Annotated in this window: 56 protein-coding genes, 1 tRNA gene, 1 rRNA gene and 2 pseudogenes (1 of these 60 running past the window's edge); 6 read left to right on the top strand and 54 right to left on the bottom strand. The window is 38.8% G+C overall.

Annotated features, from left to right (window positions below; genetic code table 11):
• The 8 genes from BMX18_RS07355 to pbp2a form a co-directional block, all read right to left on the bottom strand.
• Nucleotides 1-301, bottom strand: partial view of a cylX protein gene (locus tag BMX18_RS07355; protein WP_093815855.1) — the 5' portion only. It extends 8 nt beyond the left edge of the window; 301 of the gene's 309 nt are visible here — the first part of the coding sequence; its start codon is at nucleotides 299-301; its stop codon lies beyond the left edge, outside the window.
• A gap of 39 nt (nucleotides 302-340) precedes the next feature.
• Complete coding sequence (locus tag BMX18_RS07350; protein WP_093815853.1) at nucleotides 341-544, bottom strand: hypothetical protein; 204 nt, start codon at nucleotides 542-544, stop codon at nucleotides 341-343.
• Between the two features lie 425 nt (nucleotides 545-969).
• A complete protein-coding gene (locus tag BMX18_RS07345) occupies nucleotides 970-1,899 on the bottom strand; it encodes a helix-turn-helix domain-containing protein (protein ID WP_093815851.1) in 930 nt (309 codons plus the stop codon).
• 218 nt (nucleotides 1,900-2,117) lie between these two features.
• The gene (gene nusG / locus BMX18_RS07340) at nucleotides 2,118-2,657 is read right to left on the bottom strand and encodes a transcription termination/antitermination protein NusG (RefSeq protein ID WP_074561157.1); all 540 of its coding nucleotides are present in this window, start codon (nucleotides 2,655-2,657) and stop codon (nucleotides 2,118-2,120) included.
• 97 nt (nucleotides 2,658-2,754) lie between these two features.
• The gene (locus BMX18_RS07335) at nucleotides 2,755-3,201 is read right to left on the bottom strand and encodes an HXXEE domain-containing protein (RefSeq protein WP_257609278.1); all 447 of its coding nucleotides are present in this window, start codon (nucleotides 3,199-3,201) and stop codon (nucleotides 2,755-2,757) included.
• A gap of 111 nt (nucleotides 3,202-3,312) precedes the next feature.
• Entirely contained in the window at nucleotides 3,313-3,489 is a 177-nt protein-coding gene (secE, locus tag BMX18_RS07330; protein ID WP_020916021.1) for a preprotein translocase subunit SecE, read from the bottom strand.
• Nucleotides 3,490-3,553: 64 nt separating this feature from the next.
• The gene (rpmG, locus tag BMX18_RS07325) at nucleotides 3,554-3,706 is read right to left on the bottom strand and encodes a 50S ribosomal protein L33 (protein WP_003067827.1); all 153 of its coding nucleotides are present in this window, start codon (nucleotides 3,704-3,706) and stop codon (nucleotides 3,554-3,556) included.
• Between the two features lie 51 nt (nucleotides 3,707-3,757).
• Nucleotides 3,758-6,067 (bottom strand): penicillin-binding protein PBP2A, encoded by a 2,310-nt coding sequence (gene pbp2a, locus BMX18_RS07320; RefSeq protein ID WP_093815948.1) that lies wholly within the window; start codon nucleotides 6,065-6,067, stop codon nucleotides 3,758-3,760.
• Nucleotides 6,068-6,241: 174 nt separating this feature from the next.
• On the opposite strand from pbp2a, the gene BMX18_RS07315 reads away from it, so the two are divergent.
• Nucleotides 6,242-6,445, top strand: coding sequence for a hypothetical protein (locus tag BMX18_RS07315; protein ID WP_020916015.1), 204 nt, complete (start codon nucleotides 6,242-6,244; stop codon nucleotides 6,443-6,445).
• A 54-nt stretch (nucleotides 6,446-6,499) separates the two neighbouring features.
• Complete coding sequence (locus BMX18_RS07310; RefSeq protein ID WP_093815848.1) at nucleotides 6,500-7,360, top strand: RluA family pseudouridine synthase; 861 nt, start codon at nucleotides 6,500-6,502, stop codon at nucleotides 7,358-7,360.
• A 118-nt stretch (nucleotides 7,361-7,478) separates the two neighbouring features.
• On the opposite strand, the gene BMX18_RS07305 is transcribed toward BMX18_RS07310, so the two are convergent.
• From BMX18_RS07305 to BMX18_RS07215, 20 genes and pseudogenes are all read right to left on the bottom strand, one after another.
• Nucleotides 7,479-9,095 carry a zinc ribbon domain-containing protein gene (locus BMX18_RS07305; protein ID WP_093815846.1) on the bottom strand — a complete coding sequence of 539 codons (1,617 nt, stop codon included), beginning with the start codon at nucleotides 9,093-9,095 and terminating at the stop codon, nucleotides 7,479-7,481.
• A gap of 1,107 nt (nucleotides 9,096-10,202) precedes the next feature.
• Entirely contained in the window at nucleotides 10,203-11,045 is an 843-nt protein-coding gene (locus BMX18_RS07300; protein WP_093815946.1) for a helix-turn-helix domain-containing protein, read from the bottom strand.
• A gap of 154 nt (nucleotides 11,046-11,199) precedes the next feature.
• On the bottom strand, nucleotides 11,200-12,828 hold the full coding sequence (gene groL, locus BMX18_RS07295) for a chaperonin GroEL (protein ID WP_039697446.1): 1,629 nt from the start codon (nucleotides 12,826-12,828) through the stop codon (nucleotides 11,200-11,202).
• Between the two features lie 362 nt (nucleotides 12,829-13,190).
• Complete coding sequence (groES, locus tag BMX18_RS07290) at nucleotides 13,191-13,475, bottom strand: co-chaperone GroES (RefSeq protein ID WP_039697445.1); 285 nt, start codon at nucleotides 13,473-13,475, stop codon at nucleotides 13,191-13,193.
• Between the two features lie 170 nt (nucleotides 13,476-13,645).
• Nucleotides 13,646-14,683 (bottom strand): hypothetical protein, encoded by a 1,038-nt coding sequence (locus BMX18_RS07285; protein ID WP_074869752.1) that lies wholly within the window; start codon nucleotides 14,681-14,683, stop codon nucleotides 13,646-13,648.
• 131 nt (nucleotides 14,684-14,814) lie between these two features.
• Nucleotides 14,815-15,618: an ABC transporter ATP-binding protein gene (locus BMX18_RS07280; RefSeq protein WP_074869749.1), complete on the bottom strand. Its 804-nt coding sequence runs from the start codon at nucleotides 15,616-15,618 to the stop codon at nucleotides 14,815-14,817.
• Nucleotides 15,618-17,591, bottom strand: a complete 1,974-nt coding sequence (locus tag BMX18_RS07275; RefSeq protein WP_093815844.1) for an ABC transporter substrate binding protein — start codon at nucleotides 17,589-17,591, stop codon at nucleotides 15,618-15,620. Before BMX18_RS07275 ends, BMX18_RS07280 begins: the two co-directional genes overlap by 1 nt.
• A gap of 606 nt (nucleotides 17,592-18,197) precedes the next feature.
• The gene (locus BMX18_RS07270; protein ID WP_093815842.1) at nucleotides 18,198-18,482 is read right to left on the bottom strand and encodes a PTS fructose transporter subunit IA; all 285 of its coding nucleotides are present in this window, start codon (nucleotides 18,480-18,482) and stop codon (nucleotides 18,198-18,200) included.
• A gap of 26 nt (nucleotides 18,483-18,508) precedes the next feature.
• Nucleotides 18,509-19,342, bottom strand: coding sequence for a PTS system mannose/fructose/sorbose family transporter subunit IID (locus BMX18_RS07265; RefSeq protein WP_074561149.1), 834 nt, complete (start codon nucleotides 19,340-19,342; stop codon nucleotides 18,509-18,511).
• Nucleotide 19,343: 1 nt separating this feature from the next.
• Nucleotides 19,344-20,189: a PTS mannose/fructose/sorbose/N-acetylgalactosamine transporter subunit IIC gene (locus tag BMX18_RS07260; RefSeq protein ID WP_074561148.1), complete on the bottom strand. Its 846-nt coding sequence runs from the start codon at nucleotides 20,187-20,189 to the stop codon at nucleotides 19,344-19,346.
• A 150-nt stretch (nucleotides 20,190-20,339) separates the two neighbouring features.
• Nucleotides 20,340-20,834 (bottom strand): PTS sugar transporter subunit IIB, encoded by a 495-nt coding sequence (locus BMX18_RS07255; protein WP_074561147.1) that lies wholly within the window; start codon nucleotides 20,832-20,834, stop codon nucleotides 20,340-20,342.
• Between the two features lie 17 nt (nucleotides 20,835-20,851).
• Nucleotides 20,852-21,280, bottom strand: coding sequence for a PTS sugar transporter subunit IIA (locus BMX18_RS07250; protein ID WP_074482733.1), 429 nt, complete (start codon nucleotides 21,278-21,280; stop codon nucleotides 20,852-20,854).
• A 146-nt stretch (nucleotides 21,281-21,426) separates the two neighbouring features.
• The gene (locus tag BMX18_RS07245; RefSeq protein ID WP_180366646.1) at nucleotides 21,427-22,740 is read right to left on the bottom strand and encodes an ABC transporter substrate-binding protein; all 1,314 of its coding nucleotides are present in this window, start codon (nucleotides 22,738-22,740) and stop codon (nucleotides 21,427-21,429) included.
• Entirely contained in the window at nucleotides 22,727-23,410 is a 684-nt protein-coding gene (locus BMX18_RS07240) for a response regulator transcription factor (RefSeq protein WP_074561144.1), read from the bottom strand. The genes BMX18_RS07245 and BMX18_RS07240 overlap by 14 nt, the downstream gene beginning before the upstream one ends.
• Complete coding sequence (locus BMX18_RS07235) at nucleotides 23,407-24,732, bottom strand: sensor histidine kinase (protein ID WP_180366645.1); 1,326 nt, start codon at nucleotides 24,730-24,732, stop codon at nucleotides 23,407-23,409. The genes BMX18_RS07240 and BMX18_RS07235 overlap by 4 nt, the downstream gene beginning before the upstream one ends.
• Complete coding sequence (locus tag BMX18_RS07230) at nucleotides 24,723-25,688, bottom strand: sugar ABC transporter substrate-binding protein (RefSeq protein ID WP_074561142.1); 966 nt, start codon at nucleotides 25,686-25,688, stop codon at nucleotides 24,723-24,725. Before BMX18_RS07230 ends, BMX18_RS07235 begins: the two co-directional genes overlap by 10 nt.
• A gap of 144 nt (nucleotides 25,689-25,832) precedes the next feature.
• Nucleotides 25,833-25,934, bottom strand: a pseudogene (locus tag BMX18_RS09505) (LPXTG cell wall anchor domain-containing protein); the annotation flags it as partial.
• A 171-nt stretch (nucleotides 25,935-26,105) separates the two neighbouring features.
• Nucleotides 26,106-28,895: pseudogene (locus BMX18_RS07225) on the bottom strand (GH32 C-terminal domain-containing protein); the annotation flags it as partial.
• 191 nt (nucleotides 28,896-29,086) lie between these two features.
• Complete coding sequence (locus tag BMX18_RS07220) at nucleotides 29,087-29,887, bottom strand: Cof-type HAD-IIB family hydrolase (RefSeq protein WP_093815834.1); 801 nt, start codon at nucleotides 29,885-29,887, stop codon at nucleotides 29,087-29,089.
• 172 nt (nucleotides 29,888-30,059) lie between these two features.
• Complete coding sequence (locus BMX18_RS07215) at nucleotides 30,060-30,455, bottom strand: single-stranded DNA-binding protein (protein ID WP_074965275.1); 396 nt, start codon at nucleotides 30,453-30,455, stop codon at nucleotides 30,060-30,062.
• Between the two features lie 109 nt (nucleotides 30,456-30,564).
• Here BMX18_RS07215 and BMX18_RS07210 point away from each other — a divergent pair, with 109 nt between their 5' ends.
• Nucleotides 30,565-31,281: a class I SAM-dependent methyltransferase gene (locus BMX18_RS07210; protein WP_093815832.1), complete on the top strand. Its 717-nt coding sequence runs from the start codon at nucleotides 30,565-30,567 to the stop codon at nucleotides 31,279-31,281.
• Nucleotides 31,282-31,317: 36 nt separating this feature from the next.
• Here BMX18_RS07210 and ytpR read toward each other — a convergent pair whose 3' ends face one another.
• The 3 genes from ytpR to BMX18_RS07195 are packed head-to-tail and all read right to left on the bottom strand — an operon-like array spanning nucleotide 31,318 to nucleotide 32,556.
• Entirely contained in the window at nucleotides 31,318-31,944 is a 627-nt protein-coding gene (gene ytpR, locus BMX18_RS07205) for a YtpR family tRNA-binding protein (RefSeq protein ID WP_093815830.1), read from the bottom strand.
• A gap of 8 nt (nucleotides 31,945-31,952) precedes the next feature.
• Entirely contained in the window at nucleotides 31,953-32,270 is a 318-nt protein-coding gene (locus BMX18_RS07200) for a thioredoxin family protein (protein WP_093815828.1), read from the bottom strand.
• Nucleotides 32,263-32,556: a DUF4651 domain-containing protein gene (locus BMX18_RS07195; RefSeq protein WP_074482745.1), complete on the bottom strand. Its 294-nt coding sequence runs from the start codon at nucleotides 32,554-32,556 to the stop codon at nucleotides 32,263-32,265. Before BMX18_RS07195 ends, BMX18_RS07200 begins: the two co-directional genes overlap by 8 nt.
• Before the next feature lie 117 nt (nucleotides 32,557-32,673).
• Here BMX18_RS07195 and pepA point away from each other — a divergent pair, with 117 nt between their 5' ends.
• Complete coding sequence (gene pepA, locus BMX18_RS07190; protein WP_093815826.1) at nucleotides 32,674-33,741, top strand: glutamyl aminopeptidase; 1,068 nt, start codon at nucleotides 32,674-32,676, stop codon at nucleotides 33,739-33,741.
• Between the two features lie 61 nt (nucleotides 33,742-33,802).
• The gene (gene proC / locus BMX18_RS07185; RefSeq protein ID WP_039697503.1) at nucleotides 33,803-34,573 is read left to right on the top strand and encodes a pyrroline-5-carboxylate reductase; all 771 of its coding nucleotides are present in this window, start codon (nucleotides 33,803-33,805) and stop codon (nucleotides 34,571-34,573) included.
• A 36-nt stretch (nucleotides 34,574-34,609) separates the two neighbouring features.
• Here proC and BMX18_RS07180 read toward each other — a convergent pair whose 3' ends face one another.
• From BMX18_RS07180 to pbp1b, 17 genes are all read right to left on the bottom strand, one after another.
• Nucleotides 34,610-35,245 carry a CPBP family intramembrane glutamic endopeptidase gene (locus BMX18_RS07180; RefSeq protein WP_093815824.1) on the bottom strand — a complete coding sequence of 212 codons (636 nt, stop codon included), beginning with the start codon at nucleotides 35,243-35,245 and terminating at the stop codon, nucleotides 34,610-34,612.
• A gap of 15 nt (nucleotides 35,246-35,260) precedes the next feature.
• On the bottom strand, nucleotides 35,261-35,716 hold the full coding sequence (locus tag BMX18_RS07175) for an ABC transporter permease (protein WP_234787223.1): 456 nt from the start codon (nucleotides 35,714-35,716) through the stop codon (nucleotides 35,261-35,263).
• Entirely contained in the window at nucleotides 35,717-35,917 is a 201-nt protein-coding gene (locus tag BMX18_RS07170; protein ID WP_093815822.1) for a hypothetical protein, read from the bottom strand.
• A gap of 15 nt (nucleotides 35,918-35,932) precedes the next feature.
• A complete protein-coding gene (locus BMX18_RS07165) occupies nucleotides 35,933-36,130 on the bottom strand; it encodes a helix-turn-helix transcriptional regulator (RefSeq protein WP_074561137.1) in 198 nt (65 codons plus the stop codon).
• Between the two features lie 158 nt (nucleotides 36,131-36,288).
• A complete protein-coding gene (locus BMX18_RS07160) occupies nucleotides 36,289-37,488 on the bottom strand; it encodes an acetate kinase (protein ID WP_093815820.1) in 1,200 nt (399 codons plus the stop codon).
• 53 nt (nucleotides 37,489-37,541) lie between these two features.
• Nucleotides 37,542-38,498 (bottom strand): class I SAM-dependent methyltransferase, encoded by a 957-nt coding sequence (locus tag BMX18_RS07155; protein WP_093815818.1) that lies wholly within the window; start codon nucleotides 38,496-38,498, stop codon nucleotides 37,542-37,544.
• Between the two features lie 53 nt (nucleotides 38,499-38,551).
• A complete protein-coding gene (gene comGG, locus BMX18_RS07150; protein WP_093815816.1) occupies nucleotides 38,552-38,902 on the bottom strand; it encodes a competence type IV pilus minor pilin ComGG in 351 nt (116 codons plus the stop codon).
• Entirely contained in the window at nucleotides 38,874-39,311 is a 438-nt protein-coding gene (gene comGF, locus BMX18_RS07145) for a competence type IV pilus minor pilin ComGF (protein ID WP_093815814.1), read from the bottom strand. Before comGF ends, comGG begins: the two co-directional genes overlap by 29 nt.
• Complete coding sequence (gene comGE, locus BMX18_RS07140; RefSeq protein ID WP_093815812.1) at nucleotides 39,295-39,588, bottom strand: competence type IV pilus minor pilin ComGE; 294 nt, start codon at nucleotides 39,586-39,588, stop codon at nucleotides 39,295-39,297. Before comGE ends, comGF begins: the two co-directional genes overlap by 17 nt.
• Complete coding sequence (comGD, locus tag BMX18_RS07135) at nucleotides 39,542-39,973, bottom strand: competence type IV pilus minor pilin ComGD (RefSeq protein WP_093815810.1); 432 nt, start codon at nucleotides 39,971-39,973, stop codon at nucleotides 39,542-39,544. The genes comGE and comGD overlap by 47 nt, the downstream gene beginning before the upstream one ends.
• A complete protein-coding gene (comGC, locus tag BMX18_RS07130) occupies nucleotides 39,948-40,250 on the bottom strand; it encodes a competence type IV pilus major pilin ComGC (RefSeq protein ID WP_093815808.1) in 303 nt (100 codons plus the stop codon). Before comGC ends, comGD begins: the two co-directional genes overlap by 26 nt.
• Complete coding sequence (gene comGB, locus BMX18_RS07125) at nucleotides 40,250-41,293, bottom strand: competence type IV pilus assembly protein ComGB (RefSeq protein WP_174235044.1); 1,044 nt, start codon at nucleotides 41,291-41,293, stop codon at nucleotides 40,250-40,252. The genes comGC and comGB overlap by 1 nt, the downstream gene beginning before the upstream one ends.
• Nucleotides 41,217-42,158 carry a competence type IV pilus ATPase ComGA gene (gene comGA / locus BMX18_RS07120; RefSeq protein WP_093815806.1) on the bottom strand — a complete coding sequence of 314 codons (942 nt, stop codon included), beginning with the start codon at nucleotides 42,156-42,158 and terminating at the stop codon, nucleotides 41,217-41,219. Before comGA ends, comGB begins: the two co-directional genes overlap by 77 nt.
• A gap of 71 nt (nucleotides 42,159-42,229) precedes the next feature.
• Nucleotides 42,230-42,598, bottom strand: coding sequence for a DUF1033 family protein (locus BMX18_RS07115; protein WP_074561129.1), 369 nt, complete (start codon nucleotides 42,596-42,598; stop codon nucleotides 42,230-42,232).
• A 155-nt stretch (nucleotides 42,599-42,753) separates the two neighbouring features.
• Nucleotides 42,754-46,389, bottom strand: coding sequence for a DNA-directed RNA polymerase subunit beta' (rpoC, locus tag BMX18_RS07110; protein ID WP_074561128.1), 3,636 nt, complete (start codon nucleotides 46,387-46,389; stop codon nucleotides 42,754-42,756).
• 178 nt (nucleotides 46,390-46,567) lie between these two features.
• A complete protein-coding gene (rpoB, locus tag BMX18_RS07105) occupies nucleotides 46,568-50,137 on the bottom strand; it encodes a DNA-directed RNA polymerase subunit beta (protein ID WP_039697354.1) in 3,570 nt (1,189 codons plus the stop codon).
• 342 nt (nucleotides 50,138-50,479) lie between these two features.
• Nucleotides 50,480-52,801: a penicillin-binding protein PBP1B gene (gene pbp1b, locus BMX18_RS07100; protein WP_093815804.1), complete on the bottom strand. Its 2,322-nt coding sequence runs from the start codon at nucleotides 52,799-52,801 to the stop codon at nucleotides 50,480-50,482.
• A gap of 161 nt (nucleotides 52,802-52,962) precedes the next feature.
• Between pbp1b and tyrS the strand changes: the two genes are divergently transcribed.
• The gene (gene tyrS, locus BMX18_RS07095) at nucleotides 52,963-54,219 is read left to right on the top strand and encodes a tyrosine--tRNA ligase (RefSeq protein WP_074564832.1); all 1,257 of its coding nucleotides are present in this window, start codon (nucleotides 52,963-52,965) and stop codon (nucleotides 54,217-54,219) included.
• 76 nt (nucleotides 54,220-54,295) lie between these two features.
• Here tyrS and BMX18_RS07090 read toward each other — a convergent pair whose 3' ends face one another.
• The 6 genes from BMX18_RS07090 to rrf form a co-directional block, all read right to left on the bottom strand.
• Nucleotides 54,296-55,114, bottom strand: a complete 819-nt coding sequence (locus BMX18_RS07090) for a metal ABC transporter permease (protein WP_020915966.1) — start codon at nucleotides 55,112-55,114, stop codon at nucleotides 54,296-54,298.
• Complete coding sequence (locus tag BMX18_RS07085) at nucleotides 55,104-55,814, bottom strand: metal ABC transporter ATP-binding protein (protein WP_074603309.1); 711 nt, start codon at nucleotides 55,812-55,814, stop codon at nucleotides 55,104-55,106. The genes BMX18_RS07090 and BMX18_RS07085 overlap by 11 nt, the downstream gene beginning before the upstream one ends.
• A complete protein-coding gene (locus tag BMX18_RS07080) occupies nucleotides 55,811-56,257 on the bottom strand; it encodes a zinc-dependent MarR family transcriptional regulator (RefSeq protein ID WP_039697349.1) in 447 nt (148 codons plus the stop codon). Before BMX18_RS07080 ends, BMX18_RS07085 begins: the two co-directional genes overlap by 4 nt.
• A gap of 80 nt (nucleotides 56,258-56,337) precedes the next feature.
• Nucleotides 56,338-57,186: a 4-(cytidine 5'-diphospho)-2-C-methyl-D-erythritol kinase gene (gene ispE / locus BMX18_RS07075; RefSeq protein ID WP_093815802.1), complete on the bottom strand. Its 849-nt coding sequence runs from the start codon at nucleotides 57,184-57,186 to the stop codon at nucleotides 56,338-56,340.
• Between the two features lie 185 nt (nucleotides 57,187-57,371).
• Nucleotides 57,372-57,445, bottom strand: a tRNA-Asn gene (locus BMX18_RS07070).
• 5 nt (nucleotides 57,446-57,450) lie between these two features.
• Nucleotides 57,451-57,566, bottom strand: a 5S ribosomal RNA gene (gene rrf, locus BMX18_RS07065).
• Nucleotides 57,567-57,671: the final 105 nt, after the last annotated feature.

Below are 57,671 nucleotides of genomic sequence, written 5' to 3'. Positions count from 1 at the left end.
GTATCCTTTCCACAAGAAGTATGGGAGCATTGTAATCTACAACTCCCCCATTCCCACAATATTTCTTGAGGACTTTTACTGATTCATTGGTCACATAATCATAAGTAAGGCCTAAAATCTCTACTCTTAATAAAAGGGCACCTTTTTCATAAGTGCCACCTTCAACGATTTCTTCAGCATAGTAGACTTTACCCACCAAATGTGTTGAAATCAATAAACTATTTGCCAGCCGTGTATCATACAAACAATATTGGTGATCAGAAAGTTCTTCAATCTTCCCTAATATATTAGACTTGTTCATTAATTTGTACCTCCAGCACAAATCATTACACTACTAAAATTATGCTTGTTCTTTCACCATAATATTGGCATTTTTTCTGATTGTACCCAATAAAATCTTTTTTTGACTATTTTGCTCAATCATTGTCAATTTAAACAATTCATCATCCACCCATACAGAAACTAATTTATTATCTTTGGTAGAATTATTCAGGGTTAGATAAGAAACTTCTTCGATTCTCTTTTCAATATTGCTTGTTATCATTGCTGTATTTTTCCTCAGAAATACTTCCTTGTATCATCTTTGCTTGACACTGCTTGGGGAAACAGCATCCCTATCTTAAACTAAAATTTTAAAAACTTTTAGCCTTTCCAAAAAATTAAAAAATTAAGTAATACAAACATATCCTTCATCCTTTCTATATTTATTAGCACATATTATATAGCGTTTTCATAAAATTACGTGAGGACATTCATGTCCATATGAAAAAAGGGAGTGAGACAGAAATCGGTAATTTCAATGAAATTCGATTTCGTCGTCTCACCTCCGCACAGTTGACTAAGTTGGTCGCAATTTTTGCAAAGCAAAATAAGAACTAGCAGTCAGCCTCTGCCCCTTATTTATTACAACTGTATAAAATAAGAAGCTAGACATTTGTCTCAGCCTCTTTTCACGATTCTAAAATTTTTCTAAATGGCTCCGTCATTTCTATCCAGACCTAGGAACTCTAAGTCTTTTTTCCATTCGCGCTGCATATTTTGCTTAATCAAATCTTCCGACAACAAATCAGCCATCATAATGGCTTTTTGATAATCTTTTCTCGCTTTCTCAAAATCATGTTTCAAAAAAAGAGCGATTTTCCACTCAAAGGCATAAACAAAAATATTATCTCTATAATCATTACGCCTTGTCATAATTCCTCGCAAGACTTCAATTACATCAGGCAATAAATCATATTCCCCATAGCAACATAAAATTCCCGCAGCAGAGATAATGACATCTTGAATTTTACCCAAATCAGCTAAAGGAAAATAACTCACCGCTAAAATCACCTTGCTAAGTAAATCTATAAATTCAACCTTATCAAAATCTTTGATTGCCAACGACAAAAGACGTAATTGAATAATCTCAACATCATTAAAAGACAATTGTGTTTTTTTGCAGGCTTGTCCCAAATATTCATCTAACAAACCTTGATCAAATGAAGCATTTCCCGTACAAATCATATCGACTGAAGCTTGAGCAACTTGAACAGCAATCTGTTCTTCCTCAGGTAAATCATCAAAGTAGCAGTCATAAATCTGCTCAATAATCTTCTCACGCTGCAACAGTCGCTCCTTATTACCATAATGGTAAAGTGTCCTAAGTTGATAACGTAAATTAATGTAACCTTCTGGTAACTTTAATCCTTCTTTATTCGTCAAATTATCCAAAGAAACTCCCAACTTCTCAGCAATATAAACAGCTGTTGCAATCGTAGGTAAAGATTGTCCCTTTTCAATTCGTTGAAGCTGCCTTGTTGTCAACACATCTTCAATCCCACAAACTCTTTGTCGACTCATTCCCTTTTCTTTTCGCAAGTCTCTTACCTTTTGACCAAATTCTTTTTTAAAATCCACGACAAAGAATCTCCTCAATCTATTTTTAGTTAAAAAATACTTTGAAAATCAAAGTATACTGCAAACTCTAACCACCCTGTAATATTCTAAATATAGCAGATAAATGAGAGAAAGACAAGATACTCTGAAAGTGAATACGTTTTAAGACAATACAATTTTTTAAATAAAAAAATACCTCTAAACTACCTGAGCTTAGAGGCTTCTTTAAATAAGAATGATTACAATTCAGCGATTTGGTAAAGTTCCAATTCAGCTTGTGTTTCTGTTCCGAACATGTTGATCATCAATTTAACTTTGTTGTTTTCGATTTCAACAACACGTCCTTCTTGACCAGAGAAAGCACCATCGATGATTTGAACCACATCACCTGGTTTGATGTTTGTGTCAACGACATCAACAGTTTGTCCCATTGAGATAAGGATTGAACGGATTTCTTCTTCCAAAAGTGGAGTTGGTTTTGAACGGTTACCGTGTGAACCAACGAAACCAGTAACGTTTGGAGTGTTACGAACAACGAACCAAGCTTCGTCTGTCATAACCATTTCAACCAAAACATAACCTGGGAAGCGATTTTCTTCAACTTCTTTGATTTTACCGTTCTTTTCAACGTTAACAGTTTGTGTTGGGATTTCAACACGCAAGATGTTGTCCAACATGTTGTAAGTTTGTGCACGTTGCAAAAGAGTTTCTTTTACTTTGTTTTCGTAACCAGAGTAAGTTTGTAGCACAAACCAACCTTTATCAAAAGAATCTAACATAATTTCCTCCATTATAAAAAAGCCCCTTAAAGGCTTCTTGGGTGTTTTTCTTTATTTTATTATAGGAAAAATCGCTAGCGCTGTCAATGAATTACTGCTAAAGAAGCTGATTTAACACTTTAAAAGACAGCAAGATATTGCCAAAGATAATCAGCAAAGTCACTAGTGCATAAAGGTAATAATGATAATCAACTAAGCCAAAAGAAAATAGAAAAGCAAGAGAGATAACAGCAGTTATAATACCACCAATCAAGCCTGGAACGTATCTCCTTAACATCAAGCTTTGCACAAGATGACCGACAATATGATAAATATAAGCAATTATAACCGTCACATAAAAACCAAAATGCTTGCTATAATAGCTGATGCCTAAAATCAATAGCAAAAGCAAGAGTTGCTCCAAAACCGTAAGATTAAAAACCAAAGGGCTATAATAAGCTTGAACTTTTTTAGTTACCTTAGATGTTGGTAAACTTGACACAAATCCAGGCATAAAAATCAACTCTTCCATCTCATGTATCATAAATAATGCTGGAAAAATCATAAAAAAGGCTATCATGCTCATTACCCCCAAAACTTTTATTAGCTACTTCAGCTCCATTATACTCTTTAATGACAAAAATAAACAACCGTAGCTCAAAGCTACGGCTGTACTTTAAAATCGATTTAACAAATCCATCACTCCCAGTGAGAGCAATTTATCGAAAATGAAAATAACAATGGTAAAGAATGCTGTATATTCAAGTACAGAGATATAATCTTTCCAACGTTGTTTACGATCTGGCCAAGTTGTTTCACTTAAAATCGTAAATACTCCCTTAATGAATGCCACAGGCGACTCCTCCTTATTCTATCATCTCGCTCATTACTCTAAAGCTGAGAATGACCGCTACAAATTATCGTGTTTCTTTGTGTAGCGTGTATTTTTTACAATGTTTACAATATTTATTAACTTCTAGTCGTACAGGTTTGGGGTTGCTACTAACTCCGATAGAGTAGTTACGGCTTCCACATTCTGTACAAGCTAAACTTGCTTTTTTCTGTGCCATAATTCCTCCGAGACCTTATTTTATCATGTTTTTTCCTACTTGGCAAGTGACTTAGTTAGTCTGCTTGTTGAACCAACTTGAGAAGTTATCCCAAGCATCTTTAACCGCACGGCCAATCTTATCTCCGGCATCTTGAGCTGATTCTTGAACCTTATCAAGGATGTTATCAGAGCTTGATGATTGGCTTGTGGCTGTTTGACCATTTGCGCTGTAAACCAAGTCATAACCATTTTGGCTATAAGCATTTTCAACGGTAAATTCTGTTCCTGCAGTGTATGGCAAAATGCTGCTGGCTACTGCGCTAAAGATTGTCGACGCTGTACCAGAACTTGCATCAGTTAGGTAGTGATTTTCATCTGTCGAATCATAACCAATCCACTGTGCGATAACCACGTCTGGCGTATAACCGATAACCCACTGGTCACTGGTCAAATCAGCATTGAAGTTAGCTTCCACTGTCCCAGTCTTACCTGCGATTGTGTAACCATAAGCATTGGCGTTGACCGCTGAACCGTTTGAGAAAGTTCCAAGCATCATGCTGGTCATTTTGTTAGCTACAGATTGGCTAATCACGCGCTTAGTTGAGGGCTTGAATTCCGCAATAACATCACCGCTGGCATTTTCAATTTTCGTAATCAAATGTCCTTTCGGCATTACACCACCATTAGCAAAGGTTGCGTAAGCTTGAGCCATTTCAAGTGGGTTGGTTGTAACACCACCACCAAGGGCAACGCCCAATTCTTCCTTAACATTTTTCATGTTAAGACCAAATTTTTGACCGTAGCTCATTCCCTTGCTAACACCGATTTTATGAAGTAAGTAAACCGCTGGGATATTGTATGAATTTGCCAAAGCTTGATACATTGGAAGGTCTGCTGTTTCAATACCTGCGTAGTTCGTTGGAGAATAACCATCGTAATCCCTAGGTGTATTTGGTAAATCAGTCGTAATGGCGTAACCTGAAGCAACAGCTGGTGAGTAAACCACTAGAGGTTTAATGGTTGAACCAGGGCTTCGTGAGGCTTGTGTCGCGTAGTTAAAGCTACGGAAAGTTGCTGAACTTGGGCTGACACGTCCAACCAAACCACGAACCGCACCAGTTGACGGATCCATGGCAACACTAGCTCCTTGGGCTGTTTGACCATCATAATCAGATACTGGGAAATAAGCCGTGTTATCAAAAACAGCCTGCATATTTGCTTGATAGTTTTGGTCTAATTCTGTGTAAATCTTATAGCCGTTGTTGACGATATCATTTTCAGACAAGCCATATTTTTTCTCAGCTTCTTGAATAACCGCATCAAAGTATGAACCGTACTGATAATCATCAGAATTTCCAGTATAAGTATCGTTCAATTCACTTGCGATATCAACTTGCTTAGCTTGATTGGCTTCTGCTTGTGTGATTTTTCCTGCATCAACCATAACTCCTAAGACCGTATTGCGTCGGTTTGTCGCATTTTCTACAGAGTAATAAGGGTTATAAATTTCAGGACCTTTTAGCATCCCAGCTAAGATAGCTGATTGTTCAACAGTCAGATTGGCAGCGTCCGTTCCGAAATACTTGCGGCTGGCATCTTGGACACCCCAGACCGAATTTCCAAAATAAGCATTGTTCAAATACATGGTCAAGATATCATCTTTACTGTATTTTTTGGTCAATTCAATCGCTAAGAAGAATTCTTTAGCTTTACGAGTGACCGTTTGTTCTTGGCTTAGATAAGCATTTTTAGCTAATTGTTGTGTGATGGTTGACCCACCACCAAAACGTCCCATGGTGAACAAAGCTAAGAAGAAACGAGAGTAATTAATCCCACCATTTTTGTAAAATGAACGGTCTTCTGTTGCAATTACCGCATTTTTCATGTTATCGCTAATGGCGTTTAACTCAACGTAAGTCCCTTTTTGCCCTGAAAGCGAACCAACTTGATTGTCATCTTTATCATAAATAACAGTTGTCGCCTTCAATGCGTCCTGCAAATCCGAGACATTGGTTGATTTGGCAACGGCAAAAAGGTAAGAGCCAATGGCTAAAACACCAATACCAACCAAAATGAGTAAGATTTTTCCAACTCGGTAACGACGCCAGAAACGTCTAATAGGATTCTTAGGCGACGGCATAAAACGCGAAAGCTTTTGCAACCAAGCCGGCTGCTTCTTTGCTTTTTCGTGATACCCTTTACTACGTTGGTAGGTTGGAGCTGTCTGCTCCTCAGTCTTTTCAGTTTCAAAGTCACTTAAGTCATCAGCCAGATAATCATTATCACTTTCCTGACTGGTGTGATTCTTGAAAGGTACTTCTTCTTTTTCTGATTTGAAAAAAGAAAGAAGCTTTTCTTTAATCATTTTAAATTTTGTCATAACCACATTATAACAGTTCTTTTGAAAAACGTCAGATGAAAAGGGATTTCATCTTGATTACAACGTTTTCATCTCTTTTGTGGTAAAATAAAAGTATCAATAAAAACGCTCACAACTTATCTGGTTGTCACAATTGTCCACGATACTTGAACGAGTATTAGAAAGGATTTTACCATGAACAAAGGATTCGAAGCATTCAAAAAAACATTGTCACACGATAGTTTAAAAGCCGTTTACGACGAAACAAAAATCGAAGTTTCAGAAAGTGAAGCCGAAGGCACTGAAGCTTACTCAATGGCTGTCGCAACTCAAATGGCAGTTAACCTTTTGGAAAAATACCACGATTGGCTACACGAAAACGAGGCTAAAGACAAGTAAATCTAAGCGCGCCATAAGGTGCGTTTTTTTGCGCACTCATGCTATAATAGAGCTATGACTTTAACATATACGCTTAAAAATCCTTATCCAGATAGCACAGTTAAGGAACTATTAGAAGAGCATTTACTGATTCCGCGAAAAATTCGCCATTTTTTACGCACCAAAAAACACTTACTGATTAATGGGGAAAATATCAACTGGCAGAGCTTGGTCAAAACAGGCGACACTATCCAGCTAACTTTTGATGACGACGATTACCCACAAAAAACGATTCCATTTGGTGATAGCAAGTTAGTTGAATGTCTTTACCAAGATGAGCATCTCATCATTGTCAACAAACCTGAAGGCATGAAGACACACGGCAACGAGCCAAATGAAATTGCTCTACTCAACCATGTGTCAGCCTATGTCGGAAAAACATGCTACGTCATTCACCGCTTAGATATGGAAACGAGTGGCGCTGTTATGTTTGCTAAAAATCCTTTTGTTCTGCCAATTCTAAATCGTCTGCTTGAAAACAAAGACATTTCACGTGAATATTGGGCACTAGCTCAAGGAAAATTTGAACCTAAACACCAAGTCTTTCAAGATAAAATTGGACGTGACCGTCATGACCGCAGAAAACGTGTCGTTGACCGAAAGAATGGTCAAACTGCCCTAACCATCGTTGATCGCCTCAAAGTTTTTCAAAAAGGAACTTTGGTCAAATGTCGTCTAAAAACGGGACGCACGCACCAAATCCGCGTCCATCTGTCAGCACACGGACATGCCATCATCGGTGACCCATTATACAGCAAAATTCCTGCTAAACGTCTCATGCTCCACGCGCATAAACTCAGCTTCACACACCCATTTACTCTTGAAAAAATCAGTGTTGAAGCCAAGTCAAAAACATTTGAAGCAGGATTACATTAAGAGGTTGGGACAAAAGTCACCAACCTCTTTATTTATGCAATTATAATAAGCAAAACGGAATGATTAAGTGGGTTCTAATGCGTTGATAAATCAACTTTTACACCCCTACTCTCTTTTCTTATTTTTTACTCAAAGTGCTACCAAGCATTGGCTTACTATAATCAAAATCAGCGTCTTTATTAGCTTGCCATACCACTAGAGTAAGCTTGTTACCATCTACTTTAATACCGAAAGTATACTTAACGCCTACACCACCTAAACCACTTACTACAAAGACGCTTGTGTCAGCATCATCCCCGTAAAGGTAATGATAGACATTATTTCCTTTGTCTTCAATCCCCGTAACCTTAGTTTGTTTCTTATTATTTTTAGTCGTTTGAGTGATTGTCCCATCAGCCTCAAAGGTAAATGACGTATCACTCTTATCATCGACTTTCCATGTGCCAAGCATGGCTTCTGGGAAGAGAGAATCGACTTTAATTTGATTATCTTCATTGGTCACAGTGATGCTCTTTTGTCCTGAATTAGCAACGACATAAGTCGCGCCAGCTTTCTTCAAGGTTACTTTACCTTCTAAGGTTTGGATGACTTCACCTGATGTTTGCTTTTCAGTATCTGTCGATTTATCGTAGTGGAAATCATAAGTTGCTGTAAATCCTGCCACATAAGTTTCCTTGCCGACTTGAGATAGACTAGTCAAAGTGATATTTGGTACTGTTAGACTTGTCGCCTTGCGGCTATCCGTTTGCATCTTAGCCTTGATACTTTCTTTCAAGCCTTTGTAAAAGTCATTATTGCCGCCGTCTTCAAAAACCGTAGATACCGTTGATGAGTCTTGCCCAGCGTTCAAATACAAGATCATTTGGTCAAAAGCTGATACCAAGACTTTTCCAGCTGTTTCATTATCCAAAAGATTATCGACATTCAAAGCAACCGTATCCCCATCAGCGATACTTGCTAGAGCTTGTTTTTGTGATTTCAAATCACCATCTGAAAATTTCTTCTTCACGTAAGCTTTAGCTGAATCTGTCAACGGGTAATCACTGACTTCGAACTCACCATTTTCCAAAGTTCCTACGCGCGTGTTATCAAAATAAAGCTCACCATCAACTAAGTTACTTGTCACCTTAAAGTTTTTAAAGGTAACAGATAAATCAAGAACCTTGTCCTTGCCATCGTAATCTTTACTTAACTCGATTGGTTTGCCATTGTATTTTCCAGAAATACTTGCCGTGTAATCCGCGATTGGCAAGCGTTCAAGCTTGACGCTGTAATCAGTTGAATCACTAAGCGCAACTTTCTTCTTATTGAGCAAAATGTCGACTTTATCTACATTCGTCTTAATGGTCAAATCCAAAGGTTTCAAAGCAATACGATAGTTTGGAAAAATCAAAAACTTACGACCGATTTTTTTAACGTAAGTATCATCAGAAGCGTCCGCTTTTGTTAAATCTCTACTTAACTTGTCAGCTTCTGATTGTGATAACTTGGTAAATGTCGCATACTTAGCTTCATCAGTTGTAACCTTTTCATTGTTATCAGCCCAAACGATATAACCTTTGATATTGTCAAAAGTATCCCCAGATTTTTGGTAGGCTGCTACATAATCTCGAATGACTTGTTTTTTAGAGTAGTGAAAACTTCCCCAAACCACAAAGACCAAGAGTAGCACTCCCACAATCACACTAGGAATCCAGACTTTTTTTCGTTTTAGCGTGTGTTTAAACTTTTTCATCTTTAGTCTCCCTATCCTATCAAATCTTAAATCATTATTATACCAAAAACTTTTTAAGCTACCATTACAAAAAAATCACACCATGTTACACCTAAAAAAGGCGGCTCAAAAGGCCACCTTTTACTTTTCAGAAATCATCTTTGTTATCCACAATAACAAGATAAACAGCACCTAAAACCGCGCCTGCAACACCTAACCAAAACATCATAAGCCTACTCCCTTCATACAGTAAGCATATATAAAACTAAACCAACATTTCTTACCTTTAGTATACTACAGACAGGTCTTTTTTACGATTATTTTATAACTTTACCAAAGAAAAAAGCAAACCTTACCAAATCAAAAAGGTTTGCTTTCTCCTAAGTTTTTTAGTGTAGCTGTCAGTCTTTTCAGAAAGTTATACAGTCAAGCTGCACCAACATATTTTCAGCTGCCCCCAACTGAAAATACGATGTCGAAGTAAAACAGGTTATCAGAATGATTAGCGAGTTATCAGTCGTTTTTGGTGTGAACAATCACCTAGCTAAAACACTCTCAATAAACCCTATCTCATGTCATACCTCTCGGAAATGTACTAATTTTTGTAATTGAACGCATAATACTACTAATACTACAGACGGTGTCGCTCAATAAGAAAAAAAGATATGACTTATACATCTCAATCCGAAGATTCAGATGTCATGATTAGCATAATGCTAACTCTCCTGGATAAAAATCCATCCCTTTAGAGCAATACTTTCCATTACACATGACTCCCAAAAATCAAAAGCTCCCAAACAATTGATTTATCCACATGTAAAACATCTTGCCTAACCAAAACTAATATCGCTCTGTAAGTACTCCTTAAAATACTTACGAATATAATATACCACGGAAAAAAGCACTTATAAGAAATTCGCAAATATGAAAATTCAATTTTTGTTTTTTCATATATGATAATTTTAAAATCTCCCTATTTTTTACGGTACAATAAGGACATAGGAGGTCATTATATGCCTAAGAAAATTTTTTTATTAATAGCACTTCTTATTCTGGCCTTTTTAATCCAAAGTCTGTTCACTCTAATAAAAAACGGAAAGTTTAATCCTTCAATTTTTATTATTTATATCATTTAATAAATTGTTCCAAATGTTCCTCTAAGAGTTTAGCCATGGTGGCATTTCCTAATTTTTCAACCATTTCAATACATTCTCTCATCGGTTGAACATCATCAGTCTCACCTTTCAAATAAGCCAAGGTATCTTTTAAAAAGGTTAAAAACACTACGGTAAACATGTCTTGATAATTAATCATACTTTCCAACTTAGTCATAAAATAAGTCGTGTAGTAAAGCTGATTACGCTCAATCAAAGCCAAGATAATATTAATAAAGGTCAACTGCGCAGCTTTTTTATGTTGAGGAAGTGACAGATAAAATTCATTACGTTCAGCAAGCGCTCTTCCTAAGAAAATCAAATCAGCATCAGATAAAATCGACATGGTGTTTCCAAAAAGATAAAGTTCATACTCTGTCCATTGTTCGATGCTATAGAGATATTGCGTCAAAAATTGCTTATCATCTTCTTTAATCTCATAACTTGGATCAAGGGCATAAATAGCACTGACAATATCAATCCTCGTCAAACGATTATAGGTATCAAAATTTTCGTCAGCTTCAAAATTTTTCAGCACCTCTTTAAGGCCTTCAATATCACCAGCCACTTGTAAATTAGCCAACTGGTTTCCAAGTCTAAAATAAAAACTTTCTTGATAATGATTCAGGGCGTGTCCAAATTCTGAAAAGCTCATGTGAATCGCTGAAATCGCCACTAAAAGTTTGTCTGCTGTAAGCATGCTTTGCCCATTTTCAAACTTTGATAACTGCGAAACTGACAACTTCTGACCAGCAACATCTTTTAACTTTAAGCCCCGCGCCATGCGTAATTCACGATATAGCTCGCCTAAGCTCATCATTTCTTTTTCATCCACGATAACACACCCCTCTTTCTAAAAAATTGCTTTTTTTAATTATATCAAATTCTTTTTAGATAAATAAATCACATAATCAACAAAAAGAACACCTCGCTTGAGGTGTTCTTTCTAATTAATCTATTCGAATTTTGGATTAGAATCCGCCCATCATTGATGGATCCATGCCAGGAGCTGCTGGTGTGCTTGCAGCAGGTTCTGGATGGTTAGCTACAACTGCTTCTGTTGTAAGAATAAGGCTTGCGACTGAAGCAGCATTTTGAAGAGCTGAACGGGTTACTTTAACTGGGTCAATAATACCAGCTTCAACCATGTTCACCCATTCACCGTTAGCAGCGTTGAATCCTGTACCAACTTCTGAGTTTTTCAAACGTTCAATAATAACTGAACCTTCGTAACCAGCGTTGAAGGCAATTTGACGAACGGGTTCTTCAAGAGCGCGAAGAACGATGTTACGACCTGTAGCTTCATCACCGTCAAGTTCAAGTTCAGCAACTTTAGAAATAACGTTAACAAGGGCAGTACCACCACCAGCAACGATACCTTCTTCAACAGCGGCACGTGTTGCGTTAAGGGCATCTTCAATACGCAATTTCATTTCTTTAAGAGCTGTTTCTGTAGCAGCACCAACTTTGATAACTGCAACACCACCAGCTAATTTAGCCAAACGTTCTTGAAGTTTTTCGCGGTCAAATTCTGATGTTGTTGAAACAAGTTGTGATTTAATCACGTTGACACGGTTAGCGATAGCATCTGCATCACCAGCACCTTCAACGATAACTGTGCTGTCTTTATCAACAGTTACTTTAGCTGCTTGACCAAGAGCTGCCATGTTAGCATCTTTCAACTCAAGACCAAGATCTTCTGTAATCACTGTAGCACCAGTCAAAATAGCGATATCTTCAAGCATTGCTTTACGACGATCACCAAATCCTGGAGCTTTAACAGCTACAACGTTGAATGTACCACGGATTTTGTTAAGAACAAGTGTTGGAAGAGCTTCGCCATCAACGTCATCAGCGATGATAAGAAGTGGACGGCTTGTTTTAAGCACTTCTTCAAGAAGTGGCAAGATATCTTGGATGTTTGAGATTTTCTTATCTGTAATCAAGATGTATGGATTTTCAAGGTCAGCAACCATTTTTTCGTTGTCAGTAACCATGTATTGTGAAAGGTATCCACGGTCAAATTGCATACCTTCAACAACATCAAGTTCTGTTTCCATACCACGTGATTCTTCAATTGTGATAACACCGTCATTACCCACTTTTTCCATGGCTTCTGAGATGTATTCACCAACTTTTTCAGAACGTGATGAAACAGCAGCGACTTGGGCAATAGCTTCTTTGTTAGCAACTGGTTGAGCGATTGATTTCAATTCGTCAACAGCTACTTTAACAGCTGCTTCAATACCACGACGAATACCGATTGGGTTAGCACCAGCAGTCACGTTTTTAAGACCTTCGCGAACGATAGCTTGTGTCAACACTGTGGCAGTTGTTGTACCGTCACCAGCGATGTCATTTGTTTTAGAAGCAACTTCTGAAACCAATTTTGCACCCATGTTTTCAAAGTGGTCTTCTAGTTCGATTTCTTTGGCAATTGTCACACCATCATTAGTGATAAGTGGTGAACCAAATGATTTTTCAAGAACAACGTTACGACCTTTAGGGCCTAAGGTTACTTTAACTGTATCTGCTAAAATATCTACCCCACGCATCATACTTGCGCGTGCATCTGATGAAAATTTAATATCTTTTGCCATATCTATTCCTCTATTTGATTTCTATTATATATTCCAAATAAAACTAAGTAGCTAAAAGCTATCTAGGTTGAAGACAAGACCTTTTTCTGATACTTTCTTTAGGTGGTACGGTCGGCAGGTTCGACAGTCCAGTGGACTGTTGAAGGAATCCAAGGAATTCCATGCCTAAGTTTTGAGCCGAGAGTCTCAAAACTTCCGGGTGGCCGATTTATTACTATTTCAGCCACTTTCACCACAGCAGAAAGTATCGTTTTATTGCTCGCTTCGCTCGCAAATAATCCTAAAATTCAACTGCAACAAATAATTAATTTTAGTTTATCTACATTCTAAGTAACTAAAAGCTACTATTTTGTTAATCTATCTTATGCTAATACAGCTAAAATTTCTGCTTCACGAACGATAGTAACTGTGTCGTCACCATCTTTCACTTCGACACCTGCACCAGTTTCAATAATCACTTTATCTCCAGCTGCAACACTTGGTGCGACCAATTCACCTGTCAATGTACGGGCACCAGTACCAACAGCTACAACAGTTGCCGTTTGTGTGCTTTCTTTGCCTGCGCCAGCAAGGACAAAACCACCAACTGTTTGTTCTTTTTCTTCTTCAACTTTCAAGACCACACGGTCACCTAATGGTTTCAACATGCTTTTGCCTCCAATATTTTTATTGTTGTTAGCACTCCTTACATTAGAGTGCTAATGTCTACAAAAACTATTCTAACACTTGGTCAAAAATAGTCAAGAAAAAAACACTAAAAAACAACTTAGACACTAAGTCATCTAAGTTGTTTTTTTATTTAAAATTTATTGATTAACTAATAATCTTTTTCAATCCCTTTAGCAGGAATTAAAGCAACTGGACCAGGTCCATTGGTTACACAAATATTTTCAATTTGTTTTTTTCTAATAATCTCAGCCACTTCTGCTAATGTTGTTGGTTGATAATCGTAATGTCCCATATATTTAAATAAATCGGTATACAATACATATAATTTCTTATCACGAATAAGAAGTTCTTGTGTTGCTTTTTCTTTCAGTAGGAAAAGTTTTTGACTTGGCAAATCCATCTCAATAGCAATTTGTACAATTGAGCGAATATATTCAAAATACTCCAAATCGTCTTCTTTTTGCATTTCTCGAGCTTTTGGCATCATAAACATATTTAAAAATTCGACTAAATAACAATTTTCACAAAGAGAACGCTGTTCGTAGTAATGAATGACAGTTTCATTAAGGTCTCCATAATCTGCAAAAATGCCTTGCTGCAATTGTTTTTCTCTTTCTTCTGAAATAGCAAATGGATTTTTAAAATTAACAATGGGAATCGGATTAAAATGCAAAGGCACTGACGCAGATATAGCACCGTTTTCCATCTGTTTCTTAAGCTGTTCACCGCTGGTCAAAACAGTTAATTCTGTCAACAGTTTCGTTTCTTGTAAAAACCAACTAATATTAAAACCATTAGCATCTGGCTCCAATGGATTAAAATCAAACCAGTCTACTCCCAATCCCCAAGCGATATTTAAAACATTTTGAAAAGAATGAAGCGGAGCATCCTTCGTCAATTTTCCGATGGCATGGATACCTTCTAAAACTTCATAACCATTTTTATCCAAATAATTTTTAGCTTTTTCATAGCTATTAAAAAAGAAAAGGATTTTTGAACCTTCATGAATTCCAACATAAGGAATACTTAACCCATTTTGCATATCAGCCTGACTAGTTGATAATATAACATAGACTTCAGATAAGTCAGCAATTTCTCTAGCTATTCTTGTCATTCGCTCTTCTTGTGTCTCTGATTTTATTTCCACACTTTTATTTTTAAATAATGCTTTTAATTTATTAAACATAAATCTCCTCCTTGTCATATATCCTACTAAAAACGTTTTCTATGTCAAGCAAATATTGCAAAATCAAGCATTTTGTACCATCTTTTCTAAGTAAAAAAACTAGAGTATCTCTAGTTTTTCAATCACTTCTTTTACCCCAACACCAAGGCATCGTCGTTTAGGACTTGACCACTGTTTTTGTGGAAGAGGTCCATAAGTTGTGCGACGGTCAGATTTTTCTTTTCTTCGCCACGAACGTCCACGACGATTTTTCCGTGATAGAGCATAACCAAACGGTTACCATACTCAATAGCATGTTCCATATTATGGGTAATCATCAAGGTTGTGAGCTCTTGTTCCTCGACGACTTTTTTAGTCAACTGCATGACCATATCGCTTGTTTTGGGATCAAGGGCTGCAGTGTGTTCGTCAAGAAGAAGCACTTTTGGACGTACCAAGGTTGCCATAGCAAGGGTCAAAGCTTGACGTTGACCACCTGATAGGAAAGCTGCATCGGTTTTCATACGGTTTTCTAGTCCCAATCCTAGCTCAGCCAATTTCTCTTTGAAAAGTTGACGTTCTGCTTCTGTAACTGATTTTTTGAAAAAGCTACGCTTTTTGCCACGACGGTAAGCAATGGCCATATTTTCTTCAATGGTTAGATTAGTTGCCGTTCCCATTCGTGGGTCCTGGAAGACACGGCTAATGTCTTTTGAACGTGCGGCAACTGATGCTTTGCGAATGGATTGACCATCTAGGACAATATCTCCTTCGTCAATCTCAACCACACCTGCGATAGAGTTCATCAAAGTAGATTTACCAGCACCATTTCCCCCGATAACTGAGATAAAATCACCTTGTTCAATGTCCAAGTTCAAGCCACGCAAAACGTGATTTTCGTTAACTGTCCCTTTTTCAAAGGTTTTATGAATATTTGATAAGCTTAAAAGTGCCATTAGTCGTTACCTCCTGGTGTCAATGTTTTTGAGGGTTTGATGTGAAGTTTGTTGCGAATTTCTGGAACATAAAGAATCAATGCAAGAAGGACTGCCGAAGCTAGTTTAAGCATTTGTGCGTCTACGTTCATGGCTAAGATAATGACAAGAACCAAACGGTACAAGATTGATCCAAGAACGATTGACCAGAGACGTTTGCCAAGTGGCAAGTATTTGACAATCACTTCTGCAAGAATAATAGAAGCCAGACCGTTGACGATTGTTCCTGTTCCCATATTCATATCAGCGTAGCCGTTATTTTGCGCTAAGAGTGAACCAGCAAGAGCAATCAAACCATTTGAAATCATGTAGCCAAGAATTTTCATACGGTCAACTTTAATCCCGTTAGCTTCCCCCATGGCAAGATTATCACCTGTCGCACGAAGAGCGAGTCCCATTTGTGTGTTCAACAAGACGACAAGTAGTAAAATCACCAGAGCCACAAAGATCACACCAATCAAAATCACAGCGTATAGTTTTGACAGATTGAGCGCTGATGTGAGGACTGTAACCAAAGTCGTTTGACCCGCTAGGGAAACATTGGCACTACCAAGAACCAAAAGGTTAACTGAGTAAAGAGCTGTCAACACGATAATCCCTGTTAAAAGTGCTGGAATTTTCATCTTGGTATGCAAGAAACCAGCAACGGCTCCAGCTAACATCCCAGCCACAAAACCACCAATAGTCGCAAGCAATGGATTAATGCCATTAACAATCATGATAGCTGTTGAAGCTGCACCAAGTGGGAATGATCCTTCAGCAGAAAGGTCAGCAATGTCCAAAATGCGGAAAGTAATAAACACACCTATAGCCATGATAGCCCACAAGAGACCTTGTGAAATAGCTGTTAAAATGATATCAATCCAAGCATTTGAAGCTTTTTTAGCTGACTTATTTGATGTTTTTGTCGGATTTGCTTTAGCAGTGCTACTTGCCTGCGTATTTGTCTTTTCACTATCATCAGTCGATGCTTTAGTTGCTTCATTTTCAATGCTACTTAAGTCAATGCCAAGTGTTTTTGCCATGTCATCGTTAGCTACTACATTAAGAGCTTTTGGATATTCTGCTGCTACTTGGCTGACATCTTCACCCTTGATAATGCGAACAGCTAATTTAGCTGTTTGACGACCAAGCGCCTCGTAATTGGCACCGTAAGTGAAAAGGACGCCTTGGTCAACTACGTCTGCAGAGCCACCAACAACTGGAACTTTCATTTCTTTTGATAGTTCTGTAAGTAGTGAAATGGCACTGACAATCATATTATCTGTTGGGATGAAAAGAACTTGTGTTTGACTCATTAAGCTTTTAGCTGTATCTTGAACATCATTAGTTGATGAAATCCCTTTGGTAATGACATCAATGCCTGCTTTAGCAAATTCTTTTTGCGCTTCTTCAACTTGAACTTCTGAATTACGTTCATTAGTTGTGTACATAATCCCAACTTTTTTCACATCAGGCATAACTTTTTGCAGCAATTCAACCTGTTTTGAAATAGGTGACATATCACTTGTTCCTGTCGCAATACCAGCTGGTTTTTCCATGGTATCCACTAATTTAGCTGACACAGGGTCAGTAACGGCTGTAAAGACCACAGGAACATCTGATGACAGATTTGACAAAGTCTGCGCTGCTGGAGTGGCAATCCCTAGAACCAAATCATTGTTAGAAATCAAGTTAGTTGAAATGGTTTGAAGGTTAGACTGGTCACCTTGAGCATTTTCATAATCTAGCTTAAGATTCTTACCATCAACATAACCTTCTTTTTTTAATTCATCTACAAAACCTTTGCGTGCAGCCGTTAAAGATGGATGCTCCACATATTGGAGAATGCCAAGATGGACAACATCTTTGCTTGCGTTTTTGCTTGACGAACACCCTGCTAAGGTGAGGGCAGCTAACATAACTGCCATTAAAGCCGTTAAACCTTTTTTCATAATTTACCTTCCTCTACTTTTTACTCACTTGTCTAAAGCGTGCGCTAGACAAGCTAACCTAATATCACCATTAGGGATTTCCCCTAAATCAATCACAACAAAAACCAGCTAGTTCAAAAAACTAACTGGTTTTTACGCGTATGCAAAAAAAGTAGAAACACTTAAAAGCCAGTTAGATTTTTGAGTATCTAATCGGCTTTTCAAAACAGGCAAAATGCTTTAGCTTCATAGATACAAACGCAGGTGACGTTTGCATCCATGATGGCTACAAACGTCTATCTAAAGAAACTAAAGTAATAGTATCGATTCAGTTTTTCAGTCGTTATAGACGTTAAATTAAGCATACTTTCTCTCCTGTTAAGAATAACAAATCAATGAGTGCTAGGTATTGACTTGCATCAATTGTTTTTGATTGTAAACTAGTCTACCCTTATTTTGATATTTTGTCAATATATTTTTAAAATTCAGAAAAATAAACCATAAAAAAGTTCCTAGCACGGAGATTATCTGCTAGAAACTTTTTCATGTTGAGTGTTTGAGTAAGTATTGTAATTTTTTGTATTGTTATTTTAGAATAGTTTTTAAAAAGAGTTTACACAATTAAATTTAAAACGATTGGAGTTTTGTTTCAAAATCATCGATAACCTTGGCAACGTTCTTTTTGCCATGGTATATGCCGTAACCAAATAACAGCATTCCTATACTTCCAGAAATCATTAAGACAAAACCGAGAATTAGCAAAATGATGTGTTTGTTAAAGAAATAAATGAGTAAGAATCCTAAACTCGTTACTGCTAGAAATAAGGTCATCCAACGGCCTAAATTTTCAAGCATGTGTTTTTGATAAACTATTTCAGTTTCATAACCTCTGATTAATTCTGATTTTGTCATAATAATTCCCTTCAATATCTGCTGGATTAGTAAGATAGACCTGGATTGAAGAATCCGACAAGAACACCGACAAAGGCAATGACTACTAAAAGAAGCATTACTTTGATTGGTGAGATGTTTTTCTTAGCCATCAACCACCAGCAAAAGACGATAAATAGTGCTGTTAAGAATCCTGGGTAAACAGCATCCAATTTATCTTGAAGTACCAAGTAAGGGTGTTTGGCACTACCAAGTTGGAATGATGTTTTAACTGATACCCAAGTTGCGGCAACACCACCGACAACCATACCACCGACGATTGAGACAGCTTTACGAATGGCTTGACCTTGAGCACCAACTAGGAATTCAACGGCTTTATCACCGAGTTCATATCCTTTGAAGTAGGCAAATTTCATACCAAAATAAGCAAGCAAGTTCCACACAAGAATGTAGAAGATAGCACCGATTGGTGAGCCACCAGTCGAAAGACCAAGAGCGATACCCAAGATAACTGGAATCAAAGTACCAACGACAAGTGAATCACCGATACCAGCTACTGGTCCCATAAGCCCTGCACGAAGACCATTGATGGTTTCATCATCGACTTCTTCAGAACCATTAGCACGCGCTTCTTCAAGCCCTGCTGTGATACCAACGATAAGGGCACCAAGTTGAGGTTCAGTATTGAAGAATGCTGTGTAAGTTTGCATTGAGCGCGCTTGGTCTTCTTTCTTGTCATACAATTCTTCTACGATTGGAAGCATTGATGTCAAGTAACCAAAGGTTTGCATGTGTTCTTGTGAGAAACATGTCAAGTTACCATAGTACCAATGATGGAAAGATTTCATCAAGGTTTTTTTAGTTAATTTCTTTTGAGCCATCTTAGATATCCTCCTCATCATCGTCATCAAAATCATCTACTGCAGCAGTCGCTTTTACGTGTTTTGCCATTTCAAGTTCGTAGAACAATACCGCAAAAATCAATGAAATCACTGCACATGATACCAAGTTCAAACCAAGTGAAGCTGCCAAAGTGAAACCAACAAAGAATGGGATGAAGTCAGTCACTTTTTCAACAATTTGTTTCAAAAGAATGGCAATTCCGACACATGGTAGCAAAGCACCAACTGTGAAGAGGGTTTTCATTGGGATACCATCCATTGGAAGAGCATCTTTCATTGCTGTAACAGCTGTCGCACCAAGTTTACACATAATCAAAGTTGGAACAAATGAGAAGACAATGTGTGATACCCAAGGATAGAGCCAGTCAACTTTGTAAAGTTGTTTGAAGTTTCCTTTTTCAACAGCACGCCAACCGATATGTTGCCAAACAAGGTTCATTGTAGCTGTTCCGTAGAAAAGAACAGTACCAACAGTACCAACAAGAGTACCCATTGATTTAGCCAAGTTAGCCGCATCAGCTGAATCAGCTGACAAACCTTGTGAATGAATAGCAACCATTGCCAAAGGAATACCAATGTATGATACCGCACGCACATCGGCTGAAACTGTACCACCTGGTGTTACAAGCGCAATGTAAACCAATTGCATTGCCACACCACAGATGACACCTGTTTTAATGTCACCAAGAATAAGTCCACAAACAAGACCACCGACAAGAGGACGACCAAGAGTATAGTTACCAATGGTTGTACCACCAAGCCCAGGCATTGAAGACAAACATGCAAACAGCCCTAGCAAAGCTGCTTGAAACCAAGAAATTGCCATAATACTTCTTCTCCTATATTAAGATACAAAGAGCGTTACGAACACTGGCAAAATAGGAGTTTTTGACGAAGAGTTACCAGACTCTAGAAAAAAACTATCTTTTTGACACAGCTCGTAGCTCGAGATACAAAGAGCTACTTTGTTAGCTCATTAATAACCAAATTTTGATTTGAAATCTGACCAGTAACCAATTGAAACGTCTGGCAACAATTGGAATTTCACTTTGTAACCAGCTTTTTCGATTGCTTCAATCGCATCAGCTTCTTCTTGTGTGATAGATTGGTTGTTACCAAGTTTGACAGCACCTGGACGGTCGTTACATGGGCCAACGATGATTTCTTTCACATCACTTGGAACAAAACCTTGATCCACCAAGATTTTTTTCATGTCAATTGGATTTTTAGTAATTACGAAATAACGCGTATCTGAATCCAAAACTTTTTGTGATTTTTTACCAAAAGCATCAACTGACCAAACGAAGGTTTTCTTATCAGAAGCACCTTTATAAGCTTGTGTCAACACTTTGTTGCTAGCTGCCGCATCGTTTACAGCAATCAAACCATCGCATGGGTATTCTTTTGCCCAACGTGTTACAGTTTGACCGTGAATCATACGGTCATCAATACGTACAAATGAAACTGTCATTTTTTCTTCCCCTTACCTTAAATATCGTCTTCTTCATCGTCTGAAACGATTTTGAATTCTTGAAGAGCCGCTTGAGCTTCTGGCAACACAGCTTGAACAAAAGCATCGCCCTCAAGCATATCTTTCATCACTGCTGAGGTAATTGCCATTGGTAAATTCATACCGCCTAAAACAATAGCGTCATCAAGTTTGCCAACTTCATCCAAGACACTGCAAGCTGTTGTCAGTGGGCTTCCGCCAACAATATCTGCAAGAACTACAACTGAATCTTCAGCTGTCAAACCTGAAATGGCTTGTCGAAAGTCTTTTGCAAAGTCATCAACTGTTTTGCCATCTTTCAAACCAATAGCGATAACTTGGTCCATTTTATCTCCCGCAAACATTGCTAGAGATGTTTTCAGACCTTCAGCAAAACCACCATGACTCACCAGTAGTAAATACTTCATAGTTTTTATCTCTCCTTCTCTGATTATTATTCTAGCAAGTCATTAAGCGTTTTCACACTCTCGATTGTCACACGCTTGGGCTGATAAATGTCATCTCAAAAATGACAATTGTCACACAAAAAAACCAAGCACACGCTTGGTTCTCTTTATTTATTATTCAAATTGTCCTCAATCCTTTTTTGAATTGAAAACAAATCCGTCTCAACACTATTTTCAGCAATGGCTTTGCTAATGAGATAATCAGCTTGCCCAATCACACTGTTATAAGTTTTAAACGTTGGTTTGGTAATTCCCTGACTTAACATAGAGTCTAGAGTCGATACGGTCAAAGAATCTGGTCCAAAGCCTTCTTCTTTTAATTTTTCCTTAGAAGCCTTACTTTGCATGACTGACTTCAAAACAGAACTTCCCTGTGAATAATCAAAAACAGACTGCTGGGTTTCTTTATCCGTGCAGAGGAGTTTTAAAAATTCCCAAGCTGCTGCGCGGTGTCTTGTTTTCGAAGAAATGGCATAAAGCGATGTTGACACTTGAGTTGCATCCACCCCCTTTTTGCTAGCAGGCATGGTGACACAAGACCAAGAAAAAGTAGAATACTTGGCTACATGATAAGGATAAGGTTTGTAGGTACGGTAAGTGGCTAAAGACATAGGCAGAAAAGCAACCTTTCCTTCGTCAAAGTCTTTACTGGTCACATCATAATTCCCATTTAAAGCTTTTAATTGCGTAATCAAAGACAATGCTTTTTTAACCTTGTCACTATCAAAGTAAGCCTTCGTTCCCGTCGCATTAAACAACTTTCCACCATAAGCTGCGACTGCTTGCTGCCAATCATAACCTGCGCAGCCATACTGGTCAATCGCCCCATCACCATCAGTATCCTTGGTGACTTGTTTACAAATCTTATAAAAATCATCCACTGTCCAACCTGATTTTGGAATCTGGATGCCTTCTTTTTTCAGCAAATCAATGTTAATACACATCATGGTTGGATTGCTTTCAAATGGCAAAGCGTAGTGTGTGTGGTTGTACTCACCAGCTTGATAAGAAGATTGGTAAAAAATCGAATCGTAAAAACTCGTGCTGATATTACTATCCAGATTTGCCAGTGCACCTGTTGAAGATAAAAGGTTAAAGTCATCTTCTGGCACAATGAAAACATCAGGCTGTGTACCCGCGACAATCTGGTCGGTCAACCAAGTCGAATAATCTGACTTTGAAATCCCACTTTCATAAACCACTTTAACGTTAGTATGCAATTTTTCAAAACGCTTAATCGCGCTATCAATGACTTTATAATCATTCCCGTTTGGCACATCCCAGCTACTACCAGCATAGACACCAATTTTGAGGACTGTTTTTTGCTGCATACGATAATAAGCATAGCCACCAAGCCCCACACAAAGGGCAAGCAGTAAAACAAGCAAAAAACGATATTTTTTTAGCTTAGTCATGGTCATCATCCTCAAAAGATTTTAAGGTAACTCCAGTCTGAACTGCCCAAATAGCTAACTGTGTGCGGTCACGCAAGTTCAATTTTGAGAGAATATTAGACAGATAATTTCTGACCGTTCCTTCTGACAAATACAACTTAGCAGCGATTTCTTTATTGGATAGTCCGAACCCAATCTGCTGAATAATACGCCACTCCATTTTATTGATATCTTGCGTCAAGCTGTCATCAACTTGAATAGCATAATTTGACTGTGCCATTTGCGAAAAAAGTTTGAATACCTTTGTCGCGATATCTGGATTCAACATGGCACGACCGTCATTAACGGTCACGACCGCATCATGCAACTCATCCATCGATGTTCCCTTTAGCAGATAACCACTGGCACCATATTTTAAGGCACTGTAAATGAAATCATCGTCGTCAAATGTCGTCAAAATAATGACTTTAACATTTGGAAAATGAGCTTTCACAGCTTTGGTGCAGACCACACCATCCATTTTGGGCATACGAATATCCATTAAAATCACGTCTGGTTTGGCAGTTGGTAAGACTTCCAAGACTTCTGTCCCATCGCTTACTGCACCAACAACTTCTATATCAGGATAAGCAGACAAGACGATTTTCAAGGATTCTCGTATTAATTCTTGGTCGTCTGCAATAAGTACTCGTATCATTCTTCTTCTCCTTTTATTTTGGGGATATGAATGGTCGTCGCAAAACCATCTTTACCTGAAAAAGCGACCTGACCACCAATAATGGCCAAACGTTCTGTCATTTGTGTCAATCCAAAGCCGTAAGTGATTTTCTCACTACCTATCCCGTTATCCTTAATCAACAAAACGTAATCCTCTTGATTAAGCATGCTAATCTTAATCTTTGTTGCTCGCCCATGACGCAAAGAATTAGTCACAGATTCCTGAATCACACGGAAAATCACGTCTTCTTTAGTTTTATCAAAGTCGACATTATCCCAATGGTAATTCAAATCAATCTGCAAATGAGATAATTCCTGGTATTCATCGAGCATTTTTTCAAGAGCATCTTTTAAGGTACGATTCTCTAGAGCGCCTGGGCGCATCTTGTTAAGGGAGCGTCTAACGTCGACAATTCCCTCACGAACAACGTTTGACACACTCTTTAATTGCTTCTTAGCATGCTCAGGATCAAGGTCAATCAAAACCGTCACAGCATCAATCCCTGCTGAAATACCTGTTAAAGCATGCCCTATGGTGTCATGAATTTCACGCGCAATACGTCTACGTTCACGGTCCTCAGTAATCTTTTCAGACACCGCAACATATTCTTTCAAACGCGTGTTAGCCTGCGAAGCCATTAACAACTCTTCTTCAATCTTATGATTTTCCGTTACCGAATAAATGATATAAATCATCAAAGAAATGATAAAGACAATCATATTTAGCGATACCAAGCAATTCTTAATAAAAAGAACCATCAAGCGTGTACTAGCTGGGAAGAAATTAATGTAAACATCTAAATCTGGTGTCCGCACCAAAAGCGACAAGACATCATAATTCGATAGCAAAAGCGCCCCAAAACTAGCTAAAATGAAAAGCAGCCATGATTTCTTTTCACGAAAAGTGTAAAAATCCGTGTAAGAAAAGAAAATATCCATGAAAACCATCAAAATCAAGCCATTATAAGACAATTGCAGAGCAAAAAAGGTAGCAAAAAGTAAAATCACTTCTAAAACTGCAAACCAATCACGTGCCCTAGTTTGCTTTTCAAAAGCACGATTACGCATATAAATCACAGCCAACAGTCCTAAGAAAAATAAATTAGACAGCCAAAAAATCAGCTCAGGTGAACTTGGGATAATATTGATTTTTTCCAACAACGACCGACTAAAACCATTTTCGATGATATATTTTGTCGCTGACAAATAAACCGTACTATAAAAAAGCACTGCTAAAAAATTAATGGCAACCAAAGCACGTTTGGCCAATTCAACATTCTTCAAAGCTTTCATCATTGCCACCCCGTGATATCTGTATTAGAAACCGTCTCACTAGTCATAAATTTGACTGGGATGACAATCTCTTTAGCCACTTTTTTTCCTTTGTCCAGCTGATAACCTGCTTGAATAGCCTTTTCGCCAATCGTTATCGGTGATTGAGCTACGGTTGCCTGAATTGATGATGTTGTTGCCAAAAGAGTTTTCATATCTGGCGAACCATCGACACCGTAAATTTTCACCGTATCCGTCAAGCCCATATTTTCAATCGCCGCTAGGGCACCAATAGCCACTTGGTCATTAAGTGCCATCACCGTATCAAAAGATTCCGCCGAATTAATCACTGATTCAACTTGCGGCATTGAGAGTTCTGTCTGACCCAAACAATCCTTACGGTCTACCACTTGATAGGCATCATGTCCCTTAATCGTATCTAAAAAACCATTGATACGATCTACCGCTGAGACCGCACTACGGTGCTCAAGTAGCAGGATTTTAGCGCTACTTTGCGATTGCATCAAATTTTGAGCACACAAAACACCTGCTTGATAATTATCAGAGACAATAGTCGTATCAACAGAAGAATTATCAGACAACTGACTGTCCACAACCACAACTTTAATACCTGCTTTTTTAGCTTTTTTCAATGCCTTGATTAAGCGACTGCTATTAGCGTCAACGGGATTGATGATAATGACATTAACCTTTTTTTGAATAAAAGATTCAATCTGCTGCGCTTGCTTATCAACATTCAAGGCTGGGTCTCTGGTGTAGAGAATATCATTTTTTTCTTCAACGATTTTATCAATTTCATTATTTAAAACCTTATAAAAATCATTATTCATGGTCATGTAGGTTGCCCCGATTTTGACCCGATTAGCATTATAAGGCACTAATTTATAATGGAAATAAATACCAAGCATCGCAAAAAGTGCTATAAAAGCGCTTACCACAATACCTAAAATTTTTCGATTTTTCATCTTATACCTTTTACTTAACAAAATAACAACACTCAAACGTAGTTTTATTATAACACGTTTAAAATGTATAGACAATTTACCTCCATAGAACAAACAATAAAACGGGAGAACTTAACGTCCTCCCGTTTTACTCCCTACTTAAATTTACAATTCTTTTTTCTTAAAGCATTTACTTGCAAAAGCTCCTACAGCAGCAAGCAGTGATAAGATTCCTAGACCAGCTAAGTGACTGTCTTTTTCACCCGTTTGTGGTAATTGAGCTGTGCTTGTCTTTATCACAGTATCTGCCGAAACAGTTTGTCCCAGACCAACTGCTTCTTTAACAGCGTTGACGAGACCAGTCACGCTTGATTGTGCTGATGCAACAGCATTACTACCTGTATCACCAGAACTTGGAGCATCACAGGCAGCATTACTATCATGCCAAATGCTCTTCAATGGGTAAAGAGTAATATCAGCTGTAGCTGCATCTCCTTCAACAAGGACAGAAAGACCAAGACTAGTTGATGATGGGAAAAGTTGGTTCGCACCAATTACCGTATCACCTTTGGTGAAGACTTCAACGCTAGCGCGGTCAACAAAGAGGTGAAGGTCGATACTTCCGTCAGCATTTCGTGTCACCGCTTGACTATCAATTTCTTTGAACTTGTCTGAAATGATAATTCCTGACTGGCTGCGGTCAATGACGATTTTACCCGTCTGCAAATCATAATAAACCTTAGTTACTTCACCTGGTCCGACACGAAGGTTAAAACCAACTTTTGTTGTACCTGCACTTGGTTTAAAGTGAGCAACAATTTCATAAGTATCACCAGAAAAGTCCTTAAAGAGATTATTATCACTGCCAACCGTTACATCTTTGTATTCAACTTTATGTTCTGTATCACGCAAACTTTCATAAGCTTTAATCGGCGTTTGAGTGAGAACGTATTTGTCGCCGTCTTTGACAAGACCCAGCGTCAAATTAAGGTTGAAAGTACCATTAAATTTTTGGCCAAGATGATCAGCAACAAGCAAAGCATAATCTTCCCAAGTATTCATCCAATTCACTTCAACAATTTTTGGAATAGTTGGGTGTGCACTTGTACCAAAATCTTGTGTAAAGTAAGTTTGAGCAGCGTAAGAATCTTTACCAAAGTTCATGATGCCATCTGTCGTCTTATAAGTTTCATCAGGCGTATATGTCCAATGTCCACCAACTTGTTGTAAATCACCGACTTTATAATAACGGCCACCACGAGAAAGTACCCATTTGACAGCTCCGTCTTCTGTTTGGATAGGATAAAGATCTGGACATTCTGTATGGATGTCTGGATAAGTTGATTCCACTGACCAATCAAGCAAATTATCTGATGAATAAATGCGGAGCGGTCCACCAGCCACTACCATGAACCACTTATCTTCCCAACGAAAGACCTTTGGATCGCGGAAATCACGATTTTGCAAAGGATCATTTGCCCAGTCAGCCACAACTTTATCTACCTTTTGCCAAGTCTTACCAGCATCTTTACTGTAAGCAAGTTTAATACGTTGTCCTTCACCATCTGCTGTGATAAAGGCAACTAAACCACCCTTATCAGTGTCAAATAAACCACTAGTATTATTACTATCAGTTACGATACATCCTGAAAACATGGTTCCATTATAGTCTGGGTAAAAGGCAATCGGTTGGTCCGTCCAATGAATCAAATCAGTACTTGTCGCATGTGCCCAGTGCATTGGCCCCCATTTGGTATCATCGTAAAATTGATAGAACATGTGGTAAACACCGTCATAGTAAACCATACCATTTGGGTCATTTGCCCAGCCATCTTTGACAGAATAATGATATTGGTCGCGGAAATTTTCATTATAGTAAACCGAAGCTGGTTGACGACGGTGAACATTGATACGATAAGTTGCTGTCGCTGTATAGCCATCTGCTGTCGTGTAACTACTTGTCACAGTGAGGTAATTCACTCCGACTGCTACTGGAATGTCGCTAGCATTTGCATAAACATTGCCATTAGCATCTGTTACCGTAATGGTAGCTTGTGGATTATGACCCACAAAACTCAAATCAACAGTCGAGGCATCGTTTGACACGTATTGAATATAAGCTGCTTCTTCTGGGAAGAATTGACCTTTGGCTTCAACAGGACCATTTTTTGAAGTCACCGTAACATCATCAATAATTGGCAACTCTTCATCAGTTAATTCACGGTAGAAGGTATTTTGAAAGACCATCTCACCATTCCAATTGAGCAAACCAAAATGACCATCAGGGATGTAAGTCGTTTGACCTCTGTCATCACGTTGGAGCGTGTAATCTCCTAGATTTGCGACAAGAATACCGTTGACATAGTAGGAAATTTTGCCATTCAAAGCGACAACTTTAAGAGCGTATTTGTTATCAGGGCTTGCTGCAATTTCTTTTTCATCAATCAAGTTTGCTTCGCCCCAGCGCATGAATTTGACCTTGTGAGAGTTGCCATCTAGATTGACAACATAGCCTTTGAAATTGGCTGCGTCATTATTTGAACGAAAAACAAGTGAAGCTGCTCCGCTATTTTGCAAGAAAGTAACGTCTGTCTGATAAACAAAATTTTTCCCTGTCGAATCTGAGTAAAGGAAATTATCTCCTTTACCGATGGCGTTGCTGTAAAGACCATTTTCCCCTTCTTGCCAAACAGTGGCATCATAGCTTAAGCCTTGAAGATTGGTGTGATAAGCACTTTGAGGGGGTTGGGTTAGATTGGTAGCGACAAGTTTTTTAGCAGCTTTTGAATTAGCTTGGTTAGCTGTAGCTAAGTCTGATGTCGCTACTTGCTGAGTTTGGTCGCTACTTGCTGGCGCTGTTGTCTCAGCTGACGGTGTATCAGTAGCTTCTGTTAGAGCATTATCTGATGACTCTTGTTGAGCAAGAGAGTCAGCTGGCTCTACTGTATTTTCTTCAGGCGCTAGATTTGTATCTTTAGCACCTTGATTTACAGTGTTTTCTGGCATAGCTTCTAAAGGTTGACTTGAATTGTCAGTTTCTGACTCTTCAGGGCTACTCGCGACAACTTCAGTTTGAGTGTTTGGGACAGTCACTTCATCAGCTTTAGCAAGACCAGTCACACCTCCCAAAAGAAGACCACAGACTAAAAGACTGCAACCATAAACCCATTTTTTCCCACTTTTGTGCATGTACCAATTCACACACTTCGTCTCATGTTCTTTGTTCATAATTCCTTTTTTCCTCCTGTCTCAAACATTCAACAAGATAAGGATACCAGACAAAGAAAACGTTATCATCAGACATTTGTCATCTCCTCAAGGTGACAAATCTCAATAATCTAAGTGGCAAAAGTCATTTAAAAAAATTCCCACACTAGGTGCGAGAATTGCGAAAAGTCGTGAAAAAAGAGGAATCCATTTTATCTAGCAAGTTTAAATTTTTCTAGAATTAAAGCAATGCCGTCATGATTGTGGTTGGCAGTGACATGACCAATACGCTCTTTAACTTCTTGCGGAGCATTTGCCATGACATAAGCTTCACCAGCCGCTTCTAGCATATCCAAATCATTAAAATTATCACCGAAAGCTAAGGTCTCTGACATCTCAACACCGTAGTGTTTGGCTAATAGGCTGACTGCACGCCCTTTTTGGATGCCACTTGCCATAACTTCAATGTAATAAGGTAAAGATCTTGCGATTGATAAGCCTGGATAGAGTTCTTTTAGCTTGTCTTCCAGCACTTGCATACGCTCAGGCTCACCCATTAAAAGCAATTTGTGAACTTCTGGTAAATGACCGATTGCCTCCAAGTCTGCTTCTTGTGAGACCAGACCAACAACACGTTCCTCACGAGAAATCCATTTGTTCAAGCGGTTTTGCGACAACCATTTTTCACCGCTGTAAACATTCCAAGCCACATCTGCCACTTCTTTTTCCAAGTACTGACAAATAGCCTGCGCCGCCTGCGGGCTCATTGGACAACTATCAATCACTTGTCCACATTCATCCTGAATAAAAGCACCATTGTAAGAAATCATTGGTACTTCAGGCAAAAAATCTTTGATGATTGGCTTGATTGCTTCAGGCATGCGCGCCGATACTGGCACAAATAAAACGCCTGAATTGACAGCATCTCTCAAAGCTTGACGCGTTTTATAAGTAACTTCTAAAGCGTCATTGATGAGCGTCCCATCAATATCACTAAAAATAATTTTAAACATTGCTCTTTCTCCACACATTTTCTCCAGTATAGCATTTTTGAAAGGGCTTTCCAAGAGTTTTTTTCATTATTTCAGTAAAAAAAGTTGACAAGACGATAATATCCAGAAAATCTAACATTCCTTTCATTATTCTGATAAAAAAGTCCGAGCAAACACACGGACTTCATCACTATTAAAAGGGTAATTCTTCCTCTTCCAACACAAGGTCAGCCAAATCATTAGCCACATTATTTTCTCGCATGGCACGTTGAGCACGGCTTTCTAATAGTTGGAAAGAATGGCAGAGCACTTCTGTCACATAATTGGTGTGACCATCTTTTTCATACTTACGTGTTCGAAGTTCACCATCAACCGAAATCAAACTTCCTTTACCAGCGTAAGACACAAGAGTCTCTGCCAAACGTCCCCAAACCACCAGTGAAATGAAGTCAGCCTCACGTTCACCATTTTGTGATTTAAAGCGTCGATTAACGGCAAGTGTTACACGTGTAACAGATTTCTCATTTGGCGTTGTCACAAGCTCAGGTTGTGCCGTCAAACGCCCAATCATAATAACTTTATTGTACATCATTACCTCCTATCTTATTATTCGAAAAAAATTTGGTAATCCACTTTAAAAAAGAATTTTTCAAAATATTCTGTTAAAATAAAATATATTTTACAAGCTAGGAGATTTTATGACAGTCAACATCAATGCCTACAAAGAAATGCTGAATCAGCCTTGGGGAAAAATCATGTACCGTTTGATTTTTGCACAACTCAACCACATCAAAGATAAACAAATCCTTGATTTTGGTGCTGGTTTTGGAACAACCTCAGAATATTTATCACAAAATAATACCGTTACTGCCGTTGAACCAAATGCCGATATGCTTTTTGCCGACGATACACAGACATTCACTAAAATTAATGGCAGTTTAGAAATTCTTAAAAACTTACCAGAACAATCCTTTGATGTCATCATTTGCCACAATGTCTTTGAATACATCGACAAATCTCAACATCAAAAATACCTTAATGAATTTGAACGCCTCTTAAAACCACATGGTGAGCTTTCCTTAATTAAGCACAATCTTACTGGAAAAGTCTTACATCAAGTCATTTTTAACAATAATATTGAAGATGCATTTTATCTCTTAGATGGGAAAGACAGTTACAATAGTTCATCATTCGGACGTGGGGAAACTTACAGTATTGAAGAGCTTACCAACAAAACTAACTTGGCTCTTGAAAATTACCAAGGTCTGCGAACATTTTATGCCCTTCAGCCAAATGAATTCAAAACTGAGGATGGTTGGCTAGAACGTTTAACAAAAATGGAATTAGCTGTCGCTAATCAAAAGCCCTATAAAGACATCGCTTTTCTACAACACCTTACTTTACGAAAAAACTAAAACGAGCTAGATTATTCTAACTCGTTTTTTATTATGTTATCCTTTCCAGTGTTTTTCTGGATTAAAGGCTTCACCGACAACAGCTGTGTCATCAAGTTCAATGATACCACGTTTTTGTGGAGCATTTGGAAGAGCTAATTCACGAGGTGAGCACATCATACCAAAGCTCTTTTCACCACGAAGGGCACCTGGGAAGATAAGGCTTCCGTTTGGCATCATAGCTCCTGGAAGAGCAACGATTGTTTTCAAACCAACCGCAGCATTTGGCGCACCTGCAACGATTTGAACAGTTTTGTCATCTGAGATTTGCACTTGGCAAATGTTCAAGTGGTCACTATCTGGGTGAGCAACCATTTCTTTGATTTGACCAACAACAAATTTTGGTGAAGGGTCATTTTCCAATTGTTCGCTAAAGCCTTCTTTTGTCAATTCATCGTTAAGCTTAGCAACATCTTCATCAGACAAAGTCACTTGTCCAACACCGTCAATTGCAATTAGACTTGATACTTCAAAAATATTCCAAGCAACTGTTTCACCATTTTTTTCAAGGAAAACACGTGAGACATTGCCTTTGCGTTCGTAGTCAAGTTTAGCACCTTTGCTATCTTTGACAATCACCATAAGGACATCACCGACGTGTTCTTTGTTGTACGTAAAAATCATTTTCTCTCCTATTTCAATCCAGCTAAAAAGCTGTTAATTTCTGCTTTGGTTTTTCTTAATTTATTAACTAAACGACCAATTTCTTTGCCATTCTCAGTCACTACAAAACTTGGAATACCCAAAATATTCCAGCGTTGGGCTACTTCCATGAAATCATCGCGGTCAACACGAACAAAAGTAAATTCTGGATTTTCTGCTTCAATTTCAGGCATGACTGGGTAAATAAACTGGCAGTCTGGGCACCAATTTGCCGTAAAAAAGAAGACTACTTTGCCATCAGTTTCTAAATAGCTAGCCATTTCTTCATAAGATTTTGGACTAATCATTTTTCTCCTCCTCGTAGCTAATCTCACCGTTTTGGTAAACAAATTGGAAAGTTCGACCATCCTCAAAAACAAGGCCTCCAGTCGTTCTCTCCTTATCAGATTCATAAGCATTCATATAGAGCACCGAAATGCTACCAAATTGACTAAAATAATCACGAATGGCTTTTTTAATCTGTTCTTGTCGCTTTTCTTCGCGTTGTTTTTTCAGGATTGTTCCCAAAACAATGATACCGCCGACTCCCACAAGGCCAAAACGTGACAGTAAGCTTCTTTTTTTGTTTCTCATACGCTTTATTTTAGCATATTTCAGCACATAATACCAAGGTCCAAATATTTAATGTTATTTCAATCTAAAAATTGTCAGAAAACGTGGTAAAATAGAAACCATAGAATCGAGGTTTTTATGTCAGATTTATTTTCAAAAATAAAAGAAGTCACTGAACTTGATGGTATCGCAGGATACGAACACAGTGTTCGTGACTATCTTCGCTCAAAAATCACTCCACTTGTTGATGACGTGCAAACTGATGGTCTTGGTGGTATTTTTGGTATCAAAAATTCTGCCGCTGAAAACGCCCCTCGCATCATGGTGGCTGCACACATGGACGAAGTTGGTTTCATGGTCAGCGACATCAAAGCTGATGGAACAATGCGTGCTGTTGGCATCGGTGGCTGGAATCCACTAGTTCTAAGCTCACAACGTTTCACTCTTTACACACGTGATGGTTCTGCCATTCCAGTTGTTTCTGGCTCAGTCCCACCACATTTCCTTCGCGGGGCAAATGGCTCTGCTTCTCTTCCAAAAATCGATGACATCATTTTTGATGCAGGATTTACAGACAAAGCTGAAGCCGAAGCATTTGGTATCCTTCCAGGTGATATCATTGTTCCAAAATCTGAAACTATCCTCACAGCAAACCAAAAAAATGTTATCTCTAAAGCTTGGGACAACCGCTTTGGTGTGCTTATGGTAACAGAATTACTTGAAAGCCTTAAAGGTCAAAAACTTGATAATACCCTTATCGCTGGTGCTAACGTCCAAGAAGAAGTTGGTCTTCGCGGAGCGCATGTTTCTGCTACAAAATTCCAACCAGAACTTTTCTTTGCTGTTGACTGTTCACCAGCCGGAGACATCTATGGTAACCAAGGTAAAATTGGTGATGGAACACTTTTCCGTTTCTACGACCCAGGACACGTAATGCTAAAAGATATGCGTGACTTCTTGCTCACAACTGCTGAAGAAGCTGGTATCAAATACCAATACTACGCTGCTAAAGGTGGTACAGACGCTGGTGCTGCTCACCTTAAAAATGGTGGTATCCCATCAACAACTATCGGTGTTTGTGCGCGTTACATTCACTCACATCAAAGCCTTTATGCTATGGATGACTTCTTGCAAGCCCAAGCCTTCATTCAAGCTATCGTTAAAAAACTAGACCGCTCAACTGTTGACCTCATCAAAAAATACTAGAAAGGAGCTAGGGGACTCAGGTCATTAAACATTTCTCTTGTACTTTCCCCTTTGTCTTACTATGAAAATCGGATTTATCGGAGTCGGAAAAATGGCAACTGCCATTATCAATGGACTTAATGCAACATCACACGATATCATCATTTCAGGTTCTTCACTTCCTCGCTCACGCGAAATTGCAGAGCAACTTGAAGTTGAAGCAGCTCTTTCACACCAAGAACTCATCGACCAATCTGATTTGGTTGTCCTTGGCATCAAGCCACAAATGTTTGAACCTGTCCTTGCTGGACTTCACTTCCACCAACCCATTCTTTCAATGGCAGCTGGTGTCACTCTTGAACGCCTTGGCAAATTGACAGATCCAAACCTTCCCTTAATCCGCATTATGCCAAACCTTAATGCACAAATCTTGAAAAGTACGACTGCTATTTGTACAAATGACAAAGTCTCTGCTGAACTTCTAGCAACTGCCAAAGAAATCACTGACAGTTTTGGTTCAACCTTTGATATCCCTGAAAAAGATTTTGATACCTTTACAGCCCTTGCTGGATCAAGTCCAGCTTACATTTACCTCTTTATCGAGGCACTTGCCAAAGCTGGCGTTAAATACGGTATTCCAAAGGAAAAATCACTAGACATCGTGACACAAACAGTCCTTGCTAGTGCTGAGAATCTTCTTCAAGGCTCTGACAGTCCACACGATTTGATTGATAAAATTTCAAGTCCTGGTGGAACAACTATCGCTGGTCTTCTCGACCTTGAAAAAACTGGCTTAACTGCAAGCGTCGTTTCAAGTATTGATGCGACAATCGCAAAAGCAAAAGCCTTGTAATACACCAAAAAAAGCGACTGAATTCAGTCGCTTTTTTTATAAAATCATGCTAAGGACGCCTAGAAAATTATTCAGAGCGTGAACAGCAATAGAAAACTCTAGTTTTTGTGTTTTTCGATAAATCATCGCTAACACTAATCCCATACCACCATAAAGAATCCAACTGCCCAAATCTGTCGGCATATGAAGTGCTCCAAAAAGAAAACTGCTGACAAAAACACCAAGTTTCGAAAATTGGAAGGCTTGTTTGACAATCAATCCACGAAAAACAAATTCTTCAACAATCGGAGCTGCCACAACTGTCATCACAAAAAGCAAAGCTGGTGACATGCCAAGATTTTCGATAACTGATTGATTCAGCGTATTTGCCTTTGTACCATGCTCCAAAACTAAAGTAATGCCTCCAAGCATTCTCACAGGAACCATGACCAAAAATCCCATAAAAATACTCTTCCAAGCATCTCCCGTCAACAACTGACTAGCATGATTTAAAAAGCCTAAACGCTTAGCAATCAAAATCGTTACTAAAGTCACCACTAAAAAAGCTAGGATCAACATAAAAGTTTGCCAAAAAGGCTGATTTTTTCTTAGAAAAGCAATAGGCAATTGTTCCAAGAAAATCACACCTACCGCTAACCCCAAATATTTAAAAAATGATACCAATTTTTTCATAAGAATCTCCCCCCATTATAAAATCTTTGAAAAAATAATTCGTAAGCCTAAAAATCCTAAAAGCAAACAATACAACCAAATCATCAATAAAATAACATAAGAAAAGGCAATGCCCAGGAAGGCATACAAAGCAATCAACATCACATTTACAAGAAACATAAAAATCAAAGTTGATACAGCAGTCACTCGCAAAATATACTGATTACGTTCATCATAAAGAGCAATGTAAGCAGCTTTTAAACGTTTTGGCTGACGAGAAAGCAGCCAATAGTAAATAGCAAAAATAAGACCAGCACTGCCACCACCAAGCATTAATCCTGATGCAAAATCATTGTCTCTTATCAAACTAGCTAACACCAAACTAAGGCCAGCCAAAGCTAAGATAAAGTAGGAAAGTCTTAGTAAATATCGGCGATACTCTTCCAAACTCTTCTTACGATTCCAGCTAGCAACAGCTTTTAATAACATCATTTACTCCTCTCCCTTTGTTGATAGAAAAATCACTGCAAGTAAATTTAATATCATACTCATACCAAGCCCCATACCATGAAGAAAATCGCTCATCTTCATGAAGTAGCTAAAAACAAATAAACTTTCTCCTAAAAATAACAAGAACATTCCAGTTTCTTTTCTACTTTCTTGCCTATCAACTATAGCTCTAATCTTTTCCATTTCTACATCTCCTCTTTACGCTTCATCAAAAATAAAGATTTCCTCAATTGTCATACCAAAATATTTGGCAATTTTATGCGCTAATTCTAAAGAAGCATTATAGCGTCCTTTTTCTAAGGAAATAATGGTTTGTCTGGTAACTCCAAGTGCCTCAGCAAGCTCAGCTTGGCTAACTTTATTTGCTTTTCGGAGTTCTTGAATTCTTGTTTCCATTTATCCCTCCAATGAGTTCTCATTAGTAAAGTTAACTTTACATTTAAAGTATAGTACACTTTACATTTTGTGTCAAGTTTATTTTACATTTTTATAAAAACATCAAAAAAGCTGACCCGTAGGTCAGCTTTTCTGGTCTTATCATAATATTTTGATAACTAATTAGTAGGGTGTTTGAAACGTTCAACATCACGCGCAATTACGAGTTCTTCATCCGTTGGAATAACAACTGCTTTCACGCGAGCTTGATCTGTTGAAATCACACCATAAGCACCTGAAACATTCTTAGCTGGGTCAACATCGACACCAAACCAAGTCATTCCAGAAATGACATCCGCACGAACATCACTAGAATTTTCACCGATACCAGCGGTGAAGACAATAGCATCCGCACCGTTTAAAACGGCGAAGTATTGTCCAATATATTTTCTCAAGCGATCAACATACATATCATAAGCAAGTTGGCATTTTCCATCACCTTCTGCTTTTCCTGCTAAAATATCACGCATGTCACTTGATTTTTCCGAAATACCGAGTAAACCTGAATCACGATTCAAGATGGTACGAATTTTTTTAGGATCAGCCATCGCTGGCTCACATTCTAGAAGATAAGTAATGACACCTGGATCAATACTTCCTGAACGTGTTCCCATCATTGTACCACCAAGTGGAGTTAATCCCATTGAAGTATCAACAGATTTACCACCTTTAATGGCTGTAATAGAGACTCCATTACCAATATGACAAGTAATCAATTTCAAGTCTTCTAAAGGTTTGCCTAAAACCTTAGCTGCCTCTTGGGCAACGTACTGATGACTTGTACCGTGTGCTCCATATTTACGAATCTTATAATCAGTGTAATAACGATTAGCAATAGGATAACGGTAAGCTACTTCAGGCATTGTCATATGGAAGGCAGTATCAAAAACAACAACGCTCGTAATATCAGGCAATATTTCTTTAAACGCTTTAATCCCAAGAGCTGCTCCAGGATTATGAAGCGGTGCTAGCATTGACAATTCTTCAACCTGTTGAATCACCTTATCTGTTACCAGGGCCGATTCTTTGAAATAATCACCCCCAGCCACCACGCGGTGACCAACACCAGTTATTTCATCATAACTAGCAATAATGTCCATCGAAATCAAGTCATCAAGAAGGATTTTTACAGCAGCTGTATGGTCTGGAATGTCTTTCGTTTCCGAATACTTCTGACCATTAAATTTCACTGTAGAAACACTGTTTGCAAGGCCGATACGTTCAATCAAACCTTTTGCAATAACTTCCTCTTCAGGCATTTTGTACAATTGCCACTTGAGACTTGAGCTTCCTGCATTAATAGAAATAGTTTTCGCCATAAATTTACCTCTAAAGCGCTTTCATAATATATCTCTATTTTAGCACAACTATTTTAAAAAATCATATTTTCAACATTCCATTTTTTAAATTTCTCAATAAAATCTGTTAAAGCTTCGCGACTTTGCAAGTCAGCAAGCGGGTAAACAAATGTTTCTGGAGTATGTTCAGCCTGTTTCTTCAAGACAAAAATTGACTTAGCGTTGGCCGCATTGCCGAAAATAGATTCTGGTAAAGTAATCACCGCAATAACATCAGCGTAATCCTTCAACCATGCCTTTAACAAATCACTTTGTTTACTTGTCAAAAGACTAACCGGTGCTAAAAAGACAGCAATACCATCTTTTTTGAGATATTTGAGAGATTGTTCCATCAACAAATGATGCGCATAAGTGTGTTCATCACTACTTGCTACTTTGTAGCGTTTTGCAATCTCATCATTCGGATAGAAGCCGACTGGAAGGTCACTGATGATGACATCACTTTCCTTAAGAATCTGTGGGCGCACAGCATCTTCTTGAATGAACTGAGCTTTAGAATCCATCACTTCGGCAATACTTGCTGACAAGTCAATCAACAAATCATCAACTTCAATTCCAAGGTAATTCAAGTCTTTAGATGAATTATTGAGCAAGGTTTGTGCAAGGTTACCTGTTCCGCTACCGATTTCTAAAATATCAAGTTCTTTTGAGGCTGTCAAATTCTCAATAAGGAACATTAAGATAAAGCCAATAGCATCAGGTGTAAATTGGTGGTTTGCCTGAAGTGCTTCTGTTTGAGCAGCTTTAATGAAAATAAACTGAAAAGCACGACGCCATTCTTCTTTAGTTAAATCAAGTTGGCGTAGTTTTTCATTATTGGCAGCTACTGTCTCATTGGCACCTTCAGCACCAAGATAAAAAGAGTTTTGTTCAATAAGTGCATCGTAAATGTGTGTTTTCAACTCATTTTCGATTAACTGTATATTTTCTAGAATCAGCCCATAAGCTGTTTCGATTTTTTCAAAATTCATTTTCCCCTCCAAGACTAATCATATCAAAAAATATTGAAAATGAAAAGAAAGCACTAGTGACTTTCTTTTTCAAGTGCTTGTTTTTCTTTCTTAGGAAGATAAAACGTGTATTGAAACTCCTCTTTGCTATCTAACGTAACGGTCTCTACTAAGAGTTTGTCTTTGTAGTGATAACTCACTGTTCCTTTATCAAATTGGCATTGTCCTGATTCTTCATCAGCCAAGTTCTTACTCATTTCTGCCATCAGGTAAGCTTGAGCCGATTTTAATTGTGCCTGATGTTGACGCTCACTTGCAACCACGCGCCCCAAATAAAATTGCAAAAGCAGGGCAAAGATAGCTGCCATCAGCAAAGCATATAATAAAATTCCCGCTTTAACTTGTCGTCTCAAAAGTGTAAACAAAACATCTCTCCATATCACTGACTAATTGCAATTTAATCATCACCTTATTGCCATCCTGACTAATGCTTGATGACGTCACACCAAAGAGCATGGGCTGATACCCCTGACCTGAGGCATTTGTTTTTCGAAAATCATCAGCCTTAGACAAGCCATAAGCCAATTGCTGATTACCTTTACTAACATAGAGTTTGTTGTCAGCAACTTTATCCAACTGACAACCAGCAAGCTCAGAACGCAGCTGCTGAGAAAACAGCAACCACTTCTCCTCTTGATTCGCCGATAAATAATGGACATTGCTTGAAATGCTTTGGGTCAATCCTTGATAAACCAATATAGAACCTGAAATAATCAGCAAAGCCACCAAACTTTCTAAAAGGGTAAAGGCTCTTAACCTAATTTTTCGTGACATGCAGCACCTCGTTTTTCCCATCATAAATGGAAATCTCCTTATCATGCTTAACCATACGCACCTCAACCCCATTAATGGCCAAATGATCTTGTCCTGTTTGAACGGCCATGGTCGCCACATTAAGTACTTCTTGCTGATGCAAACTCTCTTGCATTTGAGTGCGACTACGGTCCATTTCTCCTAAGACCAGACTGGTAATCGTTGCTAATAAAGCAAGAGCTACCAAGCCCTCAAGGAGTATATAAGCTTTTAGTTTCTGTTTTTTTATAGTTACCACTTCCTATGTACAATTGATAATCGATTGCCTGGGTTTCTGTATGAAACTGTATCTTGGTAAGAGACGAATTGCCCCCATCTTTATCAAAAACGAGCTGATAATTCTTGTCAACCGATACAGTTTTGGGAATCTTAACACTAGTGATCCCATTTGAAATCGCATCTTGCGATATCTGCAAAGTTTGACTTTCCTGCTTAATACTGGCCAATTTTTGTGTGTCACGATAAAGATTTTCAAAGGAAAGAAAGAACAGAGTTTCATCGACCGATTGAAAAATATGATTGACCGAACCTGATAGCATGATGACCATGAAACAAGAAATTGCTAAGGTCAATAAACTTTCGATAAGGGTAAAGGCTCTAAGGGTTTTGTTTTTTAGCTTCATTGTAGGTTTGAGCTTGTTCCTGTGAAATAAATCCTTCTTTCACCAAATCTTTAATAGTTGCTTCTTTACCTGTTTTGACTTCGTAAAGTTCCTTCTGGCTGTCGACAACTTTGACAACAGCAGCATCTCCTTTTTCATGCACAACATCCTTTTGATTGCTCAAGTTTGGCACAAATAACAGCATTAAGACACCAATGATTAGCAAAACAATCAACATCTCCACAAGTGTGAAAGCTTCCACAGACTTTTTACGTAGTTTTTTCCAGATTTTTTTCATTAAAAATTTCCTCCCATATTTTGATACATTGGCAAAAGCATTGCCACATAAATTAAAACGATGATTAAAGCAACAAAGACAAAGACCAAAGGCTGAATCAGCTGCGTTGCCTGTGTCAATTGACTAAAGAAATTCTGCCAAGTTTCCTCTGCGTAAATATCCAGTTCACGCCCTAATTTTGATTTGACTTCACCGTACTCAATCATCAAGCTAAGTTCACGCAAAAAGAAAGGGTAATCCAGCACTTTCTGATGAAAAGATTGACCTGACAATAAAGCTTCCTGCATGTCTTTTCCAATTTCCTGAAAAAGGCGTGATTTTTGCCGCTGCATGAGCTCTACAATCTCCATAAGCTCAATACCTTGCCCGATAAGATTTCCCCACTCACGCGCATAATAGGCGGTCAAATAAAGACGCACGTACCGCCCAAAAATTGGCAAACGACTCAACTGACTATACAGATAAATTGGCGATAAGCGCTTGGCATACAGAACCCCAAGCAGAATTCCTAAAGCTAAAAGAGCAAAGCCACCTAAAAAAATCATAGGAAAATGGCTGATAATCTGAGTCGCAAAATTTTGATTTTCCAACTGCGGCAGCAAATAATTTTTCAAGCCCAACATAATCAGAATTAAAAAGCTGAGCAAAATCAAAGGATAAGTCGCCACTTCAATCAATTTCTTTCGAACAACTGACATACTGGCCAAGTAGCCATCAATTTTTAACAAACTCTGCTGACAATTTCCATGAACATCTGCCAAAGCAATCTGAGTGACAATTGTATCTGAAAAGCCTAATTTAGCCATCATATCTGCCAAACTTGCCCCGCTTAGCAAAGATTCTTGCATACTATCCACATAAACTTCTGCCAACAATTGACTTCGTCTCAAAAAAGAAACAATTTCTGTTAAATTAAAGCCACTGTTAAAGAGATTGTTAAATAATTGAATCACCTTCTGCTGTTTTTTAAAGGGCAATTTTTTCGATTTTTGCTTCCTCAAGGCTAATATGTCCGTCCCTAGCAAGGCTTTCAATTTGCTCATTCCACCTTGTTGGGGGATACTGTTCAAAATCTCCTTTGGCAAAATCCACAACACCTCCACCGCCAATTAATCGCTGATAAATGATCGCTCGTAAACTATTTTCAAGCTCTTGTCTACTAACTCCCAACTCCAGTAACCTAGCATAAACACCTGGAATACTTTTCGCATGAATGGTTGAAAAGACGAGCACACCTGTTAGACTAGCTCTAATAACCGCACGCGCTGTCTCACTATCACGAATCTCACCAATAATCAAAATATCAGGTCTATGACGAAGCGAGAGCTTGATAAGATTATCATAAGTCATGCCAATCTCATCATTAAGCTGCAGCTGCAACATATTGTCTTGCTTAATCTCAACAGGGTCTTCTATCGTAATAACTTGCTTATCGGGGAACTTTTCACGAACCAATTGATACATGAGAGTGGTCTTTCCACTCCCTACCGGCCCGGAAAAAAGATAAAGACCTCGACTATCAATCGCTTCTAGAATATTTTTCATCCCATCGAACCAATATTGCAAATCATGACGTCCTGAATAAAGAAGTCTAATGACCAGGCTCTCACGCCCGCGATAATCTCCAACAGTGGATAAACGCAGCGAAATCTCTTCACCCTCAGCAAATTCATAATCACAAGAGCCTAGCTGACTACGACGCTTCTCACCAACATTCATCCCAGCCACAAATTTAAAGTGACTAATCACACTTGTCATCTCATCACTAGCAAGCTCCTGAATAAACTGACGTTCATCACCAACACGTTGATAAATTTCATAGCGCTCCTTCTTAGGAACAATGTAAATATCTTGCGCATTCTTTTCAACAGCATCCTTAATCAGCTGCTTTGCTTTTTCCTGAATCATGTTGACCTCCTCACTTTTATATTCGTAAAAAAATCTCAAAAAAAGAAAAAAACCATGGAAAACTTCCATGATTAAGGTTTAAATTTACAACTTTGAGGTCTGGGGCTTGGTTCGTCATTTCGAACATTAAAATGATAAGCAAAATGCTCTTTAGTCAATTCTTGCCCATCCTTTAAGATTAAAAGAGAATGATATTGCTGCAAATAATCACCACAATTTTCACACCAGCGTTTTTCGGTTTGATCCCAGAAAGCAGCTTGAAAATTATCATGGCACTTACAACTCGGCAGGTTCATTCTTAACGATTGCCATTCTGATTTGTAAAATGACACAGCTTCTTCAAAGTATTCAAAAGTTTGTTCTTCGATGATATCATCCTGCCAATCATCCAAAAACCACCAGGGTTCCCAGTCCCCAAACATTTTGATTACTTGATACATTTTTTCACTTCCTTATGGTCTTTATTATATAAGAATTAAAGCTATTTTAAAATATATTTGCTTATTTATAACCATTATCATCTAAAACAGCTCAACAAAAAGGCCTGAGATAAACTCAGGCCTTTTCATTTATTAAACTCAAATGTGAAATCAGATTATTCAGCGTCTGTTGTTGCAGTTGCTTCAACTTCTGCTTCTTCACTTGTTTCAAGTTCATTAACAGCTTGTGGTTCAAGGTTACGGTAACGTGCCATACCTGTACCAGCTGGAATGATTTTACCGATGATAACATTTTCTTTAAGACCAAGAAGGTGATCTTTTTTACCACGGATAGCAGCATCTGTAAGAACACGAGTTGTTTCTTGGAATGATGCAGCTGACAAGAATGAGTTAGTTTCAAGCGAAGCTTTAGTAATACCCATAAGTACTGGACGTGCAGTTGCAGGAATACCACCAGAGATAACAACATCTTTGTTAGCATCTGTGAAGTCTGCGATATCCATAAGTGTACCTGGAAGAAGATCTGTATCACCAGGATCCATGATACGAACTTTACGAAGCATTTGACGAACCATTACTTCGACGTGTTTATCACCGATTTCTACCCCTTGGCTACGGTATACTTTTTGTACTTCGGCAAGAAGGTAAGTTTCAACTGATAATGTATCACGAACTTCAAGGAGACGTTTAGGTTGGATAGAACCTTCAGTAAGTGGAGCACCACGGTGAACTTCGTCACCAACAGCTACTTTCATACGAGCTGTGAATGGTACCACGTATTCACCCATACCAGTCTTACCTTGAACGTAAACTTTCTTAGTACGTGTAGAAGCATCTTCTTCGATGTCAACAACAGTACCTTTAACTTCAGTGATAACTGCTTCCCCTTTAGGGTTACGAGCTTCAAAGATTTCTTGGATACGAGGAAGACCTTGTGTGATATCGGTATTTGACGCAACACCACCCGTGTGGAAGGTACGCATTGTAAGCTGTGTACCAGGTTCACCGATAGATTGAGCGGCAATTGTACCAACTGCTTCACCAACTTCAACCGCATCACCTGTAGCAAGGTTGACACCATAACAGTGACGACATACACCATGACGAGTGTTACATGTAAATACTGAACGGATTGTTACTTCTTCAACACCAGCTTTAACAATTTCAGCTGCCATATCTTCAGTAATCAATACGTCTGGACCAACGATAACTTCGCCAGTTTCAGGGTGTTTAACAGATTTCTTAGTGTAACGACCAACAAGACGTTCTTCAAGAGTTTCTGTAACTTCTTTACCATCAGTGATAGCACGGATGACAAGACCACGGTCAGTTCCACAATCGTCTTCACGAATGATAACATCTTGGGCAACGTCAACCAAACGACGAGTAAGGTAACCAGAGTCGGCAGTCTTAAGGGCTGTATCGGTCATACCTTTACGAGCACCGTGAGTTGAGAAGAACATTTCCAAGACAGACAAACCTTCACGGAAGTTAGACAAGATAGGCAATTCCATGATACGTCCGTTCGGAGCAGCCATCAAACCACGCATACCGGCAAGTTGTGAGAAGTTAGAGATGTTACCACGAGCTCCTGAGTCCATCATCATAACGATAGGGTTCTTAGGATCTTGTGTTTCAATCAGACGTTGTTCAAGTTCTTCTTTAGCTTCACGCCATGTTGTTGTAACAGCAACATAACGGTCATCATCAGTCATCAAACCACGACGGAAGGCTTTGTTAATTTGTTCAACTTTCGTGTGGGCTGCATCGATAATTTCTTGTTTGTTATCGATAACTGGGATATCGGCGATACCCACTGTCAAACCAGCAAGAGTTGAATGGTAGTAACCAAGGTCTTTCAAGCGGTCAAGGAAGGCTGATGTTTCTGTTGTACGGAAACGTTTAAAGATTTCCGCGATAATGTTACCAAGATTTTTCTTCTTGAATGGAACGTTGATGTCCAAGCTGTCAATAACAGTGTGGATATCTTGACCAGGTGCCAAGAAGTATTTATCTGGAGTTTTTTCAGTCAAGTTAGCATTGTTTGGTTCTTGAAGGTAAGGTAGATCATCAGGCATGATGTCGTTAAAGAGGATCTTACCAACAGTTGTAACCATGATTTTGTGTTTTTGTTCATCAGTCCATGGTTTGTTTGGCATGCTATCAACTGTGATACCAACACGTGTGTGCAAGTGAACATAACCGTTACGGTATGCCATAACTGCTTCATCACGGTCTTTGAAGATCATTCCTTCACCTTCACGACCTGGTTCTTCCATAGTTAGGTAGTAGTTACCAAGAACCATATCTTGAGATGGTGTTACGACTGGTTTACCATCTTTAGGGTTAAGGATGTGTTCTGCGGCAAGCATAAGAAGACGTGCTTCTGCTTGAGCTTCTTCAGAAAGTGGTACGTGGATGGCCATTTGGTCACCATCGAAGTCGGCATTGTAGGCTTCACAAACAAGTGGGTGAAGACGAAGTGCTTTACCATCGATAAGGACTGGTTCAAAGGCTTGGATACCCAAACGGTGAAGAGTCGGTGCGCGGTTAAGAAGTACTGGGTGTTCTTTGATAACTTCTTCAAGAATATCCCAAATACGTTCATCTCCACGTTCAACCATACGTTTAGCAGCTTTAACGTTACCAGCGTAATCACGAGCAACGATTTCACGCATTACGAATGGTTTGAACAATTCGATAGCCATTTCACGTGGCACACCACATTGATACATTTTAAGTGTTGGACCAACGGCGATAACTGAACGTCCAGAGAAGTCAACACGTTTACCAAGCAAGTTTTGACGGAAACGACCTTGTTTACCTTTAAGCATGTGGCTCAAAGATTTAAGAGGACGGCTACCAGGACCTGTAATTGGACGACCACGACGACCGTTATCGATAAGTGCATCAACAGCTTCTTGCAACATACGTTTTTCGTTTTGTACGATGATACCAGGGGCATTCAATTCAAGCAAACGAGCCAAACGGTTGTTACGATTGATAACACGACGGTAAAGGTCGTTCAAGTCAGATGCAGCGAAACGTCCACCATCCAATTGAACCATTGGACGAAGATCTGGTGGAATAACTGGCAAGATGTTAAGTACCATCCATTCTGGTTTGTTACCAGATTTGTAGAAGGCATCAAGAACATCCAAACGACGAACAGCTTTGATACGTTTTTGACCAGTTGCTGTTTTCAATTCTTCTTTAAGTTCAGCGATTTCAGATTTCAAATCAACGCGTTTAAGAAGATCTTGGATAGCTTCCGCACCCATTTTCGCTACGAATGAACCTTGTCCATATTCTTGGATTTTTTCACGGTATTCGCGTTCTGTCAAAAGTGATTTTGGTTCAAGCGGAGTATCTTTTGGATCGATAACCACGTAAGCTGCGAAGTAGATAACTTCTTCAAGTGCACGTGGGCTCATGTCCAAAGTAAGTCCCATACGTGATGGAATACCTTTGAAGTACCAAATGTGTGATACTGGAGCTTTCAATTCGATGTGACCCATACGTTCACGACGAACTTTAGCACGTGTTACTTCAACACCACAGCGGTCACAAACAATTCCTTTATAACGAATACGTTTATATTTACCACAAGCACATTCCCAGTCTTTTGTAGGTCCGAAGATAACTTCATCAAAAAGACCTTCACGTTCTGGTTTGAGCGTACGATAGTTGATTGTTTCAGGTTTTTTAACTTCACCATAAGACCATGAACGGACCTTACTTGGTGAGGCTAATGTGATTTGCATACTTTTAAAACGATTTACGTCAACCACTAGTTTTACCTTTCTTTATTGTACTTTTGAAAATAGCTGAGCTACTTTCTAACTGTCATGACTTACAAATCATTGACTGTAAGACATCATTTATCGTTATAGGACTTATCCAAACAATCCGACCAAGAGAAGCAAGATTTACTTGCAACTCTTATGCCCAAATTGTTCTTTCCTATTATTATTTTTCTTCTGCAGAAACTTCAGCTTTTTCAGCTTCTTCTGTTTCTTGTTTTTGACGAGCTTTTTCAAGATCATCAACGTGCATTACGTCGTCATCTTCACCTTCATCAAGGTCACGAAGTTCAACTTCGTTGTCATCTTCGTCAAGCACGCGCATGTCAAGACCAAGTGATTGCAATTCTTTAACAAGAACTCGGAATGATTCTGGCACACCTGGTTTTGGAATTGGTTTACCTTTAGTGATGGCTTCATAAGCTTTAAGACGACCAGTCACATCATCTGACTTGTAAGTCAAGATTTCTTGAAGGACGTTTGATGCACCGTAAGCTTCCAAAGCCCAAACTTCCATTTCACCAAAACGTTGTCCACCAAATTGTGCTTTACCACCAAGAGGTTGTTGTGTAACGAGTGAGTAAGGACCAACTGAACGTGCGTGAAGTTTATCATCAACCATGTGGTGAAGTTTGATCATGTACATGACACCAACTGACACACGGTTATCAAATGGTTCACCAGTACGTCCATCGTAAAGAACTGTCTTAGCGTCGCTAGCCATACCAGCTTCGTTAACAGTATCCCAAAGATCTTCTGAAGTTGCCCCGTCGAAGACTGGTGTTGCAATGTGGATACCAAGGTTACGAGCAGCCATACCAAGGTGAAGTTCCATAACTTGTCCGATGTTCATACGAGATGGCACCCCAAGTGGGTTCAACATGATATCGACTGGAGTTCCGTCTGGAAGGTAAGGCATGTCTTCAACTGGAACAACACGAGAAACAACCCCTTTGTTACCGTGACGACCGGCCATTTTATCTCCGACTTTGATTTTACGTTTTTGTGCGATGTAAACACGAACGAGCATGTTAACACCTGATTGCAATTCATCACCGTTTGCACGTGTAAAGATTTTAACGTCACGAACGACACCATCTCCACCGTGTGGTACACGAAGTGATGTATCACGAACTTCACGAGATTTATCACCGAAGATTGCGTGAAGAAGACGTTCTTCAGCAGAAAGGTCTTTTTCACCTTTAGGTGTTACTTTACCTACAAGGATGTCACCTTCTTTAACTTCAGCACCAATACGGATGATACCCATTTCGTCAAGGTCTTTAAGGGCTTCTTCACCAACGTTTGGAATTTCGCGAGTGATTTCTTCAGGGCCTAACTTAGTATCACGTGTTTCTGATTCAAATTCTTCCAAGTGAACTGATGTATAAACATCTTCTTTAACAAGACGTTCACTCAAGATGATGGCATCTTCATAGTTATAACCATCCCAAGTCATGTAAGCGACGATTGGGTTTTGACCAAGGGCCATTTCACCTTTTTCCATTGAAGGACCATCAGCGATGAAGTCACCTTTTTCAACGATATCGCCAACTTTAACAAGTGTGTGTTGGTTATAAGCTGTACCTGAGTTAGAACGACGGAATTTAGTGATGTGGTAAACATCAAGTGAACCATCTTCACGACGAACTTCAACTTTTTCAGCGTCAGAGAAGACAACTCGTCCATCGTGTTTAGCGATGACGGCAGCACCTGAGTCGTGGGCTGCTTGATATTCCATACCAGTACCAACATATGGTGCGTGTGGATCAATCAATGGCACCGCTTGACGTTGCATGTTGGCACCCATGAGGGCACGGTTAGAGTCATCATTTTCAAGGAAAGGAATACATGCTGTCGCAACGGCAACTACTTGTTTAGGTGAAACGTCAACGAAGTCAACGATGTTTGATGGGAACTCTTGGTTATTACCTTGGTGACGACCCATAACGATGTCTTCAGCAAATGTTCCATCTTCGTTAAGTTTTGAGTTAGCCTGTGCTACTGTATATTCATCTTCTTCATCGGCAGTCAACCAAACGATTTCGTTTGTAACCACACCTGTAGCGCGGTCAACTTTACGATATGGTGTTTGGATGAAACCATATTTGTTAAGGTGTCCGTATGTAGACAAGTTATTGATCAAACCGATGTTAGGTCCTTCAGGAGTTTCAATCGGACACATACGACCATAGTGAGTGTAGTGCACGTCACGAACTTCATAACCAGCACGGTCACGAGTCAAACCACCAGGTCCTAAGGCTGACAAACGACGTTTGTGAGACAACTCAGAAAGTGGGTTGTGTTGGTCCATGAACTGTGACAATTGAGAAGAACCGAAGAATTCTTTAACGGCTGCAGTTACAGGACGGATGTTGATGATTTGTTGTGGTGTCAACACTTCGTTATCTTGTACTGACATACGTTCGCGAACGTTACGTTCCATACGAGCAAGACCAATACGGAATTGGTTAGCAAGCAATTCACCAACGGCACGGATACGACGGTTACCCAAGTGGTCGATATCATCAACTTTACCTAGACCTTCAGCAAGGTTAAGGAAGTATGACATTTCAGCCAAGATATCAGCTGGTGTAAGCGCACGTGCTTTATCATCAGGATTTGCATTACCAACGATTGTAACAACGCGGTCTGGATCAACTGGTGATACAACTTTGAATTTTTGAAGAACAACAGGTTCAGTGACAACAGCGTAATCGTTTGGTGTGTAAACAAATTTGTTAAGGTCACCATCCAATTGATCAGCAATTGAATCGATAACGTCACGTGTCATTACTGTACCAGCTTCAACAAGGATTTCACCTGTTTCAGCATCAACCAAGTTTTCAGCAATTGTTTGGTTCAAGAGACGAGTCTTGATGTTAAGTTTTTTGTTGATTTTGTAACGACCAACAGCTGCCAAGTCATAACGACGTGGGTCAAAGAAACGAGCTACAAGCAAGCTACGTGAGCTATCAGCTGTTTTTGGTTCACCTGGACGAAGACGTTCGTAAATTTCTTTAAGTGCTTCGTCAGTACGTGAATCTGCTGGGTTTTTGTGAATATCTTTTTCGATAGTGTTACGAACAAGTTCGCTGTCACCGAAGATATCCATGATTTCATCATCACCTGAGAAACCAAGAGCACGTACAAGTGTTGTAAATGGAATTTTACGTGTACGGTCGATACGTGTGTAAGCAATGTCTTTTGAATCTGTTTCTAATTCAAGCCATGCTCCACGGTTAGGGATTACAGTTGAACCGTAACCAACTTTACCGTTTTTATCAACTTTATCGTTGAAATAAACACCAGGAGAACGAACCAACTGAGAAACGATAATACGTTCACCACCATTGATGATGAATGTACCCATTTCAGTCATAATTGGGAAATCACCGAAGAAAACTTCTTGAGTTTTGATTTCTCCTGTTTCTTTGTTAATCAAACGGAAGGTTACAAAAATAGGTGCTGAGTAAGATGCATCGTGGATACGAGCTTCTTCAAGCGTATACTTAGGCTCTTTCAATTCGTAACCAACAAATTCAAGTTCCATAGTATCCGTAAAGTTTGTAATTGGAAGTACATCTTCAAAAACTTCTCTTAATCCGTTATCCAAGAAGTCTTTAAAAGAATCCGTTTGAATTTCAATCAAGTTAGGTAAATCAAGAACTTCCTTGATTCTTGAAAAGCTACGACGTGTACGGTGTTTCCCGTACTGAACTTCATGTCCTGCCAAGTTTTTTACTCCTTCATTAAAATACAGAGGTCTATAAACTCCATCATAACCACAATTCTCTTCATACGACGAGAACAATCATTACTTTTTCATTTTGACCTTTATAGTTAGGATGCTTAAAACACCCCGCCAAGTGTGTCGTTGATGTGAATTTTTAGAAACTTTAAATATAGGTTACAAACCGCATTTTTTCTAAAATTAGGCACAAAAAGAGCAGCTAAATCTGACCATAAAAAGTGTGATTTAACTGCTGCAAACCTTAGTTGGACAATATTTCAACTAAAGCAGACGACAAATAGTTATTAGTATTATACCTTATTTTTTCAATTTTTGCAAGTATTTTTAGTTACTGCTGTTGGTTTTAATTGCCGGATTATGAAGCAATGCATCCCATGCTTTCGTGTAGTCACTATCTGTTCCACCGATAGCAAATTTATAGGTCATATTACCAGCGCCAGTCTTAGCCCAATAACTTGTTGTTGTCTCGCCGCTAACATTAAGCGAGCGACCATTTACCGTTACCGTACCAGGCTGCAAACCAGTTGCTTTTAGAACCGTTGACTTAATCACATTTGAAGACAAGTTGTATTTGTCTGTTCCAAATGTATTCGCATTAGCATTATAAATGCTATTAACCAAATCAGCCATATACTGAGCGTTGTATTTGTAACCAGCCATTGAGTCTAGAGAAGTATTATCATCATTACCTGCCCAACCACCTAAAGTTACTTTTGGTGTTGAAAGCATCAACCAAACATCCGTATAATTGTCGGTTGTACCTGTTTTTCCTGACCAATCTGCTTGCGCTGCTTGACCATTCAAAGCTTGTAAATCTTTGTAGAACTCAGTAGTTGCGCCACCTTTAACAACATCTTTCAATAACTGGTTCAAAATACTAGCTGTTGCTTCTGAGAAGACACGAACTGGATTTGCCTTGTGTTGGTAAATGACATTACCTTTATTATCAGTAATGCTATCAACCAAGTATCCTTTCATGTAAACACCACCGTTTGAAATCATTTGATAAGCATTTACTTGTTGAAGAACAGTTGTTTCAATACCACCACCTAAAGGCAGACTTTCAATCGCGTAGTTGTCAACGCTATAATTCATTTTCTTCATGTAAGACTCAATATCAACATTATGATTGAGCAACATTTGATAAGTCCAATAAGCTGGAATATTCCATGATGTATTAAGTGCTTCTTGAAGGTTAATCATGCCAGTTCCGACGTCGTTACCGTGCATGATTGGTTGACCACTTGAGAAATTCGTTGGGTAATTAGAAAGAATACTTGCACTGCCAAGAAGCCCTTGATCAATGGCAATACCGTAAGCGATAATCGGTTTGATACTTGAACCTGGTGAGCGCGCAGTATCAAAAGCGTGGTTATTTTGGTTGGTTGAATAATCCCTGCCACCGATAAATCCTAAAATCGCACCAGTAGAATTATCCATCAAGACATTCCCGACATCGACTTGTTGAGAACTTCCTTGATCCAGTGTGCCACCATGCTGCGCTACAGCATTTTGCATGGCATTGTAGACATTCTTATCAATTGTTGTCTTGACCGTGTAGCCACCTTGTTGCAAAGTTTCAGAAGCTAATTTGCGGTAAGATTCTTTTGTTGTATCGTTTTTCAATTCTTGTTCAGAAACACCATTTTTCTCAATCAAGTAATCATACATGATATCTTGTGCTTCTTCTAAGACAGAATAGTAAAGGAAATCGTGAGAACTTGTCGTTGCAGATGCTGGTTGAATAAAGTCTTGACTAACATCGTATGACTTATACTCATTGTACTCATCTTTTGTCAAATAGCCTGCGCGGTACATGTTGTAAAGAACATCTTGTTGACGAGAAAGACCATAAGCCATATTTTCCGCATCTTTTAGCTGACCAGCAGCTGTATAAGGCGAGTAAACAATTGGACTTTGTGGCAAACCAGCTAAAAATGCAGCTTGTGGAATCGTCAAATCACTTGCAGACACCCCAAAGATTCCTTGAGCCGCCTCTTCAATCCCAGCAATATTTTCACCCTTATTGTTACGTCCAAAAGGTGACACATTCAGATAATCGGTCAAAATCTCATCTTTATTCAAATAACGTTCCAAAGCCAACGCATAGATAATTTCACGTGATTTACGTTTAAATGTTGGATCGTCACCTAAGACCTGTTGCTTGATTAATTGTTGCGTCAACGTTGACCCACCACTAGTTTCACCTAAACCAAGAACAGAACCTAAAGTCGCACGGAAAACCGCCTTAGGAACCACACCATCGTGCCCCTCAAAATTTTCATCCTCAGTTGCTACAATGGCATGTTTCATATTTTCTGAAATAGCTTCGCTAGCAACTGGTGTACGTAGCAAGTCCGTATCAATGGCAGCAATCGAACTGCCATCAGAATAAGACATCTGTGACACGCGCGTCAAGGAAGTCACCTGACTGACCAAGCTCTCCTTATCAGGAATTTTAACCGCATCTATCTGACTAGCAAGATAACCAAAAGCTAGACCGACTCCCAACATGCCAAACAAGATGACAATGATATAAAAAAAGTCGGTTAACAACTTAACTGTCCTCAAAAAGACTGATCCAAAATCAAGTAAGCCAAGCTTCTGACGATCTGCTTTTTTCTTATTTTTATTTCTCTTACTCATTCTAATACCTCGATAATATTATACCAAACTTTGATAAAGCTTGCATAGAGGCACCGCTTTTTGATATAATAGCCTGTAAACTACAATATCATTGAGGGAAAATCTAGCACAGCTAGAAGACACAAATATCACCCTCAAAATTTTAAGTAAGGAGAAAGCTCGTGAACATATTCGAAGAACTCAAAGAACGTGGCTTAGTTTTTCAAACAACTGATGAAGAAGCCCTTGTCAAAGCATTAACAGAAGGGCAAGTATCCTATTATACTGGTTATGATCCTACAGCTGATAGTCTTCACCTTGGTCACTTGGTTGCCATTCTAACATCACGTCGCCTTCAAATGGCAGGACATAAACCATATGCTCTTGTTGGAGGAGCTACAGGACTTATCGGTGACCCATCATTTAAAGACGCTGAACGCAGTCTTCAAACAAAAGAAACTGTTGATGGATGGGTTGTTAAAATTCAAAATCAATTGTCACGTTTCCTTGATTTCGAAAATGGCGACAACAAAGCCGTTATGGTTAACAACTATGACTGGTTTGGTAACATTAGCTTCATCGACTTCCTACGTGATGTCGGTAAATACTTTACTGTCAATGCAATGATGAGTAAAGAATCAGTTAAAAAACGTATTGAAACAGGTATCTCATACACTGAGTTTGCCTACCAAATCATGCAAGGTTACGACTTCTACGAATTAAACGATAAATACAACGTTACTTTGCAAATTGGTGGTTCTGACCAATGGGGTAATATGACTGCTGGTACAGAACTTCTTCGTCGTAAAGCTGATAAAACTGGCCACGTGATGACAGTGCCACTTATCACTGACGCTACAGGTAAAAAATTCGGTAAATCTGAAGGAAATGCTGTTTGGCTTGATGCTGACAAAACATCTCCATACGAAATGTACCAATTCTGGCTCAACGTTATGGACGACGATGCTGTTCGCTTCTTGAAAATCTTCACATTCCTTTCACTAGATGAAATCGCTGAAATCGAAAAAGAATTTAACGCTGCACGTCACGAACGTTTGGCACAAAAAGTCCTAGCACGTGAAGTTGTTACACTTGTTCACGGTGAAGAAGCTTACAAAGAAGCTCTAAAAATCACTGAACAACTTTTCGCTGGAAATATCAAGAGCCTTTCAGCAAAAGAATTAAAACAAGGTCTAAACAACGTTCCTAACTACGCTGTTTCAGACGATGATAACCGCAACATCGTTGAAATGCTTGTTGCTGCTAAAATCTCACCATCAAAACGTCAAGCACGTGAAGACGTTCAAAATGGTGCTATCTACATCAACGGTGAACGTGTTCAAGATTTGGACTACACACTTTCTGATGACGATAAAATTGATAACGAACTTACTGTTATCCGCCGCGGTAAGAAAAAATACTTCGTATTGACTTACTAATTTAAAATCATTAACAGATGCTTAAAGCATCTGTTTTTTTATGCCATCAAAAAAAGAGAGGAACTTTCTCTCTTTTTTAACTATTACGACGACTTACCACATTAAACAAATTCACCAAAAGGAAAATTGCCACAAAGATAATTGTAATCGTTGCGCTTGCTGGTGTTTCCCAATAATACGATGTGATAATACCAGTTACCATTCCAATAAAACCAACTAAAACACCAATGAAAATCACTGATCTAAAGTTTTTCCCAAGCCTCATAGCGATACTTGCTGGTAAAACCATAATCGTTGACACCAGCAGAGCTCCTGCTGCCGGAATCGTCAAAGCTATTGCAATCCCAGTCACAATATTGAACAACAATGACATCAAACGAACTGGCAAGCCATCAACAAAAGCTGTCTCCTCGTCAAATGTCAGAACATACATCGGCCTGATAAATAATAAAGTCAAAATCAAAACAATAACTGCAATCACAAACAAAGCAATGACTTGACCCATATTAATCGTCACAATCGAACCGAATAAATACTGTTCCAAATTCACACTACCAGCATTCTCTGACTTACTTGTCACAATCAAAGCAACCGCCAAACCAAGCGACATCAGAATTGCCGTAGAAATTTCAATATAGTGCTTATAAACCGTCTGCAAATATTCTAAAACAACCGCAGCGATAGTTACCACAATGACCGTTGACCAGGTTGTTGATTTTCCAAGTAAAATACCAAGAGCAACACCAGCCAAAGAAACGTGGCTTAGCGTATCACTCATCAAACTCTGATGACGTAGGATTAGGAAAATTCCCAAAATCGGAGCAAAAATACTAATCGCAACTACTGCCATAATGGCGCGTTGCATAAAATCATATGAAAAAATCTCAGTCAGCATTCTTAGCTCCTTTCTTTGTTAAAGCATGAAGATCGAAGCAATGCCAAGGTGTCTTTTGACTACGAACCAGGTGAATATTACGATCAGCATAACGTTTCACCTCATCTGGATCATGCGTAATCATCAAAACAGATTTTCCATGCGTATGTGCACTGTGGTGCATCAATTCGTAAAACCTTTCAGTTGTTCCAGCATCCATACCAGTTGTTGGTTCATCTAAAATAAAAATATCAGGATCTGAAGCAAAAATACGCGCAATCACAATACGTTGTTTTTGACCTCCAGATAAGCTCCCAATGCGCTTATTACGATTTTCCCACATACCAACTGATTCTAGACTAACCTTAACGTGTTCTTCGTCGTGCTTTGTTAAACGACGAAACCAACCATTTCTAGGGTATCGACCAGAACGGACGAATTCATGAACCGTTGACGGAAAACCAGCATTAAAACTAGCAATCTGCTGTGGCAAATAGGCAATACGGAGCTTCTTGCCATCTTTATTTATTTTAGAGATTGTCACTTGACCACTCTTTGGTGTCAAAATACCAAGCGTCGCCTTAACCAAAGTTGATTTTGCTGCTCCATTTTCACCAGTTAAAGTAACAAACTCACCACTATCTAAATGGTAATTAATTCCTTCCAATACTGGCTCACTATCATATTGGAAAGATAAATCTTCTACAGTAATATATCTCATTTACACCCTTCTAGCTCATCTGAAAAAGCAGTCAAAAATCTTGAAATAACAGACTGTTCTTCATCTGAAAAATCATCAATCATTTTTTTATACACTGACAATGTCGCATGATGGTGGTGAGTATGTTCATCTGCGACAGGTTTAGCAAGCTCAGTCAATTCAAAATAAGTCACACGGGCATCATCCTTATTTTTCACAGGAGCAAGCATTCCCTCTTTGACCAAACACTTAATAGCTTTCGTAACAGCTGCTTGGCTAATATTCAAACGTTTTGCCAAGGCTGAATTAGTCAAGCGTTCTTGCGATAAGAGCATCAGAATATGTTCTTGTGTATTGGTTAATTCGACACCACTTTGACAAGCACCAAATAATAACTCGTGCTGATTTTCGGCTTTTAATAAAATTTCATTTACTAGACAATCAATTTGTTTTTCTAGCTGCATTATCAACACTCCTCTCACTTCATTAACCAGTTAATTATATCAAAAAGAAAAAGAAGAATCAATTACCTGATTCCCTTTCTTCACAATATCCGTACTTTGTAAACTTCTTTACAGAAGCCTCGCATACTATTAACCAAACGATCTGCTTTTTTCTCTGAGCGACACAAACCAAAAACTGTCGGACCACTTCCTGTCATTAAAGCAGCATCAGCCCCACACTTCATCATACGATCTTTTATTTTTTGGATAAATGGCTTGCGCTTAATCGTAATATCCTCTAAAGAATTCCCCATATGAGCAATAATCTGTTCATAGTTATTAGCTAAAACAGCTTCCTTTAAAGAATCAATATCAACACGAGAAATTGTCTCACAATCAATCTCAGGAAAAACCGTGCGCGTTGAAACACCAAAATCAGGCTTAACCAAAACAACCCAAGCAGACAAAGATGTATTTAAACACTCAACAATTTCACCTTTACCAGAAATGCAGGCACAACCAGCTCCCAAACAATAAGGAACATCACTCCCCACTTGAAAGCCAATCTCAATCATTTCTTCTTTAGATAACTTAAGTTGCCATAACTTATTTAAAGCCCTGATAGTGGCAGCAGCATCAGTTGACCCGCCGCCCAAACCAGCACAGATAGGGATAGATTTCTCCAGTTCAATCTTAACACCAGACTTGATGCCATATCTATCCTTAATGAGCTGAGCTGCCTTAAAAACATCATTTTTAGCATTTAAAGGCATCTTGTGATTATTAGACTCAACAATAATATCTGAACCAGAAATCTCAGATACTGTGATATAGTCATTCAAATCAACACTAACCATAACCATTGATAAATCATGATAACCATCAGGCCTTTTCCCAACAATATCCAAGCCTAAATTAATCTTAGCAGGTGCCTTTTCAATAATAACCATTAAACATTCCTTTTAAAATATTACATCTATTATAACAAATATTCTGAAAAGAACACACCATAATAGTCTCCTTCTATGAAAAACATCATATTTTCAGGAAAACTATTTTTAAAATACTATATTTTCAGATTGATGCACAAAAAAAAGCAACTCATCTGAGTTGCTCTCCGTCTACCGCTTTTAAACTCCGCCAGTAGGACTCGAACCTACGACATCATGATTAACAGTCATGCGCTACTACCAACTGAGCTATGGCGGATAAATGCTAAGCGACTACCATATCTAACAGGGGGCAACCCCCAACTACATCAGGCGTGCTAGGGCTTAACTTCTGTGTTCGGCATGGGAACAGGTGTATCTCCTAGGCTATCGTCACTTAACTATGATTGATTATCCAATCAAAATTGAATACCTATATATTCTAACAAGAAACCGACTCGCTGTCAATATTGACTCGTTTCTTTTTTGGATAAGTCCTCGAGCTA

The sequence above is a fragment of the Streptococcus sp. 45 genome (assembly GCF_900108865.1).
Lineage (GTDB): Bacteria > Bacillota > Bacilli > Lactobacillales > Streptococcaceae > Streptococcus > Streptococcus ruminicola.
Note: the sequence above shows the minus strand (reverse complement) of the source record. Positions and strands in the feature narration are given on the sequence as shown.

Coding starts and splice junctions, on each gene's coding strand:
- BMX18_RS07180 (WP_093815824.1), bottom strand. CDS start 35,245: ATGAAAAAATTGGTATCATTTTTTAAATATTTGGGGTTAGCGGTAGGT.
- BMX18_RS07280 (WP_074869749.1), bottom strand. CDS start 15,618: ATGGCACTTTTAAGCTTATCAAATATTCATAAAACCTTTGAAAAAGGG.
- proC (WP_039697503.1), top strand. CDS start 33,803: ATGAAAATCGGATTTATCGGAGTCGGAAAAATGGCAACTGCCATTATC.
- comGA (WP_093815806.1), bottom strand. CDS start 42,158: ATGATTCAGGAAAAAGCAAAGCAGCTGATTAAGGATGCTGTTGAAAAG.
- BMX18_RS07240 (WP_074561144.1), bottom strand. CDS start 23,410: ATGATACGAGTACTTATTGCAGACGACCAAGAATTAATACGAGAATCC.
- rpmG (WP_003067827.1), bottom strand. CDS start 3,706: ATGGCACAGAAAAAAGCAAGTTTAGCTTGTACAGAATGTGGAAGCCGT.
- BMX18_RS07215 (WP_074965275.1), bottom strand. CDS start 30,455: ATGTACAATAAAGTTATTATGATTGGGCGTTTGACGGCACAACCTGAG.
- BMX18_RS07115 (WP_074561129.1), bottom strand. CDS start 42,598: ATGTATCAAGTAATCAAAATGTTTGGGGACTGGGAACCCTGGTGGTTT.
- pepA (WP_093815826.1), top strand. CDS start 32,674: ATGTCAGATTTATTTTCAAAAATAAAAGAAGTCACTGAACTTGATGGT.
- BMX18_RS07165 (WP_074561137.1), bottom strand. CDS start 36,130: ATGGAAACAAGAATTCAAGAACTCCGAAAAGCAAATAAAGTTAGCCAA.
- BMX18_RS07260 (WP_074561148.1), bottom strand. CDS start 20,189: ATGGCAATTTCTTGGTTTCAAGCAGCTTTGCTAGGGCTGTTTGCATGT.
- BMX18_RS07275 (WP_093815844.1), bottom strand. CDS start 17,591: ATGAAAAAAGGTTTAACGGCTTTAATGGCAGTTATGTTAGCTGCCCTC.
- BMX18_RS07265 (WP_074561149.1), bottom strand. CDS start 19,342: ATGGCTCAAAAGAAATTAACTAAAAAAACCTTGATGAAATCTTTCCAT.
- ispE (WP_093815802.1), bottom strand. CDS start 57,186: ATGGTTATTATTGAAAAGGCACCTGCTAAGATTAATTTAGGCTTGGAT.
- BMX18_RS07175 (WP_234787223.1), bottom strand. CDS start 35,716: ATGATGTTATTAAAAGCTGTTGCTAGCTGGAATCGTAAGAAGAGTTTG.
- pbp1b (WP_093815804.1), bottom strand. CDS start 52,801: ATGAGTAAGAGAAATAAAAATAAGAAAAAAGCAGATCGTCAGAAGCTT.
- BMX18_RS07220 (WP_093815834.1), bottom strand. CDS start 29,887: ATGTTTAAAATTATTTTTAGTGATATTGATGGGACGCTCATCAATGAC.
- BMX18_RS07230 (WP_074561142.1), bottom strand. CDS start 25,688: ATGAAAAATCGAAAAATTTTAGGTATTGTGGTAAGCGCTTTTATAGCA.
- comGF (WP_093815814.1), bottom strand. CDS start 39,311: ATGTCACGAAAAATTAGGTTAAGAGCCTTTACCCTTTTAGAAAGTTTG.
- ytpR (WP_093815830.1), bottom strand. CDS start 31,944: ATGATTTTTACGTACAACAAAGAACACGTCGGTGATGTCCTTATGGTG.
- BMX18_RS07255 (WP_074561147.1), bottom strand. CDS start 20,834: ATGACAGTTTCATTTGTACGTATTGATGACCGTATGATTCACGGTCAA.
- comGD (WP_093815810.1), bottom strand. CDS start 39,973: ATGAAGCTAAAAAACAAAACCCTTAGAGCCTTTACCCTTATCGAAAGT.
- BMX18_RS07155 (WP_093815818.1), bottom strand. CDS start 38,498: ATGAATTTTGAAAAAATCGAAACAGCTTATGGGCTGATTCTAGAAAAT.
- BMX18_RS07210 (WP_093815832.1), top strand. CDS start 30,565: ATGACAGTCAACATCAATGCCTACAAAGAAATGCTGAATCAGCCTTGG.
- nusG (WP_074561157.1), bottom strand. CDS start 2,657: ATGTTAGATTCTTTTGATAAAGGTTGGTTTGTGCTACAAACTTACTCT.
- BMX18_RS07315 (WP_020916015.1), top strand. CDS start 6,242: ATGAACAAAGGATTCGAAGCATTCAAAAAAACATTGTCACACGATAGT.
- groES (WP_039697445.1), bottom strand. CDS start 13,475: ATGTTGAAACCATTAGGTGACCGTGTGGTCTTGAAAGTTGAAGAAGAA.
- BMX18_RS07270 (WP_093815842.1), bottom strand. CDS start 18,482: ATGACAAAATCAGAATTAATCAGAGGTTATGAAACTGAAATAGTTTAT.
- comGC (WP_093815808.1), bottom strand. CDS start 40,250: ATGAAAAAAATCTGGAAAAAACTACGTAAAAAGTCTGTGGAAGCTTTC.
- BMX18_RS07250 (WP_074482733.1), bottom strand. CDS start 21,280: ATGAAGTATTTACTACTGGTGAGTCATGGTGGTTTTGCTGAAGGTCTG.
- BMX18_RS07300 (WP_093815946.1), bottom strand. CDS start 11,045: ATGAGCTTAGGCGAGCTATATCGTGAATTACGCATGGCGCGGGGCTTA.
- BMX18_RS07305 (WP_093815846.1), bottom strand. CDS start 9,095: ATGAAAAAGTTTAAACACACGCTAAAACGAAAAAAAGTCTGGATTCCT.
- BMX18_RS07285 (WP_074869752.1), bottom strand. CDS start 14,683: ATGTTTAATAAATTAAAAGCATTATTTAAAAATAAAAGTGTGGAAATA.
- BMX18_RS07335 (WP_257609278.1), bottom strand. CDS start 3,201: ATGATTTTTCCAGCATTATTTATGATACATGAGATGGAAGAGTTGATT.
- BMX18_RS07160 (WP_093815820.1), bottom strand. CDS start 37,488: ATGGCGAAAACTATTTCTATTAATGCAGGAAGCTCAAGTCTCAAGTGG.
- BMX18_RS07080 (WP_039697349.1), bottom strand. CDS start 56,257: ATGCAGCTAGAAAAACAAATTGATTGTCTAGTAAATGAAATTTTATTA.
- comGB (WP_174235044.1), bottom strand. CDS start 41,293: ATGAGCAAATTGAAAGCCTTGCTAGGGACGGACATATTAGCCTTGAGG.
- BMX18_RS07310 (WP_093815848.1), top strand. CDS start 6,500: ATGACTTTAACATATACGCTTAAAAATCCTTATCCAGATAGCACAGTT.
- BMX18_RS07350 (WP_093815853.1), bottom strand. CDS start 544: ATGATAACAAGCAATATTGAAAAGAGAATCGAAGAAGTTTCTTATCTA.
- BMX18_RS07195 (WP_074482745.1), bottom strand. CDS start 32,556: ATGAGAAACAAAAAAAGAAGCTTACTGTCACGTTTTGGCCTTGTGGGA.
- BMX18_RS07170 (WP_093815822.1), bottom strand. CDS start 35,917: ATGGAAAAGATTAGAGCTATAGTTGATAGGCAAGAAAGTAGAAAAGAA.
- groL (WP_039697446.1), bottom strand. CDS start 12,828: ATGGCAAAAGATATTAAATTTTCATCAGATGCACGCGCAAGTATGATG.
- BMX18_RS07245 (WP_180366646.1), bottom strand. CDS start 22,740: ATGACCATGACTAAGCTAAAAAAATATCGTTTTTTGCTTGTTTTACTG.
- BMX18_RS07085 (WP_074603309.1), bottom strand. CDS start 55,814: ATGAGATATATTACTGTAGAAGATTTATCTTTCCAATATGATAGTGAG.
- BMX18_RS07200 (WP_093815828.1), bottom strand. CDS start 32,270: ATGATTAGTCCAAAATCTTATGAAGAAATGGCTAGCTATTTAGAAACT.
- pbp2a (WP_093815948.1), bottom strand. CDS start 6,067: ATGACAAAATTTAAAATGATTAAAGAAAAGCTTCTTTCTTTTTTCAAA.
- BMX18_RS07090 (WP_020915966.1), bottom strand. CDS start 55,114: ATGCTGACTGAGATTTTTTCATATGATTTTATGCAACGCGCCATTATG.